General features: G+C 58.2%; 60 protein-coding genes. 18 read left to right on the top strand and 42 right to left on the bottom strand.

All coding sequences use genetic code 11. The features are described from left to right. Positions 1-7: 7 nt before the first annotated feature. A complete protein-coding gene (locus JUF21_RS07420; protein WP_203624151.1) occupies positions 8-1,552 on the bottom strand; it encodes an ABC-F family ATP-binding cassette domain-containing protein in 1,545 nt (514 codons plus the stop codon). Positions 1,553-1,745: 193 nt separating this feature from the next. Between JUF21_RS07420 and lepB the strand changes: the two genes are divergently transcribed. Then, on the top strand, positions 1,746-2,345 hold the full coding sequence (lepB, locus tag JUF21_RS07415) for a signal peptidase I (protein ID WP_255533291.1): 600 nt from the start codon (positions 1,746-1,748) through the stop codon (positions 2,343-2,345). A 75-nt stretch (positions 2,346-2,420) separates the two neighbouring features. Here lepB and JUF21_RS07410 read toward each other — a convergent pair whose 3' ends face one another. The 3 genes from JUF21_RS07410 to JUF21_RS07400 form a co-directional block, all read right to left on the bottom strand. Continuing rightward, the gene (locus JUF21_RS07410) at positions 2,421-3,170 is read right to left on the bottom strand and encodes a DUF975 family protein (RefSeq protein ID WP_203624149.1); all 750 of its coding nucleotides are present in this window, start codon (positions 3,168-3,170) and stop codon (positions 2,421-2,423) included. Positions 3,171-3,180: 10 nt separating this feature from the next. After that, positions 3,181-3,963, bottom strand: coding sequence for a glycosyltransferase family 2 protein (locus tag JUF21_RS07405; protein ID WP_203624148.1), 783 nt, complete (start codon positions 3,961-3,963; stop codon positions 3,181-3,183). Positions 3,964-4,039: 76 nt separating this feature from the next. Continuing rightward, on the bottom strand, positions 4,040-4,801 hold the full coding sequence (locus JUF21_RS07400) for a DeoR/GlpR family DNA-binding transcription regulator (protein WP_203624147.1): 762 nt from the start codon (positions 4,799-4,801) through the stop codon (positions 4,040-4,042). Between the two features lie 311 nt (positions 4,802-5,112). On the opposite strand from JUF21_RS07400, the gene JUF21_RS07395 reads away from it, so the two are divergent. Continuing rightward, entirely contained in the window at positions 5,113-5,805 is a 693-nt protein-coding gene (locus tag JUF21_RS07395; protein ID WP_239061370.1) for a hydrolase, read from the top strand. Positions 5,806-5,897: 92 nt separating this feature from the next. Here JUF21_RS07395 and JUF21_RS07390 read toward each other — a convergent pair whose 3' ends face one another. The 6 genes from JUF21_RS07390 to JUF21_RS07365 all read right to left on the bottom strand — a co-directional run bounded on the left by JUF21_RS07390 (position 5,898) and on the right by JUF21_RS07365 (position 11,300). Continuing rightward, on the bottom strand, positions 5,898-6,956 hold the full coding sequence (locus JUF21_RS07390; RefSeq protein ID WP_203624146.1) for an LCP family protein: 1,059 nt from the start codon (positions 6,954-6,956) through the stop codon (positions 5,898-5,900). A gap of 134 nt (positions 6,957-7,090) precedes the next feature. After that, complete coding sequence (locus JUF21_RS07385) at positions 7,091-7,885, bottom strand: metal ABC transporter permease (RefSeq protein WP_203624145.1); 795 nt, start codon at positions 7,883-7,885, stop codon at positions 7,091-7,093. Further along, positions 7,885-8,586: a metal ABC transporter ATP-binding protein gene (locus JUF21_RS07380; protein ID WP_203663733.1), complete on the bottom strand. Its 702-nt coding sequence runs from the start codon at positions 8,584-8,586 to the stop codon at positions 7,885-7,887. Before JUF21_RS07380 ends, JUF21_RS07385 begins: the two co-directional genes overlap by 1 nt. A 127-nt stretch (positions 8,587-8,713) precedes the next feature. Next, positions 8,714-9,052, bottom strand: a complete 339-nt coding sequence (locus JUF21_RS07375) for a hypothetical protein (protein WP_203624143.1) — start codon at positions 9,050-9,052, stop codon at positions 8,714-8,716. A gap of 24 nt (positions 9,053-9,076) precedes the next feature. Then, the gene (locus tag JUF21_RS07370; protein ID WP_203624142.1) at positions 9,077-10,579 is read right to left on the bottom strand and encodes a gluconokinase; all 1,503 of its coding nucleotides are present in this window, start codon (positions 10,577-10,579) and stop codon (positions 9,077-9,079) included. Position 10,580: 1 nt separating this feature from the next. Next, positions 10,581-11,300: an aldo/keto reductase gene (locus JUF21_RS07365; RefSeq protein WP_203624141.1), complete on the bottom strand. Its 720-nt coding sequence runs from the start codon at positions 11,298-11,300 to the stop codon at positions 10,581-10,583. Between the two features lie 427 nt (positions 11,301-11,727). Between JUF21_RS07365 and JUF21_RS07360 the strand changes: the two genes are divergently transcribed. Both JUF21_RS07360 and JUF21_RS07355 read left to right on the top strand, forming a co-directional pair. Further along, the gene (locus JUF21_RS07360) at positions 11,728-12,843 is read left to right on the top strand and encodes a PLP-dependent aspartate aminotransferase family protein (RefSeq protein ID WP_203624140.1); all 1,116 of its coding nucleotides are present in this window, start codon (positions 11,728-11,730) and stop codon (positions 12,841-12,843) included. Position 12,844: 1 nt separating this feature from the next. After that, positions 12,845-13,987: a PLP-dependent aspartate aminotransferase family protein gene (locus JUF21_RS07355; RefSeq protein WP_203663726.1), complete on the top strand. Its 1,143-nt coding sequence runs from the start codon at positions 12,845-12,847 to the stop codon at positions 13,985-13,987. 80 nt (positions 13,988-14,067) lie between these two features. On the opposite strand, the gene JUF21_RS07350 is transcribed toward JUF21_RS07355, so the two are convergent. From JUF21_RS07350 to rsmG, 13 genes are all read right to left on the bottom strand, one after another. Beyond that, on the bottom strand, positions 14,068-15,621 hold the full coding sequence (locus tag JUF21_RS07350; RefSeq protein WP_203624138.1) for a UDP-N-acetylmuramoyl-L-alanyl-D-glutamate--2,6-diaminopimelate ligase: 1,554 nt from the start codon (positions 15,619-15,621) through the stop codon (positions 14,068-14,070). A 45-nt stretch (positions 15,622-15,666) separates the two neighbouring features. Further along, complete coding sequence (gene greA / locus JUF21_RS07345; protein WP_203663724.1) at positions 15,667-16,128, bottom strand: transcription elongation factor GreA; 462 nt, start codon at positions 16,126-16,128, stop codon at positions 15,667-15,669. Between the two features lie 38 nt (positions 16,129-16,166). Continuing rightward, a complete protein-coding gene (locus tag JUF21_RS07340; RefSeq protein WP_203624136.1) occupies positions 16,167-17,462 on the bottom strand; it encodes a D-alanyl-D-alanine carboxypeptidase family protein in 1,296 nt (431 codons plus the stop codon). 14 nt (positions 17,463-17,476) lie between these two features. Beyond that, entirely contained in the window at positions 17,477-18,649 is a 1,173-nt protein-coding gene (locus tag JUF21_RS07335) for a cell wall metabolism sensor histidine kinase WalK (protein ID WP_203663722.1), read from the bottom strand. Positions 18,650-18,651: 2 nt separating this feature from the next. After that, entirely contained in the window at positions 18,652-19,338 is a 687-nt protein-coding gene (locus tag JUF21_RS07330; RefSeq protein ID WP_125754975.1) for a response regulator transcription factor, read from the bottom strand. Positions 19,339-19,740: 402 nt separating this feature from the next. Then, on the bottom strand, positions 19,741-21,228 hold the full coding sequence (guaB, locus tag JUF21_RS07325) for an IMP dehydrogenase (protein WP_203624134.1): 1,488 nt from the start codon (positions 21,226-21,228) through the stop codon (positions 19,741-19,743). Between the two features lie 232 nt (positions 21,229-21,460). Beyond that, the gene (locus tag JUF21_RS07320) at positions 21,461-22,150 is read right to left on the bottom strand and encodes a DUF1129 domain-containing protein (protein ID WP_164506140.1); all 690 of its coding nucleotides are present in this window, start codon (positions 22,148-22,150) and stop codon (positions 21,461-21,463) included. Positions 22,151-22,161: 11 nt separating this feature from the next. Next, positions 22,162-23,262 carry a redox-regulated ATPase YchF gene (gene ychF, locus JUF21_RS07315; RefSeq protein WP_203624133.1) on the bottom strand — a complete coding sequence of 367 codons (1,101 nt, stop codon included), beginning with the start codon at positions 23,260-23,262 and terminating at the stop codon, positions 22,162-22,164. Positions 23,263-23,266: 4 nt separating this feature from the next. Continuing rightward, entirely contained in the window at positions 23,267-23,467 is a 201-nt protein-coding gene (locus tag JUF21_RS07310; protein ID WP_125585323.1) for a DUF951 domain-containing protein, read from the bottom strand. A 19-nt stretch (positions 23,468-23,486) separates the two neighbouring features. Further along, positions 23,487-24,353 (bottom strand): ParB/RepB/Spo0J family partition protein, encoded by an 867-nt coding sequence (locus JUF21_RS07305; RefSeq protein WP_125754971.1) that lies wholly within the window; start codon positions 24,351-24,353, stop codon positions 23,487-23,489. Further along, positions 24,343-25,113 (bottom strand): ParA family protein, encoded by a 771-nt coding sequence (locus JUF21_RS07300; protein ID WP_203624132.1) that lies wholly within the window; start codon positions 25,111-25,113, stop codon positions 24,343-24,345. The genes JUF21_RS07305 and JUF21_RS07300 overlap by 11 nt, the downstream gene beginning before the upstream one ends. Before the next feature lie 9 nt (positions 25,114-25,122). Next, positions 25,123-25,998 (bottom strand): nucleoid occlusion protein, encoded by an 876-nt coding sequence (noc, locus tag JUF21_RS07295; protein ID WP_203624131.1) that lies wholly within the window; start codon positions 25,996-25,998, stop codon positions 25,123-25,125. 3 nt (positions 25,999-26,001) lie between these two features. Further along, a complete protein-coding gene (rsmG, locus tag JUF21_RS07290) occupies positions 26,002-26,730 on the bottom strand; it encodes a 16S rRNA (guanine(527)-N(7))-methyltransferase RsmG (protein WP_203624130.1) in 729 nt (242 codons plus the stop codon). A 232-nt stretch (positions 26,731-26,962) separates the two neighbouring features. Between rsmG and JUF21_RS07285 the strand changes: the two genes are divergently transcribed. Then, positions 26,963-27,637: a type 1 glutamine amidotransferase gene (locus JUF21_RS07285; RefSeq protein WP_203624129.1), complete on the top strand. Its 675-nt coding sequence runs from the start codon at positions 26,963-26,965 to the stop codon at positions 27,635-27,637. 58 nt (positions 27,638-27,695) lie between these two features. Here the strand turns inward: JUF21_RS07285 and JUF21_RS07280 are convergent, their stop codons facing one another. The 8 genes from JUF21_RS07280 to JUF21_RS07245 form a co-directional block, all read right to left on the bottom strand. After that, the gene (locus JUF21_RS07280) at positions 27,696-28,100 is read right to left on the bottom strand and encodes a pyridoxamine 5'-phosphate oxidase family protein (protein ID WP_125754966.1); all 405 of its coding nucleotides are present in this window, start codon (positions 28,098-28,100) and stop codon (positions 27,696-27,698) included. A gap of 57 nt (positions 28,101-28,157) precedes the next feature. Next, positions 28,158-28,337, bottom strand: a complete 180-nt coding sequence (locus JUF21_RS07275; RefSeq protein ID WP_203624128.1) for a hypothetical protein — start codon at positions 28,335-28,337, stop codon at positions 28,158-28,160. Beyond that, positions 28,337-28,570, bottom strand: coding sequence for a hypothetical protein (locus JUF21_RS07270; RefSeq protein WP_125754964.1), 234 nt, complete (start codon positions 28,568-28,570; stop codon positions 28,337-28,339). Before JUF21_RS07270 ends, JUF21_RS07275 begins: the two co-directional genes overlap by 1 nt. A gap of 5 nt (positions 28,571-28,575) precedes the next feature. Continuing rightward, positions 28,576-29,046, bottom strand: a complete 471-nt coding sequence (locus JUF21_RS07265; RefSeq protein ID WP_203624127.1) for a flavodoxin domain-containing protein — start codon at positions 29,044-29,046, stop codon at positions 28,576-28,578. 230 nt (positions 29,047-29,276) lie between these two features. Continuing rightward, on the bottom strand, positions 29,277-30,392 hold the full coding sequence (locus JUF21_RS07260; RefSeq protein ID WP_203663720.1) for a lactate oxidase: 1,116 nt from the start codon (positions 30,390-30,392) through the stop codon (positions 29,277-29,279). A 153-nt stretch (positions 30,393-30,545) separates the two neighbouring features. After that, entirely contained in the window at positions 30,546-30,809 is a 264-nt protein-coding gene (locus tag JUF21_RS07255) for a helix-turn-helix transcriptional regulator (RefSeq protein ID WP_203624125.1), read from the bottom strand. After that, positions 30,809-31,177, bottom strand: coding sequence for a type II toxin-antitoxin system RelE/ParE family toxin (locus JUF21_RS07250; protein ID WP_203624124.1), 369 nt, complete (start codon positions 31,175-31,177; stop codon positions 30,809-30,811). The genes JUF21_RS07255 and JUF21_RS07250 overlap by 1 nt, the downstream gene beginning before the upstream one ends. Positions 31,178-31,422: 245 nt before the next feature. Then, complete coding sequence (locus JUF21_RS07245) at positions 31,423-31,728, bottom strand: hypothetical protein (RefSeq protein ID WP_203624123.1); 306 nt, start codon at positions 31,726-31,728, stop codon at positions 31,423-31,425. 155 nt (positions 31,729-31,883) lie between these two features. Here JUF21_RS07245 and JUF21_RS07240 point away from each other — a divergent pair, with 155 nt between their 5' ends. Continuing rightward, positions 31,884-32,090: an LBP_cg2779 family protein gene (locus JUF21_RS07240; RefSeq protein ID WP_054665217.1), complete on the top strand. Its 207-nt coding sequence runs from the start codon at positions 31,884-31,886 to the stop codon at positions 32,088-32,090. Between the two features lie 57 nt (positions 32,091-32,147). Here JUF21_RS07240 and JUF21_RS07235 read toward each other — a convergent pair whose 3' ends face one another. Both JUF21_RS07235 and JUF21_RS07230 read right to left on the bottom strand, forming a co-directional pair. Next, positions 32,148-32,771, bottom strand: a complete 624-nt coding sequence (locus tag JUF21_RS07235) for an LVIS_2131 family protein (RefSeq protein WP_125754958.1) — start codon at positions 32,769-32,771, stop codon at positions 32,148-32,150. A 17-nt stretch (positions 32,772-32,788) separates the two neighbouring features. Continuing rightward, positions 32,789-34,141, bottom strand: coding sequence for an FAD-dependent oxidoreductase (locus JUF21_RS07230; RefSeq protein ID WP_203663718.1), 1,353 nt, complete (start codon positions 34,139-34,141; stop codon positions 32,789-32,791). Positions 34,142-34,288: 147 nt separating this feature from the next. Between JUF21_RS07230 and JUF21_RS07225 the strand changes: the two genes are divergently transcribed. The 8 genes from JUF21_RS07225 (at position 34,289) to JUF21_RS07190 (ending at position 43,296) form a co-directional block, all read left to right on the top strand. Continuing rightward, positions 34,289-36,103 (top strand): FAD/NAD(P)-binding domain-containing protein, encoded by a 1,815-nt coding sequence (locus JUF21_RS07225; RefSeq protein ID WP_203663716.1) that lies wholly within the window; start codon positions 34,289-34,291, stop codon positions 36,101-36,103. Between the two features lie 57 nt (positions 36,104-36,160). Further along, positions 36,161-36,898: a MurR/RpiR family transcriptional regulator gene (locus JUF21_RS07220; protein ID WP_125754955.1), complete on the top strand. Its 738-nt coding sequence runs from the start codon at positions 36,161-36,163 to the stop codon at positions 36,896-36,898. Positions 36,899-37,233: 335 nt separating this feature from the next. Then, a complete protein-coding gene (locus JUF21_RS07215) occupies positions 37,234-38,610 on the top strand; it encodes a PTS sugar transporter subunit IIC (RefSeq protein WP_203624120.1) in 1,377 nt (458 codons plus the stop codon). A 122-nt stretch (positions 38,611-38,732) separates the two neighbouring features. Then, positions 38,733-38,954, top strand: a complete 222-nt coding sequence (locus JUF21_RS07210) for a hypothetical protein (RefSeq protein WP_054665208.1) — start codon at positions 38,733-38,735, stop codon at positions 38,952-38,954. A 304-nt stretch (positions 38,955-39,258) separates the two neighbouring features. Beyond that, positions 39,259-40,329: a DUF4767 domain-containing protein gene (locus tag JUF21_RS07205; RefSeq protein ID WP_203663714.1), complete on the top strand. Its 1,071-nt coding sequence runs from the start codon at positions 39,259-39,261 to the stop codon at positions 40,327-40,329. A 97-nt stretch (positions 40,330-40,426) separates the two neighbouring features. Further along, positions 40,427-41,494 carry a DUF4767 domain-containing protein gene (locus JUF21_RS07200; protein WP_203663712.1) on the top strand — a complete coding sequence of 356 codons (1,068 nt, stop codon included), beginning with the start codon at positions 40,427-40,429 and terminating at the stop codon, positions 41,492-41,494. A gap of 259 nt (positions 41,495-41,753) precedes the next feature. Next, the gene (locus JUF21_RS07195; protein ID WP_203663710.1) at positions 41,754-42,515 is read left to right on the top strand and encodes a gamma-glutamyl-gamma-aminobutyrate hydrolase family protein; all 762 of its coding nucleotides are present in this window, start codon (positions 41,754-41,756) and stop codon (positions 42,513-42,515) included. Between the two features lie 4 nt (positions 42,516-42,519). Then, positions 42,520-43,296 (top strand): gamma-glutamyl-gamma-aminobutyrate hydrolase family protein, encoded by a 777-nt coding sequence (locus JUF21_RS07190; protein WP_203624116.1) that lies wholly within the window; start codon positions 42,520-42,522, stop codon positions 43,294-43,296. Between the two features lie 42 nt (positions 43,297-43,338). Here the strand turns inward: JUF21_RS07190 and JUF21_RS07185 are convergent, their stop codons facing one another. The 3 genes from JUF21_RS07185 to JUF21_RS07175 form a co-directional block, all read right to left on the bottom strand. Further along, on the bottom strand, positions 43,339-44,094 hold the full coding sequence (locus JUF21_RS07185) for a flavodoxin family protein (RefSeq protein WP_203663708.1): 756 nt from the start codon (positions 44,092-44,094) through the stop codon (positions 43,339-43,341). A gap of 117 nt (positions 44,095-44,211) precedes the next feature. Further along, positions 44,212-45,348 carry a hypothetical protein gene (locus tag JUF21_RS07180; RefSeq protein ID WP_203624114.1) on the bottom strand — a complete coding sequence of 379 codons (1,137 nt, stop codon included), beginning with the start codon at positions 45,346-45,348 and terminating at the stop codon, positions 44,212-44,214. Between the two features lie 86 nt (positions 45,349-45,434). Further along, positions 45,435-47,795, bottom strand: a complete 2,361-nt coding sequence (locus tag JUF21_RS07175) for a phosphoketolase (protein ID WP_203663706.1) — start codon at positions 47,793-47,795, stop codon at positions 45,435-45,437. A 175-nt stretch (positions 47,796-47,970) separates the two neighbouring features. Between JUF21_RS07175 and JUF21_RS07170 the strand changes: the two genes are divergently transcribed. Beyond that, positions 47,971-48,135 (top strand): hypothetical protein, encoded by a 165-nt coding sequence (locus JUF21_RS07170; protein ID WP_203624112.1) that lies wholly within the window; start codon positions 47,971-47,973, stop codon positions 48,133-48,135. Positions 48,136-48,215: 80 nt separating this feature from the next. After that, positions 48,216-48,734, top strand: coding sequence for a YcxB family protein (locus tag JUF21_RS07165; RefSeq protein ID WP_203624111.1), 519 nt, complete (start codon positions 48,216-48,218; stop codon positions 48,732-48,734). 149 nt (positions 48,735-48,883) lie between these two features. On the opposite strand, the gene JUF21_RS07160 is transcribed toward JUF21_RS07165, so the two are convergent. From JUF21_RS07160 to JUF21_RS07145, 4 genes are all read right to left on the bottom strand, one after another. Then, positions 48,884-49,285 (bottom strand): type II toxin-antitoxin system death-on-curing family toxin, encoded by a 402-nt coding sequence (locus JUF21_RS07160; RefSeq protein WP_203624110.1) that lies wholly within the window; start codon positions 49,283-49,285, stop codon positions 48,884-48,886. Continuing rightward, the gene (locus tag JUF21_RS07155) at positions 49,285-49,545 is read right to left on the bottom strand and encodes an AbrB/MazE/SpoVT family DNA-binding domain-containing protein (RefSeq protein ID WP_203624109.1); all 261 of its coding nucleotides are present in this window, start codon (positions 49,543-49,545) and stop codon (positions 49,285-49,287) included. The genes JUF21_RS07160 and JUF21_RS07155 overlap by 1 nt, the downstream gene beginning before the upstream one ends. 110 nt (positions 49,546-49,655) lie before the next feature. Then, positions 49,656-50,849, bottom strand: a complete 1,194-nt coding sequence (locus JUF21_RS07150; protein ID WP_203624108.1) for an acetate/propionate family kinase — start codon at positions 50,847-50,849, stop codon at positions 49,656-49,658. A 40-nt stretch (positions 50,850-50,889) separates the two neighbouring features. Then, a complete protein-coding gene (locus tag JUF21_RS07145; protein ID WP_203624107.1) occupies positions 50,890-52,230 on the bottom strand; it encodes a replication-associated recombination protein A in 1,341 nt (446 codons plus the stop codon). Positions 52,231-52,455: 225 nt separating this feature from the next. Between JUF21_RS07145 and JUF21_RS07140 the strand changes: the two genes are divergently transcribed. Continuing rightward, entirely contained in the window at positions 52,456-52,779 is a 324-nt protein-coding gene (locus JUF21_RS07140) for a hypothetical protein (protein WP_203624106.1), read from the top strand. Positions 52,780-52,788: 9 nt separating this feature from the next. Continuing rightward, complete coding sequence (locus JUF21_RS07135; protein WP_203624105.1) at positions 52,789-53,358, top strand: GNAT family N-acetyltransferase; 570 nt, start codon at positions 52,789-52,791, stop codon at positions 53,356-53,358. A 192-nt stretch (positions 53,359-53,550) separates the two neighbouring features. Here the strand turns inward: JUF21_RS07135 and JUF21_RS12035 are convergent, their stop codons facing one another. Together JUF21_RS12035 and JUF21_RS07130 are read right to left on the bottom strand one after the other, a co-directional pair. Further along, the gene (locus JUF21_RS12035; RefSeq protein WP_255533288.1) at positions 53,551-53,685 is read right to left on the bottom strand and encodes a hypothetical protein; all 135 of its coding nucleotides are present in this window, start codon (positions 53,683-53,685) and stop codon (positions 53,551-53,553) included. Positions 53,686-53,938: 253 nt separating this feature from the next. After that, positions 53,939-55,201, bottom strand: a complete 1,263-nt coding sequence (locus JUF21_RS07130) for a methionine gamma-lyase family protein (protein ID WP_203624104.1) — start codon at positions 55,199-55,201, stop codon at positions 53,939-53,941. Between the last annotated feature and the right edge of the window lie 394 nt (positions 55,202-55,595).

The raw sequence follows: 55,595 nt of genomic DNA, 5'->3' as shown, positions 1-55,595 counted from the left end.
AGTCAAATTACTTTGCCCGTAAGTTCTCGATGTTGATGGTCGTGTCGACCCAGCTGTCATCGTAAAAGCCAGTTTCATGCGAAACCATCAGGATCGCGCCGGGGTATGCCTGCAAGGCTGCCGCCAGCGCGTTTTTCGTATCCTCATCCAAGTGATTGGTCGGTTCGTCCATCACTAAGACATTGCTGGGCTGCAGCATCAGGTCGGCAAGCTTGACCTTGCTCTGCTCGCCCCCGGACAGCATCTGCAGCGGCTTATCCATTTCCTCGCGGGTCAGCGCCGTGCGCGCCATCACCTGACGAAGCGGCCGCTGGCTCAAAGCCGGATACTTGTTCAGCAGAAACTGCAGCGGGGTCTGCTTGGGAATCGCCCAGTTCAGCTCCTGTTCAAAGTAGGCAAACTTCACGTTATCGGCGTATTCAACGTTGCCGCTGATGGCCTTCAACTCACCCAAAATTGTCCGCAGCAAAGTCGTTTTGCCGATCCCGTTGAAGCCTTCCAGCGCGATGACCTCGTCTTTGGCCACCGTGAAGTTAATCGGGGCCAACAACGGCTGGTCGTAACCGACAACCAGGTCGTTGACATCGACCAGGATCTGGCTTTGTACGTCCTGATAAGGAAAAACCAGGTGCGCCTGCGCGCGGTTGCCCGGAGGGGTCAGCTTGGTCATGCGGGCCAGCTGCTTCTCGCGGCTTTTGGCCATCGTCGACCGGGTGCCAGCCTTGAACTTACGAATAAAGGCTTCCTGCTTCTTGATCTCTGCCTGTTGCTTTTCGTAAGCCTTCATGTAAGTCTCGTGGTCGGCCTCTTTTTGGCGCATGGCCTGGTGCAGCGACCCCGTGTACTTGGTGATCGTGCCAAACTCAATGTCGAGAATGGCGTTCGTCACCTGTTCCAAGAAGTCAAAGTCATGCGAGATGACAATGAAGGCCCCTTCGAACTCCTGCAGCCAGCCGGTCAGCCATTCGACGTGGCTGACGTCCAGGTAGTTCGTCGGTTCATCGAGCAGCAGCATGTCGGGCTTTTCCAGCAGCAGCTTGGCCAAAATGATTTTGGACCGCTGACCACCGGACAGTGCGTCGACCGGGTGATCGAGCCCGATGGCATCCAGACCCAGCCCGGTCGCGACCGTTTCGATCTTCGTGTCGAGGTCGTAAAACTCGTTGGCTTCCAGCTCCTGCTGAAACGTGCCGGCTTTTTCAAGCAACTCATCGTCAGGGGCGGCCGCGTAATCGGCGTAGATCTCGTTCATCTTAGCTTCCTTGGCGTAAAGCGCCGCAAACGCCGTGCGCAGGAATTCCATGATGGTCTGACCGGGCTTCAAGTTGACGTACTGATCGAGGTAACCGACGTTGAGGTGCTTTTTCCACACAATGGTGCCCGCGTCGGGCTCAAGACTGCCGGTGAGGATCTTGATCAGCGTGCTTTTGCCAACCCCGTTTTGGCCGACGACCCCCAGGTGATCTGCTTCATTCACCTGAAAACTGGCATCTTGATATAACTGTTTGTCTAAGAACCGCTGGCTTAAGCCTGTTACTGTTAAGACGCTCACCGTGAGCCCTCCTTTTAATTTTTTCTGAAAACGACTCGATTAATGCTAGCACAATCAGGGGCCCTTTTCAAAACAAGTGCACTCGCGGTCGCGAAACTTTCTACTATTGATAGCTGGTTCACCTGCCCTCAGCCTTTCATTTTGTTTTTCTCGTGTGGTATGCTAGATGAAATTGCTGCGGGAAGGTGTCATTTTGAAAGAAAAAAATAGCGGGTGGGGCCGAACCCTCATCGAGTTTGTGGTCATGCTCGTCGTTGTGGTCGTGGCGGTGCAACTGCTGGTCAAATTTGTGGTCAGCAAGGATATCGTCTCGGGTCCTTCGATGCAGACCACGCTGGAAAACGGCGACCGGCTGTACTCCCTGCGCCACAAGCAGGTCAAGCGCGACGACATCGTCGTGATCGATGCCCCCGACGACCCTGGCGCCTTGTACATCAAGCGCGTCATCGGCATGCCTGGCGACACCATCAGCTTCAAAAATAACGTCTTGTATCTTAATGGGAAGAAGACCAACGAACCCTACCTGGACCGCGCCTTTGCCAAAAAAGAAATCGCGGCTTACGCCAGCAAGCAGGGGTTGGATCCAAACAGCATCAACTTCACCATTAATTTCAACATCGCCACTTGGCCTTCCACCAAAAGCGAGACGGTGCCCAAGGATTCCTACTTCGTCATGGGTGACAACCGCCTGATCTCCAAAGACAGCCGCTCGTTCGGCTTTGTCAAGAAGAACAAGGTGCAATCCGTGGTGGTCTGGCGCTACTGGCCGCTCAACCAAATGAAAATCTTTTAAGTCAGACCGGTCCCTGCAGGGGGGCCGGTTTTTTTACGCAAAAGCGCCGGGAGCTGAGCCCCCGGCGCTTTTGCGTTACGGCATCATCTGCCGCTGCACTTCGTATTCCAGCCGAGCATTGGCGTAAAAGCCCGCGTCGACCAGCTGCAGGTACGGATTGATCAGAAAATCAAACACGTGCAGCGTCACCAGCTTGAGCAGCTGCCAGCCCAGCAAACTGAGCTGCAGGCCAAAGTAGTTGAGCTTGCGCCCGCGCATCAGGCGCCAGGAATCCAGCACCGCAGTCGTGCTGCTGTAGGGCCGACCGTCTCCTTCTTCCTGCCGGCCGTCGTAGTAGCGGTAGTAGCTCATCGACAGGCCGTACATGGCGAGGATGCCAGGAATTATCAGCAGGAAAAAGCCCAGGCTCTTGGCAACCCAGGTCAGCGCCATGACCGACAGCAGCCCGAAGAAGTACCGGCTGTTGAACGTCTTAAGCAGCGCTCCCAGCGGCGACACGTGCGAGACCTTGCCGCGCATCACGTCCAGTGCCGTAAAGGCGATGCCCTGGGTGAACCACAGCATCACCACCGACTGAAGCAGCGTCTGATCCGACAAGGTATTGGTGCCGGATAAGTAATCGCTGAAGTTATCGGGATTAGCCGCAATGTTGGCCAAGCCGTAGTTTTGCATGATCTGCCACACCGTCAAAAAGGCCCAGGCGGTGAACGCCAGCACGATCAGCCACGGCAGCAGGTTGGCGAGCATCAGCGAGCGGTACATCCCCGGCTGCTTGAGTCGCGCCTTGGCCTGATGTTTGATTTCGCGATGAGTCATTGACTGCATAGTGTTCCTCCTAACGCTCCGAGCGCACCGGCTCTTCCGGCACGGCCCCGGTTTGATAACTGGTTCGGATCAGCGCGCCAATCTGCCACAGCGCGGTCAACTGCTTGGGCAAAGCCGCCAGCACACTCAGCGACTGGGTAGTCGAATCGGCCCGCACCACGTGGTGATAGCCGGGCTCGCCAAGGTAGTAAAACCGGCTGGCGGCAAGCGCATACTGCGCGTTGAACAGCTCGTCTTCCATCAGCGCCACCTGCTCGTCAAACTGCAGGTGCGCTGACTCGATCACGCTGCGCCGGTAAAACTTATTCCATAAGTAGCCCCGCAAATAGCCGACCGGGGCCAGCATGCCGCTGAGAAACTGGCGGCGCGACAGCACTTTCGAGCGCAACAGGCGCTTTGGCACTGGCTTGGACGCCGGGTCATCCACGTAAAAGGGACTGACCAAAATGTCGTACGGGCCTTCCTCAAGCGCCGCCGCAAACCGGTCAATCAGCCCCGGTGCTAGCCAGTCGTCACCGTCCATAAAGGCCACGTATAGGCCGCGGGCCTGCGCCAGCCCCGCGTTGCGGGCGGCGGACACACCACGGTTTTCAGGCAGATAAATCGGTTCGATCCGCGAATCCGTCTGGGCCGCCTGCGCGATCAGCGCCGCCGAGTCATCCGTAGAATGATCGTCGACCAAGAGCACCTGCAGATTGCGGTAGGTCTGGTTGATTAAGCTGTTCACACCGCGCATCAAGTACGGGGCGAGATTGTAGATCGGCACGACCACCGACACTAACGGACTGGGCAAAACGCCACCACCATTTCTTTTCTAAAAGCTGCATGCAGTATCGCACAAACAACCGGCCAAATGCCAGCCTGGCTGCTCACTGGCCGGCCACCATGAACTGGGTCTGGCCGGCGAACCAGCCGCGCTCCTGTTTAGTCAAGGCCCGCTCAGTGATCAGCACATCGACAGCGGCTAGCGGGAAACCGCGGTACGGGGCCTGAATCTGAAACTTCTGGGTCTCCGACACCACGATCACCTGCCGCGCGGCCTGGGCCAGTGTCGCCTTGACGTCCGCGTCGTCCGCGTACGGGAAGTACACCCCGGCCGCACTCATCGCGGTCGCGCCGATAAAGGCGGCATCAAAGGCAATGCGGCCAAGCGTCGTCAGGTTTTCAGGCTGGAAGAAGAACCGGCCGTGGTGATTCAGCTTGCCGCCAAGCACCCGCAGCGTCACGTCGCTTTTGACGGCCAGCGCGATCGCGTTGTCGAGCGAGTGCGTGTAAATGGTGACCGGCACATCAATGCTTTGCGACAGCTTGAGCAGCGTCGTTGAATCATCGATGAAGTACACGCCGCCGGGCTTGATCAGGCTCAGTGCCTGCCTGGCCATCGCGGTTTTTTCCTTTGAAAAGAGCTTGAGGCGCTCCGAGTAGCTGGGCACCGTGTGGCCGAATGTCAAAGACACGATTCCCCCGCGGGTGCGGCGGCCTGCGCCACTGGCCGCGAGCGCGACCACGTCTCGCCGCGCCGTATCCCGCGAGACCCCGACGGCCTGCATGATGTCTTCAATGCTGAGTTCCTTGCGTTCCGTCAGCAGCCGCTTGATCTCTTCAAAGCGTTTCTCGCGGTACATCGTCACAAGACCGCCCCCTTTCCATGATTATTTCCATTATACGCTACAGTCCGGCGGTATGGCCGCTACCCATATTTTGCAATCTATATTCGCCAAGGTGGTGAGTGACCGCCAAAAACAGGGAATTTTTCTCATTGACTGCCCATTATTCGTCAAGAATGCGGTTACACCAAAATTTCACGGCTAGTTTATTACGGGCACATGACAGTGTGACAGAAACAGTTGCTTTTGTAAACTGACTGGCACTTGACTGACACGCGTGCTCGATATACTGCTCAGTGTATTCGGGGGAATCGTCAATTTTCAATCAAATAGGAGTGAGTTTTATCAAAATCAAACATTCATCAATTTTCGGGATTGGCGCCTTAACCGCACTTGCCGCCGTCTTCGCGATTTACACCAGCACGCAGCCGGTCGAAGCGATTTCGACTGACGATGCCGCAAACCGCCAGGCGCAGGCGTCCGGGGTCACCCCAGCGGCCACTCAAACTGCCGCTAAAGTCGTGAATATTAACAAGCTGATTGCCGCACCGAGCGCGATCAGCCCGATCAAGCCAGGCGACAACGCCGAGTTTGACGCCATGATGAAACAGCGCGCGGAAGACGCCGCCAAGGCTAAGGCCGCAGCGGACGCCAAAGCCAAGGCCGACGCTGCCGCTAAGGCAAAAGCCGATGCGGCTGCCAAAGCTGCTCAGGCCGCAACGCGCACTACCACCACCAGCGCCGCTAGTACCGCGACCGGCGCAAGCAAGGGCACGTTCAAAGTGACCTTCTACGATCCGGCGGTCTTGGGCTCAAGCATGGGCTACGGCGGCATTGCCGCAAACCTGTCCGTGCTGCCGCGCGGCTCACGCGTCAAGATCCAGCTGTCAAACGGCCAGACCCTGATCCGCGTCGTTAACGATACCGGTGGTTTTGCCGCTGGCAACCCTCACCAAATCGACGTCGCGATGCCAAACAGCCAGATTCCTTCAGCTGGGGTCCTGTCCGCCATCGTTACTATCATCTAAGTCACACCTAAGCCCACCGCTTGCCGCGGTGGGCTTTTTGCATACACGCTGGCCGCCAAAAAAGGCGCCGATTGCCCGGCGCCCAAACAAGGTTACTTAATGTATTGATAAACGTGGTAGTACGGGTTGTTGCCATTGTTCCAGTCAAAGCCGGCGTTGGTGTTTGCCTCGTTTTGCTTGGTGTTGTAGTTGTCGAGCGTCGTCTTGGCCAAGCCCAGCTCCGCGCGGCCCAGGTCAGACACCCGCTGCAGCTCCTTGGTGCTTGGCACCTGGTACGCCGCATCGCCAATGTAGACGCCATCGCCTTGCAACGACTCCTTTTTCACGTTGGTGAACGCGCCGCGGTAATTGGTCGCCAGGGTGACCAGCTCGTCAAAGCTCAGGTTGGTCCGCAAGTCGGAAGAGAGGGTCTTCATCAGACTCGAGTAACTGGACAGTGTCTTGGTCGACAGGACCTTTTTGACTACCTGCACGATCACTTCCTGCTGGCGCTTCTGCCGGCCGTAGTCGCCTTCGGGGTCCTCGTGGCGCATCCGGGCGTAAGCCAGCGCCTCTTTGCCGTCCAGGTGCATCGGCCCCTTGGTGAACTGATAGCTGCCGACGTGCGGATCAGTCCAGGAAAATGCGACGTTCACGTCCACCCCGCCAACCGCATCGACGATCTTCTCCAGCCCGTCAAGGTTAACCAGTGCGTAGTAGTTGATCGGCACGTTGATCAGGTCCTTGACCGCTGACACGGCCATCGCCGTCCCGCCGTACGTATAGGCGGAGTTGATTTTGGTGACGCCGGTGTAATCGCTGGACGCCACGTGGGTCATCGTGTCGCGCGGCACCGAGATCATCGTCGTGCGCTTCTGCTGCGGATTGACGGTGACCAAGATCATGGTGTCGGTGCGGCCCTTGTCAGAGCGCCCAAGGCCGCCGGTGTCAGTGCCGAGCAGCAGCACAGAAAACGGCTTTTGCTTGCTGAGATCGACCTGTGCCTTTTTGACGGTTTGGTTATCGTACGTGGTATCCAGCGCGGTCTTCGTTTGCGCATACAGGCGCAAGGCGTAACCGCCAGCCAGAAACGCGACCGTCAGGATCAGCAAGACGACAATCTTGCCGAGCGGGTGACGGCGCTGATGGCTGCGAGCATCTCGTCTGTCCATGGCTGCCTCCAATTAGCAATACTTGCTATCAGTTTACTCGATTTTTGGCAGAAAAGGAAAAATCCGGTTAAAAAAACGCCCTCGCAGGCGTGATTAAACAAAAAATTAAGCAACTGAGCAAACCGTTTTCATTCTCACCGCTCGCGGCGATTGCGAATCGTCAGGGCCACCAGGTAAAACGCGCACTCAATGACCGCAATGAAGAAGGTGACCGGCCAATTGGTGACATACCCGAGAAACAGCCCGAGCCACACCCCGACCAGCGCCGTGCCCACCGAAATGGCAATCATTTGCGGCAGCGTGTTGCCGAGGTACTGCGCCACCGCAGACGGCAGCGTCAGCAGGATGAACACCAGCATGGAGCCGACAATTTGGGCGCCGATCGACACTGAAATTGCCAAGATCAAAAGAAAATAGATGCTGAGCAGGTTGCGCCGCAGCCCCTGAGCCTGCGCGCCGACCGGATCAAACGAGTCAAAAGCCAGCCCGCGGTAGCCAATGGTCATCGTCAGCAGCACCCCCACCGCCAAAGCGACCAGCTGCCAAACGTCGGCACGGGAAATGCCGATGATCGAGCCGAACAAGATGGTGGTTGCGTAGCTGGAGCTTTTGCTCGACAGGGCCAAAAACAGGATGCCCAGGCCGATGAACAGGCTGGAAATCGCGCTGATCGACGCCTCGCGCCGGCCGGGCCGCACCGCCAGGCGGCCAACCGAAAGCGAAGACAGGATCGTGGTCAAAAGCATCCCGTCCAGCGGCGGGATCCCGACCAGAACCGCAAACGCCGCGCCGGCAAAGCCAATTTCAGACAGCGTGTGCGCCAGAAACGACATGCCGCGTGCCGTGACGAACACGCCAACGATGCCGGTGGTCAAAGCGATAAAGGTGCTGGCCAGAAAGGCGTTTTGCATAAATTCGTATTCGAACATCAGCGTACCTCCTGGGTCGGTCGCAGTTCCTTGGGCATTGCGGCCTCATTCATCTCGGCAGTCGGCCGCATTTCGTAGCCCGTCTGGGTCAGCAGCAGGTACTGCTGGGTGAAACTTTTGGCCAGGTCCAGGTCGTGCGTGACAAACAGCACCGTCAAACCGTGCTTTTGATTCAGCTGATTGACCAGCGTCATCAGCTCGGTTTTGGTGTTGACGTCCAGGCTGGCGGTCGCCTCATCCAAGATCAGGAAATTCGGCCGCGTGAGCAGCGCCTGCGCCAGGTAGGCCTTCTGCTTTTCGCCGCCGGAGGCCATCCCCAGGGATTGGTGCTGGCGCTCGAGCAGCCCGGTTTCTTTCAGCACCGCGGTCACTGCCGCTTTTTCCTGCTTGCTGTGCCACGGCAGGCGCCCGCCCATCTGATTCAGCGCAACAAAACTGCGCAGCGACAGCGGGTACTCGGGGTCGATGTTGCGAAACTGCGGCACATAGCCCAGCCGCAGCTGCGGCGCCTTAATGATCCGCCCGGCGGTGGGCGTCAGCTGACCCATGATCAGCTTGGTCAGCATCGTTTTGCCCACCCCGTTAGCGCCGATCAGGCTGGTCACCGACCCGGCGGCAAGGGAGAAGCTGAGATCATGATAAAGCTGGCGGCCGCGAAAACCGAACTTGAGGTGCTCGACGGTCAAAATGGGTTCAGGCATGGAATTCCTCCGGTGAGTAACAGTAATGATTACGATTAACGGGTTCTATTTTACCCCAATGCGGCGCCGCTGGCCAGAAAAAGGGGCCATTTTCAGAAAAGTCGACGAAAAAAGCGGGTCGCCCCGCTTACTGGACCTCGTCTAAGTTGTTGGCCTTGCTGAAGTCAATGTAGATGGCCTTGGGATTGTCCTTAGCGATCAGGATGTAGCCGTGGCCCAGAAAATCCTTGTTGCCGCTGTAATCCAGCGGGAACTCTTGGGCCGGCGCCAGGTTGCCCTGGATCAGCATCGCGTAGATTTCCGAGTCGGTTGCGTCATCGGAAAATGCGAACGCGACCGGCGCCGTCACCAGCTGGTCGGCCTTGTGCATCAGCGCGATCACATCAAAGAGCTGATCGGTGACTTCCTGCGGGAACACCTCGGCAACGGCCGGGCTGACATGCCTGCGTTTATTTGATTCGTACATGTTGCACCTCCAATACTTTGGGTATCATACCATATCGGCGCCGGCCGCAAAACCGGCCAGGTCGTTGTACGTCCCAGCAAGGGCCGCTGCGACCGCTTGCCACACCGGCCAGAGCCGGCGATACGTCGCCGCCGCGGCGCCGGGCTGATAGCGGCCCGCCGCCTGCACCATGCCGGCAACTTCATCGAGGTCGCTCAGCCAGGTCAGCCTGGTCATGCCGAGCACTGCCGCGCCCAGCGCCGAGCTTTGCACGCTTTGGGGCACGACGACCGGGCAATCGAACACATCGGCCAGCATCTGCCGCCAGGCCAGGCTTTTGGCAAACCCGCCGGCGGCATGCAGCACTGGCGCGGTCCCGACCAGCGGTGCCATCAGGGCAAAGGCCGCCTTGAGGTTGAACAGGATTCCTTCCATCACCGCCCGCAGCATGTCGGCCTCGGTGTGCTGACGCGTCAGCCCGACAAAACTGCCGCGGGCGTTGGCGTCCCACAGCGGCGCGCGCTCGCCGCCCAGATACGGCAGAAAAATCAGCCCATGGGCCCCGGCCGGCGCCGTGAGCGCCAAGGTAATGGCCGCTTCAACCGTCGCGTCTGGCCCCAGCAGCGTGTGCGCCGCCCATTGCAGCACAATGCCGCCGTTGTTGACCGGGCCGCCAACGACCCAGCGACCAGGCGCCAGGTAGTACGTGAACAGTTTGCCGGAAGGCGCGACAGTCGGTGAATCGATCACCGTGCGCACCGCCCCAGAGGTCCCGATGGTCACCGCCGTGGCGCCTGGGGCCAGTGCGTTCACCCCGATGTTGGCCAGGGTGCCATCAGAGGCGCCGATAATACCCGGCGTCGCCTGCGGCAGCCCAAGCGCCTGGGCACTGGCAGCGGTCAGTTCAGGCAGCAGCGTGTCCGTGTCGCACAGCCTTGGCAGCTGAGCAGCCGTGATGCCGGCCAAGCTCAGGGCCTGCTCGTCCCAGGTCAGCTTTTTCATGTTGAACAGGCCGGTGGCGTTGGCCAGCGAGTAATCGGCCACCCACTGCCCGTACAGCTGGTGCAGCACCCAGCTTTTGATGCCGCCAAAATAACGCGCCTGCGCCATCAACCCTGGCTGGTTTTGGCGCAGCTGCATCAGCTTGGCCAGCGGCGTCATCGGGTGCAGCGGGACCCCGGTGCGGGCAACCAGGGCATCCGCGTCTGGCCGCGCCTTGAGCTGAGCGGCCGCCTGCGCCGCGCGGAGGTCCGCCCAGGTGATCACCTGACTCAGCGGCTGAAACTGGGCGTCGAGCGCCAGCAGGCTGTGCATCGCCGCGGAAAAACTGAGCCCGGCCACACTGCCGGCCGGCAAGCCCGCGGCCACATCCTTGAGGCCGCCTTGCACCGCCGCCAAAATGGCCTGTGGCTTCAGCTCCGCCGCGCCTGGTTCCGGTTGCAGCAGCGGATACGTCCGGCTCGCCTGCGCCACGCTGCGGCCAGCCGCATCAAAGGCAACCACCTTGGTGGCGGTGGTGCCGATATCAACGCCGATGACCACTTCCATGTCAGTGCCTCCTGTGCTTACGCGGCGCCATCGGCCGGCCATCAAGGGCGGCGAGCACCTGCGTGTCGTGAAAACTGAGCTCAAAGTCAAACACAGCGCCCCACTCAGTGAGTGCCTCAGTGGTGGTGGCGGGCAGCCACGGCCAAACGCCTGACTGCAGCAGCCAGCGAATCACGACCTGCTGCGGCGTTTTACCATAGCGCTCGGCCATGCGGCGCAGCGGCCGCAGCAGTGACAAGTCGCCTTTCCCAAATGGCAAGTCACTGGCCACCTTTAGTCCCGCCGCCTTGGCCGCTTTAACTGCTTCACGCTGCTGCTGGGTCACGCCAAGCGGCAGGACCACCAGTGCGGCGTCCGAGGCTAACTCGCCGCTGAGCGCCTGTGCTTGGGCTTGGCCCGTCGCGACTGCCTGTGTCGCCGCCTGCCGGCTCGCGTCATCGCCGCCGGCCACGATCAGGGCAACCGGTGCCGCCAGGGCCAGCTGCTCACCCGCTGCCAGGCGCACGGTCACAAAACTCGCGTCAGCCGGCAAGCCGGATTGTGCGATTGCAGCCTGGACCGCCGGCAAGTTCGCCTGGTTGCAAATCAGGTGCCGAAAACCGGCTTTTAGGGCCGCTTCGGCCAGATTCTCAGGCGCTTGGTCGACCACCACCCCCACCTCGGGCATGGCGACGGCGTCAGTCAGCGCCACTGTATCGCTTAATTTTGTCAAATGACTCACGGTTCGTCTCTCCTTATTCTCGTCTGCTTTCAGCGTACCACACGCCGCACGTTTTTCAGGCAAAAAACGGCAGCCAATAAACATGGCGCAATGATGAGAAAACCATTGACCTTTTCTCATTATCGGGGTAATCTTTGGTCAATCAGTCGAGATGAGTAACTTGATGCGCGCGTCCAGAGAGCCGGCGCTGGTGGAAGCCGGTCGCGCAGGGCAAGTGAAGCATGGTCTCGAACACGTTGCCGCGGTGAGCTTAGGCAAGCTGCGACCGGGTCCGCCCGTTAGCGCGCAGCCGTCTCGCTTTGCGGTACGGCGTAAGCGCCTTTTGGTGACAAAAGGCGAAATTCGGGTGGTACCACGCCAAGGCGTCCCGCAGAACTTTCTGCGAGGCGCCTTTTTGCGTGGACTGCCCACACTTTGGAGGCATTCTATGACAAAATTAGCGACGCAATTAATTCAAGGCACCAACGGCACTGACGACCAGCACACCGGTGCGATTGTCCCGCCGCTTTACTTCTCCACCGCGTACCGGCACCCCGGCCTCGGCCAGTCGACCGGCTACGACTACGCGCGCTTGGCCACACCGACGCGGGCCCTGGTTGAGCAGCAGCTGGCAGCGATTGAGCGCGGCCATTCGGCGCTGGCCGTCTCCTCCGGCATGGCCGCCATTGACCTGGTCTTTTCGACCTTCACGCAAACCGGCGACCACTTCCTGGCCTCCGACGACCTGTACGGCGGCTCGTTTCGCTATTTTGACGTGCGCAAGGCCAAGTACCAAATCGACTACGACACCTGGAACGGCCAGACCGTGCCCGACCTGCTTGCCAAAATCAAGCCGAACACCCGCCTGATCTGGCTGGAAACGCCGTCGAATCCCACCATGAAAATTATTGACATCAAGGCCGTTGCCTCTGCCGTGCACGAGAAGCGCCCCGACATCCTCGTCGTCGTGGACAATACCTTCCTCACGCCAGTGTACCAGCAGCCGCTGACTGAAGGCGCGGATCTAGTGGTGCACTCGGCCACCAAGTATCTCTCCGGGCACAACGATTTGCTGGCCGGCGCCGTGATCACCTCGACGGCCGCACAGGAAACCGCCTTGCGCGACCAGCTCACCACCACCGGCCAGACCCTTGACCCGTTCGACGCGTGGCTGCTCATCCGCTCGCTGAAAACCCTGAACGTGCGGATGAAGGCCCACACCGCCAATGCTCAGGCACTGGCGAAGGTGCTGAAAAATGACGCCGCAGTTTCGCGCGTGCTGTACGCCGGCGTCGGCGGCATGATCAGCTTTTACCTGGCAAAAGGCTACGACGTCAACGCGTTTTTGCAGCACCTGAAGGTCTGTTCGTTTGCCGAAAGCCTCGGCGCCGTGGAAACGCTGGTCACCATCCCCGATGTGCAGACCCACCACGACATGCCGGTGGCCCAGCGCCGCGCCCTGGGCATCACGCCGAACCTGATCCGCGTGTCGGTGGGGCTGGAAGACGTCGACGATTTAAGCGCGGACCTGCGCCAGGCGCTGGCCAGCGCCAAGGAGGCTTAGCATGAAAGACGCCACCAAGATCATTAAAGTCACCACCGTCGCCGATCCGGCAAGCGGCGCCGTTAACGTTCCGATCCAGCTCAGCTCGACCTTCAATCAGCCGGATTTTGACCAGTTTGGCGAATTCGACTACTCGCGCTCCGGCAACCCCACCCGCAAGGCCGGCGAGGCCGCCGTCGCCGCGCTGGAAGGCGGCGCGCACGGCTTTCTGTTCGCCTCCGGCATGGCCGCGATCGGCAGTGTGCTGCAGATTTTTTCCCAAGGCGACCACCTGCTGGTCTCCAAGTTTGTGTACGGCGGGACGTTTCGGCTCCTGGAGGACGTGCTGAGCCGCTTCGGCATCACCCACACGTTCGTCGACCCCACCGACCTTTCCGCCATTGAAGCCGCGATTCAGCCCAACACCAAGGCCATTTACATCGAGACCCCGTCCAACCCGGTGCTGAAGGTCACCGATATCGCCGCCGTCGCTCAGCTGGCCAAGGCGCATGGTCTGCTTACCATCGCCGACAACACCTTCATGTCCCCTTTGCTGCAAAAGCCGCTGGCCCTGGGCGCTGACATTGTGGTCCACTCGGCGACCAAATTCTTGGCTGGCCACTCCGACATCATCGCTGGCGCCGCCGTCACCAACGACCAGGCCCTGGCCGATCGCATTTACTTCATGCAAAACGCGTTTGGCGCCACGCTGGGTGTCACCGATAACTGGCTTTTGCTGCGCGGGATCAAGACCCTGGACGTGCGCATGCAGCGCTCAAGTGCCAGCGCCAAGGCGCTAGCCACCTGGCTGGCCAAGCAGCCGGCAGTAACGCGGGTGTGCTACCCCGGCCTGCCTACCGATCCGGGTTACCCCATCCAGCAAAAGCAGGCCCTTAGCGGCGGCGCGGTGCTGAGCTTTGACGTCGGCAGCGAGGCCAACGCCCGTATCGTCGCGGAAACCTGCCAGCTGCCTGAGTTCTCCGTGTCGCTTGGCGGCGCGGAAAGTATTTTGTCTTACCCGCCGAAGATGAGTCACGCCGAAATGAGTCCCGAAGAGCGGGCCAAAACCGGCATCACACCGGGCCTGTTGCGTTACTCGGTGGGGCTGGAAGATCCAAGCGACCTGATCGCCGACTTGGCGCAGGCCCTCGCCAAGTGCAAGTAAGCTTTTTCCGCCACGCAAAAACGCGACCCTTTCGCCTGTAGCGAAAAGGGTCGCGTTTTGATTTTGCCGAGAAGCTTAAGTTACTTCGCCGCCAGCTTTGCGGCCACGTCCTTGACCACGACCATGTCAGTTGGCCACGGGGTGTTGACGCCGCGGACTTTCTGGTACGGGTCCGCGCCCTTGGCCGCAACGATCACGACATCGTCTGGGCCGCTTTCTTTGATGGCCGCTTCAATTGCTTCGTGGCGATCCAGCACGGTGTGCACGGTGACCTTCTCGTGGTCGATACCGGCATCGATTTCGGCACAAATCTTGGCCGGATCTTCAAAGCCCGGATCGTCGGTGGTCAGGTACGCGGTGGTCGCATACTCGCTGAGCACCTTGGCAAACCCTGGCCGGCGCGAAACGCCCTTGTCGCCCGGGGCGCCGAGGACCACGTGCATGCGCGGATCATGGTACTCGGCCTTCAGAAAGTGCAGCAGCGCCTTCATGCCGCCGTAGTTGTGCGCGTAATCCACGTACACCACGCCGTGCCCGGGCACTTCGATGTGCTCCATGCGGCCGGGGATCGTGACATTTTCGATGCCAGGGATCGCCTTGGCGCCATCAACCCCGGCCAGGCCGGCGCCGATGATGGCGGCCGTGGCGTTGCTTTCATTGAAGTCACCAATCAGCTTCAGCGTGTACTTGCCCGACACATTGAGCGCCGCGGCCTTGTCGGTCACCGGCACCAGCTGAAACTGGCTCCGCGTCGTGCTCAGCGCCTTGCTGTCGAAGCGAAAATCGATGCGAATGTCATCGCGCTTGGGCTTGAAGTCGGCACTGGCAAACAGGTAAATCGAATCAGGATACGTGGTCGTGGTGGCCGCCGCGTACACCTCATCAAAATGCTCGGTTTCGGCATTGATCACGACCTGGCGCGAGTTCACCAGCAGCTGCAGCTTGTTGTGCAGGTAGTTGGCAAAGTTCGGGTGTTCGTTGGGGCCGATGTGATCCGGCGTGATGTTGAGGAAAAAGCCCACGTCGTAGCTCAGCCCAAACACGCGGTTGCGCAGGTAGGCCTGGCTGGACACCTCCATCACCAGGTGAGTCATGCCGTTGTCGACGGCCGCGCGCATGTTGCGGAACAGGTCGACGGATTCCGGGGTGGTCAGATCGGACTTGAAGCGTTGATCGGGATTGGGGCCCACGATGGTGTCAATAGTCGAAAACAGGGCCACGTGCTTGGGGTGTGCCTGCTCCAAAATACCGCGGGCAAAGTACGCCGAGGTGGTCTTGCCCTTGGTGCCGGTGAAGGCGACCACAAACAGGTCGTCCTGCGGAAAATCGTAAAACGCCGCGGCCAGGATCGCCATCGCCTTGGTGATGTTGACCACGATCAGCGCGTTCATCCCGTTGCCTTCAACGTAAGGTTTTTCCGCGACATAGGTCGTCGCGCCGTTGTCCTTGGCCATCGACAGGTAAACCGGCCGGAAATGCGTGCCCTTGCAGAAGAACAGCGTCGGGCCGGAGACCTTGCGAGAATCGTACGCGATGCCGGACATGTCCGTGTCCAGGTCGCTTTGAACCGCGCTGCTTTTCAGCAGGTGGTGCTCCTTTAAGAGCAAGATGCATGCGTGCAATGAAAGTGCCATGTTTAGACTCCTCTGTGTTTGTTCACGAGCAATTATAGCATAGGCTCAGGCCAGCTTGACGACGGTGACCTGGTAGGCGCCGCTCGGGGCGTTCACCGTCACGGTGTCGCCCACCTTGCGGCCGTTTAACGCGCGGCCCAGCGGCGAGTTGATGGCCAAGTTGCCCGGCTTCATCGCCGCCTCATGCGGCCCGACCAGGCGGAACGTGGTCACGTCCTCGTCATCGTCGAAGCGCAGCGTCACGCTTTTCCCCAAATCGGCGATCGGCTTGGGATCCGCGGACACGACCTGGCCGTAGCGGATGACCTTGTCTAAGTACCGCAGCCGCCCTTCCAGGTGGTGCAGCTCATACTTTGCCGCACTGTACTCGGCGTTTTCCGACAAGTCGCCCAAAGCGCGGGCCTCGGCCAGCGCCTTGATTTTGTGCGGCCGCTCGGCCTGAAGCAACACCTTTTCCGCCTTGAGCGTTTTCATTCCGTCTTCTGTAATCTTGTGATACTGAACCATGAATATGCCTCCCAACTAGGCGTTGATTGGCGTCGTCGTTAAAACAAATGACTGAAAAATTCTCCGATACCCCGAAACAGCAGCGTGAAGAAGTTGGCCTTTTCGACCTTAGTGGCCGTGACCAGCTTGGTTTGATTACCGGCTGCGTTTCCTAGGTAACTCAGCTTCTCGTCTTTGGCGTCAACAGTCAGCTGCCCGACCGTGGTGTCTTTTTTGACCGGGGCTTCCGCCTGCTTGGCAAAGCCCTTGGCCGGTGTGTAGTGGTAAGTCAGGTCCTTGGCAGAGGCGCTGGTCGGCACCAGCACCGAGACGTTTTCGGCGGCTTCAAGCGCCACCTTGGTCTGCTTCCCCTTGTTGACCGCCAGGTGCTTATGGCCGGTGACGGTCTGCCCCTTGACGGTCGCAGTCAGCGGCTGCCAATCGGCAAACACGGCGCGCATCAGCTTGGCCGTTTGGTCAAAGCGCCGCGTCTGGGCGGTGCCGCCGGCGTTCAGGACCACGGTGATGACCCGAAACCCGTTCTTTTTGGCCGTCCCGGTGAAGCAGTTCCCCGCCAGGTCAGTGGTCCCAGTTTTCAGCCCGTCAACCGGCAGGTCCTTTTGCGCGGAAACCAGGCCCTTCAGCATCCAGTCGTAGTTATCCATCTTGGTGGCGTCGCTGGTGCCGGGACGGAAAGTCATGCTCGTAATTTTCGTGGTGTCCAGGATCTCCGGGTAGTCGTTCAGCAGGTGTTTGGCCACGATCGCCATGTCCTTGGCCGACATTTCATTTTCCGCATCAGCCGGCGTGCCCGGCACCCGGTCCGTTTTCAGCTCCGAATTGTTCAGCCCGGTCACGTTGACGATCTTGGCGTCGTTAATGCCCCAGCCGTTGAGCAGGCTGGTCATCTTCGTCACAAACGCTTCCTGCGAGCCCGCCACCGCGTTGGCCAGCAGCATCATCGCGTCGTTGGCCGAGTAAATCACGCTGGCCTGGTAAAGCTCCTTGATCGTGTACTTGTTTTCAGGCTCCAGCGGCACCCCGGACAGGCTCGTGTCCTTGGCCAGAGTGTAAATCGCGTTGTCCGGTGAGATGGTGTCGGTCCACTTCAGCTTGCCGTCGTGAATCGCCTGCAGCACCAGGTACAGCGAGATCATCTTGGTCATCGACGCGATTGGCAGCACCTGGTCGGCGTTTTTCTGGTACAGGATCTGGCCGGATTCGGCGTCCACGGCGAGGGCCGCTTTTGCGTCAACGTCAACGTTAGTCGCTGCCGCCACACTGGTTGGGGCCGCCGCGGCCCACACAGAAAGACTTGCGACCAAAACGACTAGGCCGCGCCAAAGTTTTTTCATTGTTAAACTCCTCATTATTCGTTTTTGATTTTCTGGTCAGGCTTGAGCGTCTGCCCCAAGGTGCGCGGCAGGTGAATCACAAAACTGGTCAGCTCAGGCGTCGAGTCGGCGTAAATGTAGCCACCATGCAAGGTGACGATGCTTTGCGCGATCGCCAGGCCCAGCCCGGTGCCGCCAGTTTCCTGGTTGCGCGAGCCCTCGACCCGGTAGAAGCGGTCGAACAGCTTGCTGAGTGAATCGTTGGGAATTTGCTCCCCGTCGTTTTGCACCTTGATCACCACTTCAGAGCCCACGGCCTCGGCCGTCAGGAAAATGTGGTGGGCGCCTTTGCCGTACTTCAAGGCGTTGGCGATCAGGTTGTTGAAGACTCGGCCGAGCTTTTCGGTGTCAGCTTCCATCATCAGCGGATTCGGACGGCCGGACACCACAAAGCGCAGGTGGTGCTTTTGCCCTTCCAGCTCGAAACTGGCGGCCAGCTGTTCCAGCATCGCCAGCATGTCGAACTTCACTGGGTTCAGCGGCGTGGTGGTCTGGCGGACCTTCGTGTACTCAAACAGGTCCTCGACCAGCACCTTCATCTGCTTGGCCTTTAGGTACGCGGTGTGCGTGTACTTGACCAGCTCCTCATCGCTCTTGTACTGCTTGTCCTCGATCAGCCCAAGGTAGCCGATGATCGAGGTCAGCGGCGTGCGAATGTCGTGGGACACGTTGGTGATCAGCTCGTCCTTGCTGCTTTCGATCCGCCGTTCTTCTTCCATCGAGTTAACGGTAGAGTCGACCAGCGCGTTGATCGAGTTGATCACCTTTTGCAGGTCGGTGCTGACACTGAACTGAATGCGGTGATCCAGGTGACCATCGGCGATGTAATGCAGTTCGCGGATGACGTGGCGCATCTGGATCTGGCGATAACGGCGAATCAGGCGCCAGTACACGACAATCACATCGAGCACCGCCATGGCAACCATGAAGACGCTGCGCCAGGACCACAGGTGCTGCTTGTCCTGGCCGAACGTCAGCACGTTTTTGACGCTCCAAATCGAATCCTGCAGCTGCTGGCTGAGATCCACCAGCTCCTTGAGCAGGACGAACAGGGCAAAGTTGAGCATCAAAAGCAGCACGACGGTGACGACCCCTTCAGACCAGAGCTCGGATTTTTCCTTGCCGGTCAGGCGGACTTTTTCTCCCATGCTTAGGCCTCGACTTTGTAGCCGACACCCCAGACGGTTTCGATCACCTTTTCGCCGCCGGTGGCCTCTTCGATCTTGTCACGCAGGTGCGACACATGGACCATGACGGTTTTGGCCGACACGATCGACTCCTGCTGCCAGACCCGCTCGAAAATCTCATCGGCGGAAAAGACCCGGTTGGGGTGACTGGCCAGCAGGTACAAAATACCGAACTCAAGCGCCGTCAACTGGATCTGCTTACCGGTCAGTGTGGTAACTTCGTGGCTGTCCTTCATGATGGTGAGCGGCCCGACCTCGAGCTTATCCGGCTCGGTGTTGGTAACGTTGTTGGTGGAGCGGCGCAGCAGGCTCTTGACGCGCGCCATCACTTCCAGCGGATTGAACGGCTTGGTGACGTAATCGTCGGCGCCGGTAATCAGTCCCTGGATCTTATCCATATCGCCGGTCTTGGCTGACACGATGATGATGGGGATCTGCGAATCCTTGCGCACCTGCTTGACCACATCGATGCCGGACATGTTCGGCATCATGATGTCGAGGATCATCAGCGCGATGTCGGGATTCGTGGCCAGCTTCGTGATGGCCTCTTTGCCGCTGTATGCTTCAATTGGTTCGTAATGTTCATTTTTGACGTAAATGCTGAGGAGTTCAACAATTTCCTTGTCGTCATCCACAATGAGAATTTTCATGTTTAGGGCTCCTTTTAAATAAGGCTGCGAAGGCGGGCGGTTTTAGCCCGACAGCTAGCCTAGACACAGGCATTGCCGCTGCTTTTGGCGGCGAGGCCTGTGGCGTAGCTAGATGCTCGGGCGTTGCCCGCCGGAGCGCGACTAGGATAAGCTTGTGAAGCGGGGCGGTTTTAGTCCGAGCGCGACTAAGGCTGCAAAGGCGCATCTTCACCGCCGCTAAATGGACACGACTGACCGACTCCCATTTGCAGAAAAGTCTTCAGTCCGCCTTCATTGTACCAAAAGGACTGCAAGCCTGCTTACGCCTTTGGCCAGGAGCTGGAAATTCTTAAGGAAGTGGCCGCAAAAAGCCCCGGTGCAAGCGGGCTGCTTGCATCGGGGCCGAAAAGCGGTCGAATCAGTTTATTCAACCGAGTAATTAGGCGCTTCCTTGGTGATCTGAACATCATGCGGGTGACTTTCGCGCAGACCCGCGCCGGAGATTTGGATGAACTGGGCGTTATCCTGCAGGTCGGTCACTGTCTTGGCGCCGACGTAGCCCATGCCTGAGCGCAGGCCGCCGTCCATCTGATAAATCACATCGGCTAGACTGCCCTTGTAGGCAACACGGCCTTCGATGCCTTCCGGAACCAGCTTCTTGGCTTCGTTGACACCGCTTTGGAAGTAGCGGTCCTTGCTGCCGTGCGCCTGCTCCATTGCCCCGAGCGAGCCCATGCCGCGGTAGGTCTTGAACCGGCGACCCTGATAAATTTCCATGTCGCCAGGCGCTTCGTCGGTCCCGGCCAGCATGGACCCCAGCATGACGGCGGTGCCGCCAGCGGCCAGGGCCTTGACGATGTCACCAGAATACTTGATCCCGCCATCGGCGATGATGGCCTTGCCGCGCTTGCGCGCCTCGGTAGCCGAGTCATAAACGGCGGTCAGCTGCGGCACGCCGACACCGGCGACGATACGGGTGGTGCAGATGGAGCCAGGGCCGATGCCGACCTTGACCACGTCAACACCAGCGTCGTAAAGGGCTGCGGTGCCTTCTGCGGTGGCCACATTGCCGGCGATCAGCGTCGCGTTCGGGAAGTGGGCGCGGATCTCCTTGACCTTGCGCAGTACGCCGGCGGAATGACCGTGGGCCGTGTCGATGACGATGGCATCAGCGCCGGCATCCAGCAGCGCCTGGGCGCGCTCAAAGGTATCAGAGGTGACGCCGACCGCAGCGGCCACGAGCAGGCGGCCATGATCATCCTTGGCGGCAGCCGGGAACTCGACGACCTTTTCGATGTCCTTGATGGTAATCAAACCGGACAGGCGGCCGTCTTCGTCAACCAACGGCAGCTTTTCGATCTTGTGAGCCTGGAGAATCTGCTCAGCCTCCTGCAGCGAAGTGCCGGTTGGGGCCGTGATCAGGCCTTCCTTGGTCATCACGGAACCGATCGCGACGCTGTGATCGGTGACATAGCGCAGGTCGCGGTTGGTGATGATGCCGGTCAGCTTGCGGGAATCCTTGGAATCGACAATCGGTACGCCAGAGATACGGTACTTTTTCATCAGTGCATTAGCCGCTGAAACCGGGTCATTGGCCGTCAGGAAAAACGGGTTGATGATGACGCCGTTTTCGGAGCGCTTCACCGTCAGGACCTCGTCGGCCTGCTGGGCGATGCTCATGTTCTTGTGAATGACCCCGAGGCCACCCTGGCGCGCCATGGCGATGGCCATCGCGGAAGTGGTGACCGTATCCATGCCGGCGGACAGAATCGGAATGTTTAACTTCAGGTTCGGTGCGAGCTGCACTTTCAAATCAACATCTTGCGGCAAAACGTGACTTTCTGCAGGGATCAACAGCACATCGTCAAACGTAAATCCTTTACGCGCGAACTTCGTGTCCCAATTACTCAAGTGAGAGCCCTCTTTCGTTTTTTGTTGTTGACCAGCATAGCACTGGGAACCGTACAGCGTCAATGGAGACGCAAAAAACCGCGCTGAGCCTTGCCCCAGCGCGGTTTGTAAATGAAAAATATCTCATTTTTCAAGAGCCAGCTCCGAATGATTCGGCTCAATTACCCCAAGTTAAAATAGATCGTTCGTTATATTCAAGATTTATGTGACCCAAGGTAGCCAAAAGTTCGGCTTATTGGGCCATCAACCCACGCAGGTGGTAGCGTCGCTTGAGCAGGTAGTGAATACCGTACGTGACCACGGCCACGACCAGGTAAACCGGCCACTGCATTGGCGAGGTGATCGGCGACTTGATCATGCCGACCGCCCCAGCGGCCCAAGAGCCCACCAGGATGACCATGACCATCATCACCATGACCTGCCAGGTCTTGCGCCGGTCCGCCTTTTTCTTGGTGCTCCACTCATTGTAGTAGGCAAAGGCAAAGCCGGCGACGGCGGCCATCAGCAGCAGCGACAGCAGCCCGTTGCCGCTGGCGACTTGCGGCTTGTTGCGGTTGAAGTAGCCCATGACCCCGTACACTAAACCGAACATGCTGGAAAACAGGAACATCAAGTCCAGCCCGTTCAGCCAAAATGGCACCTTCTTGCGTTTCTTCGGTCGGTGGATCAGGCTGTTCGCCTTTTCCGTGACCGGGCCGTAAAGCTGAGTGGCCGGCTTACCTTGGTGCTGGGCCGTGATAATTTCCGGCAACATTTCCTGCAGCACGGTTTTTTGGCGCTCTTCCGACCACTGGTGATCGGTCAGGATCCGGCGCAGTTTGAACACGTACTCGTCATTTTTCTTCGAGAGCTTGCCCAGCAAGGCGTCGACGTCAACGACTTCCTCCACTGCTTCGGCTTCTTTGACTGGTTTTTCCGTCACAATTGTTCCCCCTAAACGTTGAACCGGAACTCGATGATGTCCCCGTCCTGCACTTCGTATTCCTTGCCTTCAGAGCGGTAACGGCCGGCTTCCTTGACCGCCTGCACCGAGCCGTACTTATCGAGGTCGGCAAAACTCATCGTCTCGGCCCGAATGAAGCCGCGCTCGAAGTCGGAGTGAATGATCCCGGCCACTTGCGGCGCCTTCATGCCCTTCTTGAAGGTCCAAGCGCGCGTTTCCGGCCCGCCGGCGGTGAAGAAGGTCGCCAGCCCCAGCAAGTGGTAACTGGCCTTGATCAGCTTGTCCAGCCCGGATTCTGACACCCCTTCGGCCTCCAGAAAATCGGCCTTGTCTGAGTCGTCCAGCTCGGCAATTTCCTCTTCGGTGCGGGCAGAGACCGCGATCACTTCCGCGTTCTCCTTGGCGGCCTCAGCCTTGATCTGCTGAACGTACGGCGACGCATCGGGATCGGCCATATCGGCCTCCGCGATGTTCGCGACATACAGGACGGGCTTGTCGGTCAGCAGGAACAGCCCGTGGACGATTTTTTGCTCGTCCTCGGTGAACGTCAAAGAGCGAACCGGCTTGCCGGCTTCCAGCACCGGCTTGATCTTTTCCAGCACGGCGAACTCCGCCTTGCCTTCCTTGTCGCCGCTTTTGGCGACTTTCTGGACCTTGGTGTAGCGCTTGTCAACGGAATCGAGATCGGCGATGGCCAGCTCTAAGTTGATCGTCTCCATGTCGTCCAGCGGGTCGACCTTACCGGTGACGCTGGTGATTTCGTCGTCGTCGAACGCGCGGACCACGTGCACGATGGCGTCGACCTGGCGAATGTTCTCCAGGAACTTGTTGCCCAGGCCTTCACCCTTGGACGCGCCCTTAACGATGCCGGCGATGTCCGTGAACTCAAAGGTCGTGTGGATGATTTTCTTGGCCGGGATCAGCTCGTCGATGCGGGCCAGGCGGCTGTCCGGCACTTCGACCATGCCGACGTTGGGGTCGATGGTCGCAAAGGGGTAGTTCGCCATTTCGGCGCCCGCCTTTGTGATCGCGTTAAACAATGTGGACTTACCGACGTTGGGCAAGCCGACGATACCTGCTGTTAATGCCATTGCGTTACTCACTTTCCTTTTCGCTGTTTGCTTTTACCAGGATCTTCTTCATTTTATGATCGAAATCATGACGGCTCATCATGACGATGTGCCCGCACCCGGTGCATTTGATCTTGATGTCCATACCGACACGAATGATCTCCCAGTCGTTGGTGCCGCAGGCGTGCGGCTTTTTCATCAGCACGCGATCGTGCAGCTCATACATCCGGATTCCCCCTTGCTGATTAATTCAGGTCAACGTTGAACAGATCCAGCAGGCGGGTGAGGTCGTCTTGGGTTTCAAAGTCGATCTCAATTTTACCCTTGCCCTGCTTGCTTTGGGCGATGTTGACCTTGGTACCGAAGCGATCCTGCAGCTGGTGCTCGCTTTCGCGTAAAAATGGCGACTTGGGCGCAGGCTTCTTGGCGGGCTTTGCGCCCTCGTTCATCTGGTTGATCAGGCGCTCCAGCTGGCGGACGGTCAGGTTGTCCTGCACCGTCTTTTTGGCCAGCGGCACCAGGCGCTTCTTGTCCTTGAGCGACAGGAGCGTGCGGGCCTGGCCCATTGACAGCTTTTTCTCGTTCAGCAGCTTCTTGACCGCGTCCGGCAGGGTCAACAGGCGCAGGTAGTTGGCGATGTATGGCCGACTCTTACCGAGGCGCTTGGAGACTTCCGCCTGGGTCAGGCTGAGCTTCTTGATCAGTGTATCATAAGCCTGCGCCTCATCGAGCGGGGTGAGGTCCTCGCGCTGCAGATTCTCCAGCACCGCGATTTCCATCATTTCTGGATCGTCAAAGGTCCGAATGATCGCCGGAATGGTCTTCTTGCCGGCAAGCTTGGACGCACGGAACCGCCGCTCGCCGGTGATGATCTCGTAACCGGAGACGCTTTTGCGCACGATAATGGGCTGAAACACCCCGGTTTGCTTGATCGACGCGGCCAGCTCGCTTAAGGCCGCCTGGTCGAACGACTTGCGCGGCTGGTACGGGTTCGGGCGAATGTCCTTGAGGGGCAGTTCGTCCACATTGTTCACCGTCAGATCTGGGCTTTCGAAGTCCTTGAAAATGGCATCGATGCCTCGCCCTAAGCCTTTGTTGTTTTTATTCACCATGGGCCGCTAGCACCTCCTTAGTCAACGCTTCGTATACTTCTGCGCCTTTGCTCTTCGGATCGTAATCAATGATTGGCAGGCCGTAGCTCGGCGCCTCTGCCAGACGGGTGATGCGCGGAATGACCACATCGTACACCTTGTCGCCGAAGTACTTGCGCACCTCTTCGATCACCTGCGCGCCCAAGTTAGTGCGGGCGTCGTACATCGTGAGCAGCACGCCTTCGATACTCAGCGTCGGGTTAAAGTGCTTTTGCACCAAACGCACCGTGTTGAGCAGCTGGCTCAACCCCTCCAGCGCGTAGTACTCACTTTGGACCGGAATCAGAATCGAGTTGGCCGCGGTGAATGCGTTGATCGACAGCTGGCCCAAAGACGGTGGGCAATCGATCAGCACGTAGTCGTACTGGTCGAGCACCGGCTGCAGGCCCAGCTTGAGCCGCATTTCGCGCGCCATCTGGTTGGTCAGCTCGATTTCCGCGCCGGCCAGTTGAATGGTGGCGGGCACGATCGAGAGGTTCTGGTGTTTGGTTTTCATGATGGCCGACTGAATCGGCTCTTCCGAAACCAGCACATCGTAGATATCCTTTTCGACTTCGGCCTTTGGCACGCCAACGCCGGACGTGGCATTGCCCTGGGCGTCAGCGTCAACAATGAGGACGCGTTTACCGGCACTGGCCAGACAGGCCCCCAAATTGATGGTCGTCGTGGTTTTCCCGACGCCGCCTTTTTGGTTCGCGATTGCGATTACATGTGCTGCCATCTTGCCCTCCTACTTCTTTCCCTTGGGAATCTCGATGATGAAGCGGTAGGCCGCAGCGGTCTCCTCTTCCTTCACCTGCGGGGTCAGCCCGGCGTCTTCGATCAGCTTGACCGACTGTTTCAAGGTGTTGACCGCCATGCGCGCGTCCTTGGTGATCGGCTTGCGGCGCCGGCGCGGCTTCTTGGCCTTGCCTTGGTCCTTCGCCGCGGTCGTCGACTTGACCTGCTCGACGGCGGCATCGGCGGGTTTCACGCCCAGCGTTTCATCGACCAGCTGGGCGGTTTCCTTCACGGTCAGGTGATTGGCCAAAATCTCGTGCAGCAGCAGCTGCTGGTGGTAATCATCCACTTTCAGCAGCTCGCGGCCGTGGCGCTCGGACAGCTGGCCGTTCATGATCGCATCTTGGACCGAATCGGACAGCTTCAGCAGGCGCAGCTTATTGGCGACAAACGACTGGCTCTTGCCCAGCTGCTTGGCCAGGTCCTGTTGCGTCATCGCGTTCAGCTTCATGAGGTCGGTGTACGCCTCGGCCTCTTCGATTGGGGACAGGCCCTCGCGCTGCAGATTTTCAATCAGCGCCATCGCTGCCGATTCCTCATCGCTCATTTTCTGAACAATGGCCGGTGCCTTCTCAAAATGCAGCGACTGCATCGCGCGAAAGCGGCGCTCGCCGGCGATGATCTCGTAGTGGTCAGACTCGTACTCGCGCACCACAATCGGCTGAAGCAGCCCGTGTTCGGAAATCGTGTCCGCCAGTTCTTTGATGGCGTCCGGACTGAACACCTTGCGGGGCTGGAAGCGGTTGGGCACGATGGCAGATAACGGCAGCTCTTGCACGACCGTGTTATTGCTTTGCGGTTTTTTCTTACCAAAAAAGAGTGCCAATGGCTAACCTCCTAACGGTTGCTTACTGGGGGTTCCCGGTTTGCGCGGGAACCGGCCCGGGGTGGTGCTGACTTTGTCGACAACAATCAGGGTGCGCGGATCGCCGGTTTTCGGCAGGCTGAGGGTTTTCACTTGATTGAGCTTGCCGCCCAGCTCCCCGAACGCGGTTTTGGCATGGGTGATTTCTTCCTCGCCCTTGCTGCCCTTCAGCGCGACAAACTGGCCGCCCGGCCGCACCAGCGGCAGGCACAGCTCAGCTAGCACGTTCAGCGGCGCCACGGCGCGGGCAACCACCACATCATAGGCCTCACGGTGCGCACTGCGCTTGCCGCCGAACGTCTCGGCCCGGTCGTGGTAAAGGTGGACGCTGCTGAGGCCCAGCGTCTGAACCAGCGCTTCGAGAAATGCGATCCGCTTGTTGAGCGAATCAACGATCGTCACGTCCAGCTGCGGCGCCATGATCTTGACCGGCAGGGACGGAAAACCTGCCCCGGCCCCGACGTCACACACCGTCAGGGGTTCGGTCAACAACTGCGGCGCAGCGGCCAAAAGCGTCAGGGAATCATAAAAGTGCTTGAGGTAGACTGCCGGCTGCTCGGTGATCGCCGTCAGGTTCACGTGTTCGTTGGCTGCCACCAATTCCTGGTAGTAGCGCGCGAATTGTGCCAGCTGTGCGGCGGTAGGCGCAGTCCCCAGTGCCGCCACCGCGGCCTTAAACTCGGCTTCATCCATTAGTCTGCCTCCCTTCTCTGCCCGGGTTTAGCCCCGCACAGTGTGAAACTTTTTACTGGTTTCACGACACCCTCTAGTTTAACTTAATCGGCCGCCAGTCACAACCTGACATCCGGGCCGAAAAACACTGCCCACCGCGATTGGCCGCGTTTTCGCCGCCGCCTTGGTGCTTTTGCTTTACGGCTTCGTGTGCTAAAATTGTGCGCAAGTAGAACGAGAAAGGAAGCGCGCTATGGCAGAGCCAATTCGCATCGCTTACTTATATGAAGACCTGATGAACACGTACGGGGACAGCGGCGACGTCAAGATCCTGCGCTACTGGCTGGGCCAGGAAGGCTACTCGGTCGTTGTGGACAACGTCAGCTTGGGCACCCCGTTTAACGCGGCGGACTATGATTTTGTCTTCTTCGGCGGCGGCCAGGACTACGAGCAAACCGTTGTGGCCAAGGACCTGCCCCGCTTCAAGGACACGCTGACCACTTACATTGAGGCGGGCAAACCGATGCTGGCCATCTGCGGCGGCTACCAGCTGCTCGGCGCCTACTACAAGACCTCAGACGGTACCACCATCAAGGGCCTCGGCATCCTGCCGCTGCACACCGTGTTCAAGGCGGACGCGCGCATGATCGGCGACACCGAGTTTGAAACCGAATACGGCACAGTCAAGGCGTTCGAGAATCACAGCGGCCGCACGTACTTTGACGACAAGGACAAGCTGCACCCACTGGGCAAAATGATTCAAGGCTACGGCAACAACCCAGATGACGGCGTGGAAGGCATGCGCTACAAAAACACGTTTGGCAGCTACGCCCACGGCCCGATCCTGCGCAACGCAAACATCGCCAAGGCCATCGCCAAGCTCATTGTCAAAAGCCACCTGGACCGCGTGGGTCAGCCCACCGCCTAAGTACGCAAAAGCACCCCACCAAGTCATCAGGCTTGGTGGGGTGCTTTTCGGTTAAAGCTTAATCTTCTTCGATCACGGTGCCGGCGTTGGGGCCAGCATCGAGCTTGATGATGCGGTCAACGGAAATCACCACTGCGGCAATTGCGGCCGGCAGGTGCTTGCTTTGCGCAAAGGCCTGCGCGTCGTCAAAAATCTTGCCATCCTTGTGAATTTCAACGGTGCCCTCAAAGCGGAAGCCCTTGAGCTTGCTGCGGTCGACTGAAGCCACCGCGGCCTTGCCGTTGTTTTGCAGGTTGTGCCAAGCGTGACGCCCGGTTTCCTCGTTGTAGATCAGGTGATGGTCATCAAAGACCCGCATGGTGCCTTTCGGGCCGACTTGCGGATTCCCATTTTCATCCGCCGTGGCTAAAAAGTTGAGTTGTGAGCCGATCATGTCTTTCATTTCTTGTGTCAATGTCGCCATGAGATCAGATCCTTTCGCTTACTTTTTGTTACCAGAACAGTATACCACACCAGCGGGCTAACGGCGCCGCGGCCACCAAAAACTAATCAGCAGCGCCAATAGGCCACCCATCACCAAACCCACCAGGCCAACGAGAAACGGGTTGGGTGCCAGCGGCCGCAGCAGCCACCATTCGACAACTGCCAGGGTCGTCAAACCGGCGACCAGCCCAAGTGAGGCCCATAGTCTGCGCCGCATCACAGCCGTGCCAAGATTGTATAGCGGGTCGGCTTCTCCTTGCCGGCATTCGGATCCGTGTCGGCGCCTTCGTAAAACACATCAAAGCGGCCCTGACCGTCCTTGGCCACGATCAGCCCCTTAGTCGAGGCGTGGTCCACCTTAAAAATCTCCGCCGACCGCCGTGCGGCCTGGAAATCGTAGTCGCTGGCGATGGCGTCACCGGGATTGAAGAAAATGGTTTCTTCTGCCATATTGCTCACTCCTTTGCGTGTGCCTGCACGTCCTTGACCTTCGCGATAATGGCCTTCACGAACGCCGCGAACGCCGGCATGTCAGACTTTTCGGCGCCTTGCTCGATCTTGACCGGGGCCGCCCCGACCACGGCGCCAGCTTGCTCAAACGCGGCGTCAAACAGGTCAGGCGCGGTGTTGTAATCCTTGCCGTACCACGGGTCGCCGGTGCCAGCCACGCCGACGACGACTGGCTTGCTGAGATCCACCTGCGGAATGTCTTCATAGAAGTCATTGACTGGCGGCGGCACAATGCCGCCCAGCCAGGTGTAGGTGGAAATGATCACGGCGTCGTAATTGGCCATCACCGCGGCGTCGGTTTGCTGCATCTGACCCACCGTGACCGTTGCCCCTTCGCATTCAAAGAACAGCTGCAAAATCCGGGCCATCCCTTTGGCGTTACCCGTCACGGATTCGTACAAGATCAAAATCGTCATCGCGCTCACCTCTGCCTCCAGTATACCCTGTCAGGCGGGAGAGGGAAAAGGGTTTCAGGCTACAGGCTGCGAAGGCGAGCGGGTTTAGCGGGATGGGTAGCCTAGCTCAGTGCATTGAAGCCGTACTTTGGCTTCGAGGCACTGAGCGTAGCTAACCACTCCCGCGTTGCTCGCCTGAGCGCACCTACGCAAAAAGCCGCCGAGTCTCCTCAGCGGCTTTTCCACTAAACTTAGTCCGCGTAGTTAAAGTGAGTCAAAGGCGCGTGCTTCACGTCCTCGATGGTCTTGGTGCCAGCAAGCTGCATGGTGATCTCAAGCTCGTGGTTGAGCTCTTCGAAGACGGACTGGACGCCTTGCGCGCCGCCCAAAGCCAGACCGTAAATGACCGGCCGGCCCATGGCAACCAGGTCCGCACCTGCAGCCAGCGCCTTGAAGACGTGGCTGCCGCGACGAACGCCGGAGTCAAAGATGATCGGAACCTGGTGGTTAACGGCCTTGGCGATGGCTGGCAGGACATCGATCGATGCCGGGCCACCGTTCAGCTGACGGCCGCCGTGGTTGGAGACATAGATGCCGGCGGCGCCAGCACCAATTGCGCGCAGCGCGTCTTCTGGAGACTGAATGCCCTTGACGATGACAGGCAGGTGCGTGTAGTCCGCGATGCGGCGCACGTCGTCCTCAGAGATCTTCTGAGCGGCACTGGCGTAAATCTCGCCGATGCCCTTGCCCTTGCCGTCGCCTTCGGAGAACTTGGTCAAGTTCGCCATCGGGATCGGGAACTGGAAGTTATTGACGATATCGGCTTCACGGTAGCCATCAACGGTGGCGTCGACGGTCAATAGAATCGCCTTAACGCCGGCCTTAACGGCTTCGTCCAGGAGGCTTTCGTTAAAGGTCCAGTCCTTGCTCGTGTACAGCTGGAAGAACTGAGGCGCACCGTTGCCAGCTGCCGCAGTGTCAGCAATCGAGGTGGAAGAGTAAGTACTCTGCGCCATCAGACCGCCAACGGCCGCAACGCCGCGCGCGGTGTCCTTTTCGCCTTGACTGTGGGCTAGGCCCTGAGCCGCAGTGGGTGCCATCATGATCGGGGTCTTCAGGTCAAGGCCGAAGACGTGAGTCGCCGTGCTTGGCTGCTCGATGTTCGACAAGGCCTTAGGAACGATCTGCAGATGACCAAACGCGGCCGTGTTCTGGCGCAAGGTCCAGTCATCCTCGGAGCCGCCCGCGATGTAGCCGAAGCCGCCAGTTGGGATGATCTTCTTGGCCTCTGCCTCAAGGCTTGGCAGGTTGACGATGTCCAACTTCTGTTCGCGATCACTTTGTTCGTAGCCATTTGTTAAAGTCATATTGATTGCCTCCAATGGGTTAATTGATTACGAGTACAATCATATCACTTACATTTTATAAGTAAACAGGAAATGGCTAACTTTTTGCAAGTAAACTAAAAACCAGGCTCAGCGCCCGGTTTAATTGACTTGATTGACGAATTTTCAGTGGCGTCATTCGTGCGTCACCAATAATTTCAACTTTAACCCCAGTCCTGTCGCATAGCGATCCAGCGTCCTGAGTGATGGCAAGGAGTCCATGCGCTCGATTTTTGCCAGCTGCGGTTGCTTCATCCCGATTTTTTGCGCGAGGTCGTGCTGCGACAGCCCCTGCCGGATGCGTTCACTGTGAAGTGCGGCAAGGGTATCGATCACCTCAAGCTCCTCTGAAGAAAACGCCTCGTCCATCTTACTTTCAAAGTTTTTCCAAGTTGCCATTAGCGTTTCCCCTTTCGCTTTAACCAATCCTCAAGCCGCGAGAGTGCGCGGAGGATTTCCCGCGGATCTGTGCGGTTTTGACGTTTTGTATAGTGGGACAGGATGACGTACCGGTCCTTACCCGAAAAGGAGAAGAACACCCGCTCAGGGAGTGGGCGCAGTTCAAACAGCCTCGAAGTATAGCCCTTCAGCTCCTTTACCTGGGGCATCCTTAATGCAGGGCCTAAATTTTCCAGCAGTTTCATCTGGTATCTCATCTTCTTGAGGACCATTCTATCCGTCTGATCATGGCTAATCAGCAATTTCTCCAGATATGTTTGGAAGTCGCTATATCCGTCCTTGTCTTCATAGAAATCGATGATATACATGGAGGCACTCACTTTCCTAAGGCGCCTTCGCCAATAATGTTAACACGTTTGCTATTGTCTGAAAATAGCAAACGTGTTAACTTTTCCGGTCAACAGTTGATACACACAACTATTACGCAGAGGGCGCTGAATATCCTCAATGCCCGTCCTGCGTTTCACCGGTTAATACACTTTTACCAAGAACGGTGGAAGCTAAAAAAGAAGCCAGTCACAACGGCTGACTCCAAACTCATCTTATAGATTAACTAGTCCACCGCTGCCTCTGGTGCCTTGCTGCCGGTCAGTATAAAGTGAATCGCATCCTGAAGCTCGCTTTCACGAAAGAAGCGGATGTCAGGATCTTTGCCGAACCGGTCCACTTCGATCACCGGTTCAAAGCCAGAAAAGCGCAGCAGCATTTTTTGCAACCAGGCGTTCCAGACCTCAGTGGTCAGGCCTTGGTGATTGGCCAAGTTGCGGCGAATGATCACGTTCTTGTTCTCGAAGCGCCGCACGCGCATCGGCGTGTCCTGGGCGTTTGCCAGCGTATTCAGATAAGCAAAGCGATCCATGAATACCAACTCCTTCCACTAGCCTCTTCAACAATTCTCCTTACTTTTATTATACAAACATCTGTTCGTTTTTGCAACCAAAACAACTTCGCTGCGCATTTGGCTTGAAATTCGGTATACTAGACGTAGAACATGAATCAAGGAGGTTCACACTAGTGAATGAAAAAGACCAACTGAGCGCTTTTGCACGCGAGATCATTGAGTTCCAGCGCAAGAATGACCTCACGGATACGGAAATGGCACTAAACAGCCACGTGTCGGTGGAACACATCCACAACATCAAGGCGATGCGTGAGCAGCCGGAAGCAAGCGTTGTGGCCAGCCTCCGCGACTACATGGAACACAAGCCAACCGGCAAGTAAATCGCTTAACCCAAAACGAGCCGCCCATCCCCTATCGGATGAGCGGCTCGTTTGTCTTTAATCAGTTTGTTTGGGCACGATCTTCATCAGCGTGTCGTTAGGAATGCGGATCAGGTCAAAGCGCTCGGCGACGTGGCCAACGTGCATGCCCAAGCCGTTGAGGACTGTCGGCTTGAAATGCGCGGTCATGGTCGCCACATAGGCTTTTTCTGTTGTGCCATCCAGCGCAATCAACTTCTTGTGGTCCCACGGGTACATGCTGGCCTTCATGGTCAACGGGTCGCTGCCCAGTGAAATATCGGCGTCACGGCTGTTGGTCTGGTTCTTAGCGCCGGCCGTCCAGTAGGTGTAGTAGCGCACCGGCTGCTTGCCATTGCCGGACGCCACCGTCACGTAGTAAGACCGCGTAGCGCCGGTTTGCAAAATCAGCGGGTGGTAGGCGTAGCGCACGCTGACGACACGGCTGTCGGCGTAATCGATCGGCCGCAGCCAAGAGACCCAGACCATGAAGTAGGCGGCCGCGACCAGGATGACCACTTCAACGAGGTCGACCAGCCAGGTCGGGCCCGGCTTTTTACCGGTCACCACCATTTTGAGGTGGCGGGAGCGGATGTTCCAGATGATGAAGCCAAGGTACGCTGCAAGCAGCACCCAGGCGATGACACCGAGCCAATTCCACATAGTCTTTCCTCCAAGCGTTAGTGCTGTGCGTCTGCCTGTGCGACCGCCTGTTGACCGAGCAGGTTCAGGTAATTCCACGGCCGGTCATACCAGGGATTGAACAGCATATCCACGTAGGCCAAGTCATCGATCGTGTTGCGGTTTTGAATCATCACTGACAGCAGGTTAGCCGACTGCGCAACGTCGTACTGTGAAAACAGCTGGCCGCCCAGGATACGGCGATTACTGCGGTCGTACACCAGGCGCAGGGACACCCGCGCGGTCGTCGGCATGAACTCAGGCCGATAATTATCCACTAGGTCCGCGGCCGCCGCGTCAAAGCCGGCCTTTTTTGCGCGGCTCAGGGTCATCCCGGTGCAGGCCAGCGTTTTGTCGTAAAGCCGCAGCGCCGAGGTCGCCTGCGTGCCCATGTAGCGCGTGTGGTTGCCGAACACATTGATGCCAGCGAGTTTGCCCTGGCGCACCGCGTTAGTGGCCAGCGGCGCATAGGCATCCTTATGAGTCGGATTAAAATGAACCGCCACGGTGTCCCCCGCCGCGTAAATGTCAGGCGATGAGGTCTGCATATAGTCGTTGACGTGGATCGACCCGTCGGCGTTCAGATTGACCTGCCCATCCACCAGCTCCGTCATCGGCTGGAACCCGACGCAGACAACCGCTAAGTCCGCCTGCCACTCACCCTTGTCGGTGGTGATAAAGACGTGCTGGTCATCGCTGTCAAACTTTAAGGCAATCTCTTGCAGGTGAGAATCGACACCGTGCGCCAAAAGCTCAGCTTCAACCTCTTCGGCCAGCGGCGTGTCGACATAATGACTCAGCAGATGGTGCACCCCATTGATGAACAAAATGTCGTGGCCCGTGCGGCTGTATGCTTCGGCCAGTTCAACGCCGATGTAACCGCCGCCGATGATGGCAATTTTGTCGGCCCCTTCAGCGGTTTGCTTAATGGCCAGCGCGTCATCGTAGTTCTTGCACATCAAGACCCGCGGCACACTGACGCCTTGAATCGGCAGAATCACCGGGTAACTGCCGGTGGACACGATCAGCTTATCATAGGTCGCGGAGAACTTTTCGCGCGTGGCCATGTTTTGAATTGCGAGGCTGTGGTGCTTGCTGTCGACACGCAGGACATCGTGCTGCAAGTGAACATGAATGTTCGGGCCTAACGCCTCCAGGCTCTCCTTGCTGGCGTAAAACAAGGTCTTCGGGTCCGTCACAGTGCCTTCCAGGTACAGCGCGATCCCGCAGGAAAGAAATGAAATGTCGTCGCGGCGTTCATAAACATCGACCGTAGCCTCCGGGTGGGCCGCCGCAATCTGCGTGACCGCGGCCGTCCCAGCATGCGTGCAACCGACAATGGCAATCTTCATGGCGGACTTTCCTCCTCGCTCAAATTCATTACTACCATTATTACACGATTGTATGGAAAGCAAAAGGCGGCACACTATCAGTTTTTGTAAGATTCACGCTACAATTAAACCAAACCACCTGTTACGCCACAATCGGAGGTGAAACATATGAAAATCGCACTGATTGGCGCCGGCCCGCGCGGCCTGCTGGTCCTTGAGCGCCTGGTGGCCTGGCAGCAAGCTGTCGAAACGCCCTTGACCGTCACCTTGTACGACCCGTTCCCCGTCGGTGGCCGCGTCTGGCGGCAGGACCAAGACCCGCATCTGATCATGAACACCGCCGCCCAGCACATCACCCTGTTTTACGATCGCACCGTTGAAGACCCGGGGCCCGTCATGCCCGGTCCCGACCTGGCGCAGTGGGCCAAGCAAGACGCCGCGGCGTACATTGGCCAAGCCGGCGGGCCGAACGCTTCGGCCATGACGCAGGCCGCGGCGACATTGGGGCCCAACGACTACCCGCCGCGCGCGCTATACGGCTACTATCAGAGCTGGTTCTACGCGCAGATGCTCAGGCGCAAGTCCCAGAATATGACCATCGCGTTTCGTCAGGCCACCGTGATGGCCGTTAAGCCCGGGCCGCCGTACGCCGTGATGACCGAGGCGGCCAGCGAAAATTTTGACGGCGTCGTCATGGCGCTTGGCACCATCGAAAACACGCTGACTCGCGAGCAGGCCGCCTTGCAGCGCTTCGCCCAGGCGCAAAATCGCTTCTACCTGCCGCCGGGCTTTCCGGCCGAGGGGGACCTGAGCACCCTGACCCACCAAGACGTCGTGATCCTGCGCGGACTGGGGCTGAGCTTCTTCGACTTTGTCAGCCGACTCACCGAGGGCCGCGGCGGCACTTTCACGGTAGAGGCTTCAGGCGATTTAACCTACCATGCCAGCGGCAAAGAACCCCACCTTCTGGCCGGTTCGCGCCGCGGCCTGCCCTATCACGCCAAGGCAGCCAACGAAAAAGCCCCGGGTGAACTATGGCCCGCGCGCTTCTTGACGGGGCCGCAGCTAGCGGCATGGGAAAAGGCAGGCCCGCTGGCCGGCGACACCTTCTGGCAGGGTCTGCAGCGCGAGGTCGGTTTCGTGTACTACTCGCTGCTGCTGGCCCAGCGCCACCCCCATCTCGACCTGGCCGCGTTTCAATCCGCCTACCTGCAGCAGCCCGAAGCCGCCGTGCGCGCGCTGCACCTGCCGGCCAGCGAGCGGCTCGACTGGGACAAACTGACCACCGTCCCCGCAGGCGAGCTGCAAGCGGCCATTCAAAATTACCTCGCGGCAGATGCCAAGGGCGCCGAACGCGGCAGCAAAACCGACCCCACTGCCGCCGGGCTGGAGGTGCTCCGCGACCTGCGCGACGCCGTGCGCCAGGTGGTGGCGCGCGGCCTGTTCAGCGACGACGAGTACCTGGACTTTTTCCTGCGGTGGTTCAATGGGACCAACGATTTCCTGTCGATCGGCCCGCCGGCGCTGCGGATCAAGCAGCTGCTGGCGCTGAGCCGCGCCGGGGTCATCACTTTTTTGCCGCGCCAGATGACCATCACCACCCAGGGGCGCTACTTCATCGCCGGGACGAAAACCGACCCTACTTTCAAGGCCCCGGGCACGGCACTGATCGAGGCGCGCGTCCCCGCCGCCAACGCGCCGACTGCCAAAGACCCCCTGCTCACCCAGCTGCGCCACGATGACATGGCGACGCTGCGCGAACTCCAGCTGGCCGGCGACCGCCGCTTCCAATCTGGGGCCGTCTTGGTCGACCGCGACACCGCGCAGCTGCTGGACAGCCGCCACCGGCCTCAAGGCAAGCTGTTTTTCTGGGGCGTGCCGACGGAAGGCGTCAACTGGCTGACCACTGCCAGCCCGCGCCCTTACGTAAATGACGTCAACTTGCGCCAGGCCAACCGGATCGCACGCCAACTGCTGAAGTAAGCCGCGGGGCCCGTTTTGATATGGTAGAATTGAGCCATCATCAAAGGAGGGTCAGCCTTGTTTCCGTATGCCAAGTTGCGCACGTTGAACGGTTTGGAGTCGTCGGTTTACACTTATATTAACCAGCACCAGGCCGAAGTGGAGCACATGACGATCCGCGAGCTGGCGGAAAACGCGCATGTCAGCACCACGACGGTCCTGCGCTTTGCCAACAAAATGGGCTACGAGGGCTACTCCGAGCTGCGTTACGCCTTAAAGCGCAGCCGCGCGGCGGTGGCCGAGTCTGCCCCCTTATCGGACCAAGACATGTCCGCGCCCTTGGCCGAGTTCTTTGAGACCGTGACGACGCCGGAATTCAGCAAGCTGGTCGATCAGGCCGTCGCCCACCTTGAAGAAGCGCCGCTGGTCCTGCTTTGCGGCATCGGCACCGGCGCAGCCTTGGCCGAGTACGGCGCGCGCTTTTGGTCAAACAGCGGGACCTTTTCGCTGGCCCTGACCGATCCTGACTACCCCTTCCCAGCGCAAACCGCGGTGCTGCAAAACACCGTGATGGTCGCGCTGTCGGTTTCCGGCGAATCGCAGCCAGTGATCGACATGGCCACCCGCGCCCAGCAAACCGGCGTTTATGTGATCGCGATGACCGATCACGCCGACTCCACGCTGGCCCACCTCGCCGACCTGGTCATCACGTATTACCTGCCGGAACTGACGCGCGGCGCCTTGAACCTGACCACGCAGGTGCCGATCATCTACCTGCTGGAGCTCATCGCCCACCGGCTGGAGCAGCCCCGCTAACAAATTGACCCACCAAAAAGCAAGCTGAAGCCCTCAGCTTGTTTTATTTTGGTTATTTGTTTTTTAGTGGGGTCAAATTCTTTCTTTCTGTGGTGCAAACGGTTACACTAAAAATGTGGTTAACCACTCGGCGGATTTTTCCGCCGCTGCTTTCCGCATTGCGGGCTCATCAGCCTGGCAGACGTGTCAGACCAAATAAAATGAGAACGCTATCCGGAACCGTTTTCGCGCAAGGGCACTGCCGGCGCTGGCCAAGTCAGCATCAATTGTTCACATTCCGTATGCCAGTGCCAAGCCCCTGCACGGGGGTAAACATTTTTTGGGAGGAATTTTCTATGCAAGCCATTATGAACCTGCTGGAAAAGTACGTCGTCCCAGTGGCTGCTAAGATCGGGTCGATTCCTTGGCTGGTCGCGCTGCGTGATTCATTTATCGCCACGCTGCCGATCACCATGGCCGGCTCTCTTGCAACCCTGCTGAACGCGCTGCTTTCCACCTACCCTGCACAGTGGGGTTGGACAAGTTTTGTCAATGCCGTGCAGCCGATCATCATGATCGACAACACCGTGTCCGTTGGTTCTTTGACCATCTTCGCCGTCTTCTTCTCCGCCATGTGGGGCTATCACCTCGCTGAAGCGTACCAGGTCGACGGGGTCGCCGGAACCTTGATTTCACTTTCCGCCTTCTTCATGGGCATCAACAGCAGCGCCAGCCTGGCCCTCACCGGCAAGCTGAGCAAGTCTGCGGTTAAAGTCATCACCACTGCCGGCGGCTCCTACGCCAATGGCAGCCTGTCCGTACCGAACGCCTTTGGCACCGCGAACCTGGGCTCTTCAAGCCTGTTCACGGCCATGATCTTCGGCGCGATTGCCACCGTCGTTTACATCTGGTTGATGAAGAAAGACATCTCCATCAAAATGCCTGACACCGTGCCGCCGGCTGTTTCCAAAGCCTTCACGACTCTGATTCCTGGGATCGCGGCACTGTATGTCATCGCCATCATCACTTACCTGTTCCAGACTTTGACTGGCCAGGCCTTCGGTGACTGGCTGTCTGCCACCATCCAGGCGCCACTGCTTCACGCCGGCCAAGGTGCTGGCATGGTTATCCTGGTTGCCCTGCTGGTTCAGGTCTTCTGGTTCTTCGGGATTCATGGCCCGAACGTCATGGCACCAATTCTGGAATCCATCTGGGGCACTTCCCAGATTGCGAACATCCAGGCCTTCGCCAACCATGATCCGCTTCCTTACAAGTGGGTTCGTGGTTCCTTCGATGCCTACGTTTGGTTCGGCGGTTCAGGTGGTACCATCGTCCTGCTGATCGCCATCCTGCTGTTCTCGAAGCGTGCTGATGAAAAAGCCGTCGCAAAACTTGCTTTTGCCCCTGGCCTCTTCAACATTAACGAACCAGTCATGTTCGGGCTGCCAATCGTTTTGAACGCGATCTACTTCATCCCGTTCATCGTGGCACCAGTTCTGAACACTGCCATTGCTTACTTCGTCACTGCTGCTGGCTGGGTTGGCCCAGTCAAGATCGCGGTTCCTTGGATTACCCCACCGATCCTGAACGCCTTGATGGCGACCGGGTTCGACTGGCGAGCCGCGGTACTGGCCCTCGTCAACATGGTCATTGCGTTCTTCATCTGGGTACCATTTGTTATGGCATCCAGCCGTGTTCAAACGGACGCGCCTGACGACGGCACTGCCGCTTAACCGTATGAGCCACTGGTTGTCTTTACCCAACCAGTGGCTTATTATTAACACTAGTGACTGCCGCAACCGGTTTCTTCTGCGGCAGTTTCCCTATTAAATCGAACATAAAGGAGTCAGATAACATGGTTGTTGTTAGTTCTGCACTGTATCTGGATAAGATGATCGCCGTTTTGGAAGCTTACGATGAAGATGGCGTCACCTTCAAGCTGAATAGCAAGCAGGGCATGCGTGCCACATTCAGCACCACTGCCACCGACTTGGATGCGGCGGCCAAAACCGCCAAAGCAGAGATCAAGAAGCAAAGCTGGGCTTCCGCGATCCTGTTCACCGTCGGCGTCGCCTAACTAGCGATGAAGGGACATTACAGTTCCGGTATGTTATCACTGGCCATCGGGTTTTACGTCATCATGATCAGCCCACAAGGCCCCGGGACCCAGAACCTGGACCCCGGACTCCTGACGCTCGGTATCGCTCTGGTGGTGCTTGGGTTCGTGCTGATAACACACCGTCGCCGGCGCACCAAGTCATCCAGCGATAGTAAGTAACTTGTTGTGCCAATTGCGGCCTCGCACATGATGTGCGGGGCCGCTTTTTTGATTGATTTATTTATTTTCCCGTGGGAAGCTTGATTTAGGAGGCGAAGAGAAAATGAAATCATGGGGAATCGTGGTCGCTGTGAGCGTGGGGTTCACTCTGGCCAGTTGTCGCAGTCAGCAGCCCAAGCCAACAAAGAGTACCACCGCGAGCAGTAGTGCGGTGGCGCATAAGCCTAGCGCGGTTAGCAAGCTGAAGTGGAATGCGGATAAGGCGAAGTCGCTAGAGACGTATATGAAGGGTTTTGGCCCACTGATGCAACAGAATTATTCTAAGGTCGACGCGAAGACCGCGACGAAATGGCGGGGTCTGGATCTCAGCAAGGTGATGCAAAAAAAGACGCCCATCACAATTGACGGCCACCAAACCACGGTTAACTGGCTGCCTAAAGCGTCTCGCGGAAGCCGGACCAAACTCAACGTGGTCGCAGTTTACGCAGATGATCATGCGGGGATCTTGTATCTCTTCACGCTGAAAGAAAATAGCGTGCCGCGGGTACTGGTCAGTCAGGCCGCGCCCCAGAAACAGGTTCTAAGCACTACCGAGACGGCTAACGACGAGTTGAAAAAGGCCTTCGCCGCAATCGTTGCCGGCAAGCCTGCAACCCTGCCAGCCAAAGCAAACGACACCAGCAGTTCTCAGATTGCGGCGTCAAGCAGCAATGCCGCCAGTCAGCCTACTCATGCCGTGGTCTTTGACCAGTCCTTTCAGGGCACTTGGTACAGCCAGAACGGGCAGATGACGATTACAGGCAACTCAATTCAGAACCCAGAATACGGTAATCAACCTGTTTATGATATTCAGGAGCGCACTGCGAATGACACGGCGGCCTTAAACGGCGACTCAACAAAGATGGATCCGGCCAAAGAAGAATGGGGTGCAGCGTATCGGTTTAGCCAAGACGGTAAGTCATGGGTCAACGTCAGAGGTTGGTACCAAAGTGCCGGCGCCGGGGGCTTCTACGCGGTCACCAACCGCAATCTAGGTGGCAAAACCGTGCCAGTACTTGAAACCGCTTCTGGTGGCGGCATGTGGGTGGATCGTAATTACTATCCGACACAGGCGCTCGCAAATCAGTATGGTGCCACCATTTACCCAGATGAGCATACGGCCAACTCGCAGTAAACAAGTATTGGCCGAGTAGCGCACTGTGGTGAATCAAAGCCATCACTCAGTTTTTTTTACTTACTGAATGAAGATGTCTTTTGGAGGTAGGGGAAAAATGAAGTGTTGGCGGACGACGATTTTACTCAGTTTGGGGCTGACGCTTGCCGCGTGTGGCAATCAGCAGGCCCAAAAAGCGACCAGCTCCAGTTCGCATGTTAAGGTGGCCGCATCCAGCAGCAAGCGGAAAACCGGCGCGACACTTTCTTGGAACCAAACCAAAGCCGACAAGCTGGCGGCGTTCATGAAGGACTTCGGTCCCACCAAGAGTCAGCAGTTTACCCAGGCTGACCTCAATGATCAAGTGAAGTGGCAAGGACTCGATTTGACTAAGGTCTACAAGACCAAGCAGCCCATCACGATCGATGGCAAGAAGACTCCGGTCACGTGGCTGCCGAAGAAAGGTCACGCCAGCAAGACGCAGGAAAACGTCGTCGCCGTTTACGTTGATGACCAAGACACCGTCCTGTTTTTGTTCACGCTGACGGCCCAACGCAAAACGCGAGTGCTGATCAGCCAGTATGCCCCAGACGGCCAGACCATCAAAACAACGAACACGACTAACCAAGCAGTCACCCAGGGCTTCCAGAATATTGTCGCAGGCAAGAAAGCAATTCTTCCGAACCAGACCGACGCGACCTCTTCTTCCAAGACCGCGACCACTGATCAGACCAAAGACTCGCAGGCGGCCACACCAAAGCAGCAAGCCATCGTTCCTGCAGAATTTCAGTACACTTGGTACACGCAGGATAGCGGCAACGGCCTTCTTACTTTGGCGTTCACAGCCGACACGATAAATGAAACGGGAATTGAGTTCAAAATTTTCCCATATAACGCTGACACTGCGGCAGACATTGAGAGGTCAAACCCACCAGATCCCAATGACCACACGAAAGATAACTGGGATGTTGGTACCTACTCCGCTTCAGACAAGACACTCGCCATCAAAAATTGGTATACAAAAGTACCTGGGTTATACACAATCACACCCCGAGTCCTCGATGGTCAAACTATTCCAGTGCTCGAAGAGGCCGACCCCTACACCCACTTTGATAATTACTACCTCACACCGGCACTTGCTGCAAATTACCAGGGTAGGGTCTTTCCCGACCAACACGTTCAATAACTGCTGGCTAAATCGATGAATATCAGTCGTAAAACGAGCCGAGACTATGCTAGCATTCGCGTAGTTTCGGTTTTTGTCATATACGAGCTTTCTTATCTATCCTGTGCATAGATTTTCCCACATAGCGGCAGATGCTCATTTGGATTTTCAGCATTTCATTAGAAGCAAAGCTCCCACCAATCTTCACACGATTCCGAAAAGTGTTCCCACTGGCAAAACCCCGCCGCGATTCGCTACGCTTAAATCAGGAGGCGAGCGCATGCAACCGTATATTGGCATTCCCACTGACCAGCTGGCCGGTGTCAGTCCCTACATCAACACCCAAAGCGCCAGCATCGTGCCCCAGGCGATCAAAGAGGCCGTCATCGATGCTGGCGGGGTCCCGTTGATCTTGCCGTTTCCCGCCAAAGCGGACCAGATCGACGCGCTGGTCAAAGCCGATGTAGCGGCGATTAGCGGGCTCTTTTTACCGGGTTGGCCCGACCTTGATCCCACGCTGTACGGGCAGGAGCCGGAGCTGAAACTCGGCAGCGTGATTCTGCCTGAGGACCGCTTCGAGCTGGCCCTGACCCAGGCGGCGATTCAGAAAGGGCTGCCGGTGTTTGCGATTTGCCGCGGCATGCAGCTGCTGAACGTGGCGTGCGGCGGCGACTTGTACCAGGACCTCGGCACCGACGACCCGCAGGCCCACCTCAGGCACGCCCAAGCCGCACCGGGTCAATATCCGACCCACCACGTGCGGATGGCGGAAGGGTCCCGGCTGGCAGACCTGCTCGGTCCGACTGGGTATGTTAACTCGCGGCACCACCAGGCCGTCCACCACGTCGGCGCGAGCCTGAAAGTGTCCGCCCAGGCCCCGGACGGCGTGATCGAAGGCATCGAATCGCAAACCGGCGACCAGCTGCTCGGCGTCCAGTGGCACCCGGAAAACCTGTCCGCCAGTCAGCCGGCTCAAGGCCACTTATTCACCGACCTGGTGGCCCGCGCCAGCGCCTTTTCAAAAACTCATCAAAGGAAGTGAGCTCATGCGCCCAGTGATTGCTTTAGTGGCCGATGTGATCGCCGATGACAGCGTCCACACCAGCCCGAACACCGTTGATATTTCGCCCACCATGTTCAAGGACACAATCTTAGAAGCCGGCGGGCTGCCGATCACCATCCCTTACCCGACCAATGCGCGCCTGATCCCCGAGGTCATCCAGGCCTACCTGCCCCTGTTTGACGGCCTGATCCTGCCCGGTGGCCCCGACGTTGACCCGACCCGCTACGGCGAGCAGCCGCGGCCCCAGCTGCAGGCAGCCAATCCTTTGCTGGATGCGTTTGAACTCGCGCTTATCAAGGCGACCTACGCGGCCGGCAAGCCGATGTTTGGCCTGTGCCGCGGCAGCCACATTTTAAATGTCGCGTTCGGCGGCACCCTGTATCAGGACCTGGAGACCGAGAAAACCGACGCCCTGCGCCACCTGCAGGCCACCTCCGGCGAATATCCGACCCATCACGTGGCAATCGTGCCGCAGACCCGGCTGGCCAAGCTGCTCGGCGACACGGCCTATGTCAACTCGCGCCATCACCAGGCCAGCCGCACCTTGGGCGCCGGCCTGCGCCTGGCCGCCAAAGCCTACGATGGCACCATTGAGGCGTTTGAAAGCGAAGAGAACGACCTGATTCTCGGCATTCAGTGGCACCCGGAAAACCTCTGGCAGGACGCACCGGCTCAGCTCGCCATTTACTCGGACTTCATTGACCGCGCCGAGGCCCACCGCCAAAGCGCGATGACCTTAGCGGCGGGAACCGCCCTCTAGACTGAAAAACGCCGCAATCGCGGCGTTTTTACGTGCTTGGGATTACCGGCGATGGTGCCGCACGAAGGTCATGTAATGCAGGATGCAGGCCAGCAGCACGAAGAAAATAATCACGAAGCTGGCGTACCGCAGCCAAAAACCGCTGGTGGTCCAGGGCAGCAGTTGCTGAATACCCATGGTGGCCAGCGCCATCACGGCGATCATGCCGAAAAGCAAAATGTAGCGTTTCAAGGTTTCATCATCCTTTCGCTTCTTGGCGGTCAGCTTGGCCCCAACAGCCTGGGCCTGCGCCAGCTTCTTGGCCGGCACTGCGGTCATCCCCCAGATCCCCGGCAGCACCAGCTCCGCGACCTTGTGAATGCCCGCAGCGCTCATCGCCTTGTCAATCATCGTGAACGTCGCGTCGATTTGGTGCGTGAAGGTATTGTCCAAACCACTGGCAAAACAGCTCGAGACGCTGACGTAATGCTTGTCCTTGTACTTGCCTGGCAGCGTGTCGGCGTCATGCGTCATGCGCACCATCCGGTGACGGAAGCAGTCAAAAAATTGCTTGAACTGACCCGCCACGGTGCCAAAGTACGTCGGGCTGCCCAGCACCCAGACATCGGCAGCGGCAAGTTTGCTTTCCAGCTCATCCAAGACGGGATTTTCTTGGCCCGGCAAATCTGGCCGGATGACGTACTGATTCAGGTCCACGAACTCGGTTTGCGCCCCGCTGGCCCCAGCCAGCACCGCCTTCAGGTACTGGGCGGTCAGCCCATCAGGATCCTGCCCGCCGTATAACCCCACGATTTTCATTTCATTTCACCTCAGTTCCACTGTACGAGAATGATTCCAATCTTGCAATTAGATTTTGGGGCAAGCAAAAACGCCCAAGGCTCGCGGCAAGCCGCAGGTCCTGGGCGTTGTTATCATTTAGGCTTCGCGGTATCGTCGCACCGCCGCCACGCGCAGGCGAAGCAAGTTGTCCGGCACGACTTGCACCTTGCCGCCTTGAGCCAGGGTCATCGCCGCCAAATCGTTCAGCAAGTTGTTGTGTTCGGCCGCGGGGCCGTCTGTTTCCAGACGGCCATCTTCCAGCACGCCGCGAATCCGCGCGCCTTGCCGCAGTACCAGGGTGTCGACCGAGCGCTGCTGAAGCGCTTCGATGATGCCACCGAGGTCCTCGACGTACTTGCCGCTGCCGCGGGCCGTTTCCAGCAGCGCCAGCGTCTCGTCTGCGTGGCGGTCGGCGTAGTCCTGGCGCAGGTCGTCCAGCGCCAAGTCGATGTCACCCAGGCTCATGTTGCCGGGATTCAGCTCGACTTGCATCGACCCGCTGAGGTGCGGGTTGCGGCTGATCTCGCGGAACGCGGCAATGTTTTCCGGCAGGCCGAACAGGATCAGGCGGCGCTGGTTAGGGTTGGAGTAATGGTCGAGGAGGTAGGTATCCACTGCCTGGTAGTAGCGGCGGCGGTCGATTTCCTCTTCGCTGGCGCGGTCGGCATGCCCGTGGTAGCTCGCCTGCCCCGGGCCCTGCGCAACGGTGTTCACAGACCCGCCGCGTTTTTCCGTGCCCAGCGTGCCAAGCAGCGTGACCGGTGCGTCGTCAGGCAGGTCGACCATGGTCAGCACATCACCGCGGTTCAGGGCCAACGCGATTTTATCGCGCTGCAAGAGCAGCAGGTCGAAGTCGAACTGCCGCTGTGCATCCAGCACCAGCGGCAAAAGCTGCGGCCGGTCCGTGGTCATCGCCGTGGGGCTTACCGCGTACTCGAGCCCCAACGCAATCGCCTCTTGGCCGTTGCTGAGCAGTGCCGCGCCTTGGCCCACAATTGAAATCAGCGGCTGATCGCCGGCGGCCGCCTTGAGGGTCGCCTCGTACGGGGCAAAATCGGTTCCAGGGTGCGTTTGCGCCATCACATCCTTGGCGTGCGCGGCCAAGTGCCGCAGCGTCAGGCGAGTCGCCTCCACCGTGCGGTCAGCCTCAAGCGGCAGGTACAAGGAAACGAACGGGTCCTCAGTGCTGCTGCTTAAAAAGTCTTGCAAGGAGAGTTGCGTGTCTGTTGCCATATTAGTCCTCCTTTTCGTGGCCCTGTTTGGGCTTCAGTTTAACCTTACCAAGGTGCGCGCCGGTTTTTCAATCAGCACCACTTGCCTTATTTGATTGGCTGCCAGACCCAATTGCGGACCTCGGGCAGGTCCTCGCCAGTTTCGCGAATGTAATCGTAATGGTGCTGCAGCGTGTCATCCATCAGTTGAATGAAGTCGTCGCTGGTCTCACGCAACTGCGGCAGGTGCAAGACCACGTCCTTGGCCAGGTGGAACCGGTCGAGCTGGTTGATCACCCGCATGTCAAATGGCGTCGTGATCGCGCCTTCTTCGCGAAAGCCATGCGCGATCAGGTGGTGATTGTGACGGTCAAAGAAAATCGCGCGGATCAGGTCCTCATAGCCGTGGAAGGCAAACAGCACCGGCTTGTCTGGCGTGAAGTAAGCGTCAAACGTCTCGTCATTCAGCGCCCGCGGATCATCTTTCTTCAGTCGGAGCAGATCGAGCACGTTGATGAACCGCATCTTGAGGCTAGGAAAATGCTGGTGCAGCAGGTCGATTGCGGCCAGGCTCTCCAAGTTCGGCTCGGTACCGGCCGCCGCGATCACGATGTCCGGCGCGACGCCATCGTCGTTGGACGCCCAGTCGATGCGCTTCAGTCCCTCGCGCGCAAGCACCGTGGCCTCTTCGATCGAGTAAAACTGCGGCCGCGGCTGCTTGGAGGTGATCAGCAGGTTGATCGTGTTTTGGCTGCTGAAAACCGCCGGGGAAATCGCCAGGAGCGAGTTGGCGTCCGCCGGCAGGTACTCGCGAATGTACTGGCCCTTTTTCTCAGCCAAGTGGGTCAAGACGCCGGGATCCATGTGGGTGTAACCGTTGTGATCCTGCTGGAACGAGGTCGACGTCGACACGACGTTCAGGGACGGGTACGGCCGGTGCCACGACTGCTCGGCCGCCTCGCGCAGCCACTTGAAGTACTGCGTCAGCATCGAGTCCACCACGCGCAGAAAAGCCTCATAGGACGTGAAAATGCCGTGCCGACCGGTCAGCGTGTAACCTTCCAGAAAGCCTTCCGCCTGGTGCTCGGACAGCTGCGAGTCGATGATGCGCCCGGCCGCCGCCATGTCCTCATCGTATCCGCTGTGGGTGATTTGCTCCTCCCACTGGCGACCGCTCGCGTCAAAAATGCCAAACAGCCGATTGGACATCGTTTCGTCCGGCCCGAACACCCGGAAGTTGTGCGGGTTCAGGCGAATCAAGTCCCGCAGGTAATCGGACCAAATCACCATGTCCTGGCGCACGTCCTGACCGCGCTTGCCAATGGGCAGCGCGTACTGGCGATAGTCCGGCAGCACCAGCGGCTGTTTGCCGCCAACATTGGTGATCGGGTTGGCCGCCATGCGCATGTCGCCCTTGGGGGTCAGCGCCTGAAGTTCGGGCTTCAGCGTACCCTTTTCATCAAACAGGTCCTCAGGGTGGTACGACTTCAGCCACTTGACCAAAGCATCGGCATGTTCCATGTGGTCGCGGGACACGGGGATCGGAATCTGGTGCGCGCGGAACGACCCTTCAATCTTGTTGCCGTCCCACTCCTTCGGGCCGGTCCAGCCCTTCGGCGTGCGCAGGATCAACACCGGCCAGTGCGGCATCCCGGCATCGCCAGTAGCGCGGGCCTGGCGCTGAATCTGCTGGATTTTTTCAATCATCGTGTCCAGCGTTTGCGCCATGATCGGGTTGAGGGTCTTGGCATCGTCGCCTTCGACAAAGTACGGCTCCCAGCCCATCCCCGCGTAATACTGGCGCAGGTCGTCATCCGACTTGCGCGCCAGGATTGTCGGGTTGGAAATCTTGTAGCCATTCATGTCGACGATGGGCAGCACCGCACCGTCCGTGATCGGGTTGATGAAGGTGTTGGAGAACCATGACGCCGCCAGCGGCCCGGTCTCGCTTTCGCCGTCGCCGATCACCGTGGCTGCGATCACGTCGGGATTGTCGAGAATCGCCCCGGTCGCGTGGCTGAGCGAATAGCCGAGCTCGCCGCCTTCGTGAATGGAGCCTGGGATCTGCGCGTTGGCGTGACTGGCCGCGCCGTCCGGGAAGGAAAACTGTTTGAACAGCACCTGCATCCCCGCCTCGTCCTGGGTGATGTTAGGATACGTTTCGGTGTATGTGCCGTCGAGGTAAGCGTTCGACAGCATCACCTGCCCGCCGTGCCCCGGGCCTTCAATGTAAAACATGTTGAGGTCGTATTTTTGAATCAGGCGGTTGAGGTGCGTGTAGATAAAATTCTGCCCGGCAATCGTGCCCCAGTGGCCGAGCGGGTTGAACTTCACGTCGCCGGCTTGCAGCGGGCGCTTGAGCAGCGGGTTAGCGCGCAGGTACAGCTGCCCGACTGACAGGTAGTTGGCCGCCTGCCAGTAGCGCGTCATGAGGTCAAAATAAGCTGGTGAATCGTAAGTCGTGGTCATCAAACTCCCCTGCTTTCCTAATGTATCGTGATCAATCACCCAGATTGTACGCCTGATTGCAGGTTGCGCCGAATGATTCGACTCACCGGCTCACCGCGCTTAAAAACCCGCTCTCAGTCCCTAAAAAGGTGATAAACTGAGCATGAGAAAAGGTTTTTCATTAGGGGGCTTACAAATGAAAACACCATGGTTTGATGGGGTCATCATTGCGATTGCAGTCCTGGCGCTGATCGCGTTGGTCACGATTGGGGCCATTCTGCCGGCCATCGCCGTCTTGGTCCTGATGGGCGTCGCCGTGGCCGTCGACCGCCAGCAGCCGCACGGCCGGTTAAGATTTTAAATATTCTCAGCAATCGTTTTACGTCACGCTTGTCCCCAAAGCCAGCAAAGTTTATACTCTTGCCAACGGAGGCGGTTGCCATGGAGCTCAAGGATCTCACCATCAGTCAGCAGGACTATTTGGCCTATCAGCAGTGGTTTCAGCGCCAAGGCAGTATCAAATGGCTGCCGCGGATCCTGCTGGTGTGCGGACTGCTGTCAATTGGCATTGGCAGCTGGCTGGGTATCACGGGCAGATGGGTCTGGGGCTCCGCCAGTGCGGTAATTTTTCTCGGGGTATTCTTCATCGCGTATTTGCCGCTGCTGACGCGCGTACGCGTCGTGCGCGCCGTCCGCTCACCGAAGAACGCCGCCGTGTTCAGCAAGCGCACATTTTTAATCGATGATACCGGGCTTACCATGAGCACATCAACTAGCACCAGCCATTCAAATTGGTCGGCTTTCTTGGAGGCAACCGAGACGCCCCGGCTATTCATCCTGATGGTGGCAAGCCGGCAAGGCGTACTGATTTCCAAGGCCGCGATGACTGACAGTCAAATTCAGGAACTGCGCGCCATCATCAAAACCAACATGCCAAAAGCGCCGGTCAAAGTTGGATGACCCATGAGCAATTCACTTCATAGAAACGCGTTCTCAACGACCATTTACTGGTCGTTTTTTGTATGTGCTTTTGTTAGATGATCAACTCGGTCTGATCGACAGAAACAAAAACCAGGATAATCGCAATCTAGCGTCATCCTGGTTCGGGGTTACTTTATGAGCATCTCTTGCACGATCGTCTTAACTTCATCCCAAAGACTCTGTGGCTCGCCGTCAACCTGTGCCACGTGAATTGCCAGCTCTGCCAGCTTACGCCGCTGAGCCGAGTCCGGTTTAAAAGTAATGTGGTTTAAAGCTAGACAATCAAGAAAACTTAGATAGGCGGTTCGTTTATTGCCGTCATTAAATACATGCTTTTTAATCAGCTTGACGAAATAGAATATCGCCAAGTCGGTTGCAGTGGCGTACAGTTGCTGGCCAAAAACGTCTTGATGAGCGGATTGAACAATGTAATCCAAGGCCTTCGCATCACGAATGGAAGCTCTTTGATTGGCTTTCTGCTGAAGGCAGACGTTAATCGTAATTACCTCAGACTGACTCAAATACTTCATCAGCGGTCTGCCAAATAATCAAGCGCATCCTTATTCTCAGCAATTAGCTCTTGGATTCTCGCAACCGTTGCCAAGGCAGCATCTCGTTGCTTGGTCGGAACAAGCACAACTTGACCGTCACTCTCGCCGATGGTGACGCTGTCTCCCTTATTGATTCCAAGGTCTTCAGCGACCTCGCGCGGAATAGTGACGTATAAGCTGCTGTTACTTTGGCCAACTTTCCGATCTTGTCGATGTTTCAGCTTTGCAGGATCAATCATGTCATCACCTCGTATATGTAGTATATACGGTCGATACGCCCGGAGCAAGTCAATGTGCTGTCAGACAAACCTCTGTGCCTCATATAGGGAAATTCATTGCCACTCAGACACTAGTGACGTGGCAGCCGGTCCTGCACGTCGCGCACGATCATCAGCTCCTCATTGGTTGGGATGACCAGCGTCTGCACGGTGGCGTCTGGAGCAGAAACGTTGGCTTCCTTGCCCCGCACCTGATTTTTCTCTGGGTCGATGGTCGCGCCGAGGAACTGCAGGTGAGCCATGATGCGAGCGCGCATGTCGCCGGCATTTTCGCCGACGCCGGCGGTGAAGACCAGCACGTCGACGCCGTTCATCAGCGCCGCGTAACTCCCGACGTACTTAGCGACGCGGTTGGCGTAGATATCCAGCGCCAGCTTGGCCAAGGGGTCCTCATCCTCGATGGCCTCGAGGTCGCGCTGGTCCGCGGACAGCTCAGAAATGCCAAGCAGGCCGGAGCGCTGATTCAGCATCGTGATGATGTCGTCAAAATTAGTGATCTTCAGCTTGCGCATCAGGTACTGCAGCAGCGACGGATCGATGTCGCCGCTGCGTGTGCCCATGGTGACGCCGGCCACCGGGGTGAAGCCCATCGAGGTGTCGACGGACTGACCATTTTGCACGGCGGTGACGCTGGAGCCTGAACCCAGGTGCATCACCACCATTTTCAACTGATCCAGCGGCCGGCCCAGGAACTCGGCGGCGCGCTGCGAGACGTAGCGCACGCTGGTGCCGTGGGCCCCGTACTTGCGGGCACCGTACTTTTCGTAGTACTGGTGCGGAATGCTGTAGAGAAAATTCTCCGCCGGCATCGTCTGGTGAAACGCGGTATCAAACACCGCCACCTGTGTCGCCCAAGGCATCATTTTGCAAAAAACGTCGATGTATTCGGCCTCGACCGGGTTGTGCAGCGGTGCGTAGTCCTTCAGGTCGCGAATGTCCTGCAGCACCTGCGGGTCGATCACGACGGATTCGCTGAACTCCTCGCCGCCAGCCACCACGCGGTGCCCGACGCCGACAATCTCGTGCAGATGCTGCACGAGGCCGAGGTCCTTGAGCTCGGTCATGACGTCGGCCACAGCCTCGTGGTAGTTGCGAATCGCGTGCCCGGAGCGGTAAACCTGGTCGCCATACTTGATTTTGACGCTGGACTCCGCCTGGCCAAGGCGATCGATCAGCCCATCGGCCAGCATTTTCTCTGTCGGCATCTCAAACAATTTCCACTTCAACGTTGAACTACCTGCGTTGACTGCGAGTATTTTGACCATGTTCTCAGCTCCTATCTATTGTGTGCGTTTACATTGTAGCCTATTTTCCCGCTTTCTGCTCGGGGTCGTGCTGGCGGTGCCATTCCTTGATCTGGGCCAGCCGCGCCTTCACCCTGGCCTCGCTGCCTTGCTCAGTCGGGTGGTAATACTGTTTACCCTTTAAATTATCCGGCATTGTCTGCATCGTGGTCAACTTATCCGGGTTGTCGTGCGCGTACTGGTAGTTCTTGCCGTAGCCGAGATCCTGCATCAGGTCGGTGACGCCGTTTCGGATTTGCAGCGGCACCGGCTCCGCCAGCGTTTCCGTCGCGTCCTTTTTCGCCGCTTCGTACGCGGTATACAAGGCGTTGCTCTTCGGCGCCAGGCTCAGGTAAACGACGGCGTGGGTCAGGTGGACCGAGCACTCCGGCATCCCGATGAACTGGCACGCCTGAAAGACGCTGGTGCAGATCTCCAGGGCCCGCGAGTCCGCCATGCCGATGTCCTCAGAGGCAAACCGCACCAGCCGCCGCGCAATGTACAGCGGATCCTCGCCGGCTTCCAGCATGCGTGCCAGCCAGTAAACGGCCGCGTCGACATCGGAGTTGCGCATCGACTTGTGCAGCGCCGAAATCAGGTTGTAGTGCTCCTCGCCGTTTTTGTCGTAGAGCAGAGCCTTTTTCGTCAGCAACTGGGACACGGCGGCCTTGGTCACCGTGATGCCCTTGCCCGAGTCGGTTTCGGCGTTGGTGACGGCCATTTCCAGCGTGTTCAGCGCGATGCGCGCATCCCCGTTAGCAAAATCGGCGATCATTCCCAGCAGCTCCGGCGCGATTTTCACCTTCTGCAGGCCATAGCCGCGCGGATCCTTCAGCGCCCGGTTCAGCAGCTCGATGATGTCATCTTGGGTCAGCTGCTTGAGCACGAACACCCGGGTGCGCGACAGCAGCGCGGCGTTGACCTCAAACGACGGGTTCTCGGTGGTTGCGCCGATCAGCGTGATTGACCCGCGCTCAACGTACGGCAAAAAGGCGTCCTGCTGCGCCTTGTTGAAACGGTGAATTTCGTCGACAAACACGATGGTTTTCTGGCCGAGCGAGCGGTTCTGCTCGGCTTCTTCCATCACCTGCTTGATTTCCTTGATGCCAGCAGTGACCGCAGAAAATGTCACGAACTGGGCCTTGGTTTGGCGGGCAATGATCTGCGCCAGGGTCGTTTTGCCGACACCAGGCGGACCCCAGAAAATCATCGAGGGAATTTCGTCATTTTCGATCAGCTTGGCGAGCACCTTATCTTTGCCGATGAGATGCTTTTGGCCGGCGAACTCAGCAAGGGTCGTCGGCCGCATGCGGCTGGCCAGCGGCTGCGTCTGCGCCGGATTTTGATCAAATAGAGACGGCATCGCGCCACCTTCTTTCAGCTTCATCATACCATTGCAATCTGGTATGCTACACTTGAAAGCAAGATGCGAAAGGTGAATGTCTGCCTAGTCGCGCTTCGGGCTCGCAACGCCTGAATGCCTAGCTACGCCCTGCACGGCGCTCGCCAGCGAGCCCCGCACAGAGCTAGGCTAGTCATCAGGCTAACCCCGCGAGCCCTTCGCAGCCTTTACAAAGGAGTGACCAAAATGGCCGATGCCAATGACCAAACTTTTCCCAGCGGTGAGTTCACCGCTTTTTCAACGGCCAAGATGACCTACTTCATACTAGTGCGGCCAGATCTAACGCGCGCTGACATTGAGGCCTTCTTCGGCGATGACGCCCGTTATGTGGCGCTGACCAAGGTGCCCAGTGTCGAGCTGCACCTGCCGCAAACCGAGGCCCAGATCGCGGTGCCCGGCAACCTGATTGCCCGCTTCGCCAACGGCAAGTATAAGGTGATCACGAAGGAGTACTACGAGCAGAATTTCAATGAACCAATCGCCGATACGAACGGGCAAGGCATTCACTAAGGAGATAGCATGGCCAAGTTTGAAAAGTATCACCCACTGCTGTCAGTCCACTACCAGCTGGACTGGCTGACATTGTTTAAGTTAAAAGACGTCGCCCGGCTGCGGGCCGATAAGACCCAGGCGGCGCTGTCCGGCCGTGAGCGCGACCAGTCAGTTGAGGACACCGCCCGCTATGTTAATCACACGATGCGCTTGGTCATGAGCGATCAAGCCCTGCTTTACGGCATCGGCGACCGCGAAACCAACGAGTTCCTCGGCAGCATTTGCCTGTGGCGTTTCGACCAAGGCATGACTGAAGCGCAGATGCGCTTTGAGCAGCTGCCTGAAGCCGCGCCGGAAGTCATGCAGGAAATCATCCCCCGCGTGGCCGGGTTTGCCTTTTTTGAGCTGGGCCTGAAGAAGCTCTACGCGGTGTTACCCGAAACCGCCGGCTCAGCGGTCGACCTGCTGGCCGGTTTCGGGTTCGCCAGTGCGCCCGCTCACCACACGCGGACCATGCCGAACGGCGAAAAGGTTCCACTGCTGCAGCTGACGCTGACTCGCGAGCAGGTCGCCGATGACCCGGCGTTTCATTTTTAAGGATTGTACCCGCCCGTATTAGCTCAATTCGTTCGTTACTGCTTCCGGTTCAGAAGCAGCCATGATATAATGAAAACAGCAAAAAGGGACGCCCGGCAAGACGTCCCCCGCAGAATTGTCTTTGAACGATGGCTATCAGAAAGCAAACATTACGCCGCCTCCACTGTCAAGGTTCAGCGGCGTATTTGTTTGCTATTTTTTCCGGCCGCGGCCGAACTCTTTCATCAGCAATCGCCATGCGATAACTAACATCGTGATCACTTGGATCAATGATATCAGCTTACCGATGAAAGGAATGATCGACGTCATGACGTCGATCAAAAGCAAACTCGTACCCCCTTCCTACTGGAATTTAAGGTTATGAACCTTAAGTTCATAAGCCTCACCTTCTTTCGAATGCGAGATACCACCGCTCTAAACGCTTCTGCTTTTGTTATTATATCGGTTAAAAGCTTAACTGCCTAGCCGTACGTGTACGGCCTCATCAAATTGATGGGATCCCATCACCATGCTCTCACTCAGAACGCAAAAGTCACCGACCTTCAAGTAAATAGGTGAAGGATGGTGACTTTTGTCGTTATTAGTTTTTGTTATAAAACACGTCCTGCACGGCGCCGATGATGCCCAATTTGGCGTGCGCGTATGTCAAGCCGCCCTGAATGTACAGCGTGTATGGCGGCCGCAGCGGCCCGTCGGCAGAAAACTCGATGGTGGAGCCTTCCACGAAGGAACCGTCTGCCATGATCACCTTATCCTCATACCCGGCAGTGGCCTCCGGAATGGGCGTGATGAACGAATCAATCGGCATGTTCTGCTGCAAAGCCTTGGTAAAGCGAATCATGTCATCAGGATTCCCGAAGTTGACCGTTTGAATCAGGTCGGTGCGCGGTGCGTCCCAGCTCGGTCGCACCGGCAGACCCATTTTCGCTAGGAGGGCCGCCTCAAAGACCGACCCCTTAATGGCGTTGCCGGTGACTGATGGCGCCTGGAAAAAGCCTTGGAACATGGCGTCCAGCACGCCGAACGTCGCGCCTTCCGCACCGCCCAAACCAGGAACGGTATAGCGGTACGACACCCGCTCGACGAGGTCCTTGCGCCCGACGATGTAGCCGCCGGTTTTGAGCATGCCGCCACCACCGTTTTTGAACAGCGAGCCGGCCATAATGTCAGCCCCGACTTCAAGGGGCTCCTTGGTTTCGGAAAATTCCCCGTAAGCATTGTCCACGAAAATCCAGGTGTCAGGCATGGCGCTGCGAACCGCCTTGATCATCTCGGCGATTTTCGCGATCGTGAACGAATCGCGTGTCGCGTAGCCGCACGAACGCTGAATCGCAACGACCCGAGGCTGATCTTTGGCCACGCGCGCCTTCACTGCCGCCAGGTCGACGTCGCCGCTTTCCGGCAGCGGCACGTAATCGGCCTTAATGCCATACTCCTTAGGGCTGCCGATCGCGTTGCCAGCCATCCCGAGGACTTCCTGCAGGGTGTCGTAAGGCTCGCCGGTGATGTAAAGAATCTCATCCCCTGGCCGGACCAGGCCGAGCAGCCCGACCCCGATCGCGTGCGTGCCCGAAACAAACTGCGGCCGCACCAGGGCGTCCTCGCCGCCCAGCACCTGCGCGTAAATGGCCTCCAGCTTATCGCGGCCTTCGTCATCTTGGCCGTAACCCGTAGACCCTGACAAGTCCGTCGTGGCGACATTGTGATCACGGAAGGCCTTGAGAACCTTGGCTTGGTTTTCCATGATCTGGTCATCAATGACCGCCAGCTTCGGCGCGATTTCCTCATCGACTTCCTGAACGCGCTTGATCAGCTCTGGATCAAAATCATCTTTCCAACTCATGCTTTTCTCCTTGTGTTTTGTGCAAAAATTTACCGGCCAGTACCTGCGCTTGGCGGGGCGCCACCATTTTCAAACTCTTCCATGCTATCACCTTCTCCAGTATACGAGAGGAAGCGGTGAGGTGCACGGAAAGTCTGGGAGGCGGGGCCAATAATCGGGCTAAGTGTGCAACCCCTGCACATCTTGTACTAATTGGGCTCCGGGGTCGCAACGCCCGAGTGATTAGCTGCGCCCGAGGCCTCGCCGCCAAAGAACGGCGGCAAAGCCTCAGGCTGGGCTAATCATCGGGCTAAGTGCGCGACCCCTGCGCACCTTATATAAAAACCACCCGTCGAACGGGTGGTTTTCTCTGGGGCTATAAGCCCCTGTTGCTGGCTGCGTCTCAAGGCGCTGG

Source organism: Lacticaseibacillus sp. 53-4, from assembly GCF_016861805.1.
Lineage (GTDB): Bacteria > Bacillota > Bacilli > Lactobacillales > Lactobacillaceae > Lacticaseibacillus.
The sequence above is the reverse complement of the archived record's forward strand: the minus strand, read 5'-3'. Positions and strand labels throughout refer to the sequence as shown.

Bases quoted from the DNA above. Each gene is read 5' to 3' on its own strand.
- JUF21_RS07200 (WP_203663712.1), top strand. From the start codon at position 40,427: ATGAAGTGTTGGCGGACGACGATTTTACTCAGTTTGGGGCTGACGCTT.
- JUF21_RS07230 (WP_203663718.1), bottom strand. From the start codon at position 34,141: ATGAAGATTGCCATTGTCGGTTGCACGCATGCTGGGACGGCCGCGGTC.
- JUF21_RS07210 (WP_054665208.1), top strand. From the start codon at position 38,733: ATGGTTGTTGTTAGTTCTGCACTGTATCTGGATAAGATGATCGCCGTT.
- JUF21_RS07270 (WP_125754964.1), bottom strand. From the start codon at position 28,570: ATGGCAGAAGAAACCATTTTCTTCAATCCCGGTGACGCCATCGCCAGC.
- JUF21_RS07305 (WP_125754971.1), bottom strand. From the start codon at position 24,353: ATGGTGAATAAAAACAACAAAGGCTTAGGGCGAGGCATCGATGCCATT.
- JUF21_RS07380 (WP_203663733.1), bottom strand. From the start codon at position 8,586: ATGCCTGAACCCATTTTGACCGTCGAGCACCTCAAGTTCGGTTTTCGC.
- JUF21_RS07285 (WP_203624129.1), top strand. From the start codon at position 26,963: ATGGCAGAGCCAATTCGCATCGCTTACTTATATGAAGACCTGATGAAC.
- JUF21_RS07165 (WP_203624111.1), top strand. From the start codon at position 48,216: ATGGAGCTCAAGGATCTCACCATCAGTCAGCAGGACTATTTGGCCTAT.
- JUF21_RS07310 (WP_125585323.1), bottom strand. From the start codon at position 23,467: ATGTATGAGCTGCACGATCGCGTGCTGATGAAAAAGCCGCACGCCTGC.
- JUF21_RS07340 (WP_203624136.1), bottom strand. From the start codon at position 17,462: ATGAAAAAACTTTGGCGCGGCCTAGTCGTTTTGGTCGCAAGTCTTTCT.
- JUF21_RS07370 (WP_203624142.1), bottom strand. From the start codon at position 10,579: ATGGAAGTGGTCATCGGCGTTGATATCGGCACCACCGCCACCAAGGTG.
- JUF21_RS07390 (WP_203624146.1), bottom strand. From the start codon at position 6,956: ATGGACAGACGAGATGCTCGCAGCCATCAGCGCCGTCACCCGCTCGGC.
- JUF21_RS07410 (WP_203624149.1), bottom strand. From the start codon at position 3,170: ATGCAGTCAATGACTCATCGCGAAATCAAACATCAGGCCAAGGCGCGA.
- JUF21_RS07190 (WP_203624116.1), top strand. From the start codon at position 42,520: ATGCGCCCAGTGATTGCTTTAGTGGCCGATGTGATCGCCGATGACAGC.
- rsmG (WP_203624130.1), bottom strand. From the start codon at position 26,730: ATGGATGAAGCCGAGTTTAAGGCCGCGGTGGCGGCACTGGGGACTGCG.
- JUF21_RS07355 (WP_203663726.1), top strand. From the start codon at position 12,845: ATGAAAGACGCCACCAAGATCATTAAAGTCACCACCGTCGCCGATCCG.
- JUF21_RS07170 (WP_203624112.1), top strand. From the start codon at position 47,971: ATGAAAACACCATGGTTTGATGGGGTCATCATTGCGATTGCAGTCCTG.
- JUF21_RS07140 (WP_203624106.1), top strand. From the start codon at position 52,456: ATGGCCGATGCCAATGACCAAACTTTTCCCAGCGGTGAGTTCACCGCT.
- JUF21_RS07155 (WP_203624109.1), bottom strand. From the start codon at position 49,545: ATGATTGATCCTGCAAAGCTGAAACATCGACAAGATCGGAAAGTTGGC.
- JUF21_RS07185 (WP_203663708.1), bottom strand. From the start codon at position 44,094: ATGAAAATCGTGGGGTTATACGGCGGGCAGGATCCTGATGGGCTGACC.
- JUF21_RS07330 (WP_125754975.1), bottom strand. From the start codon at position 19,338: ATGAAAATTCTCATTGTGGATGACGACAAGGAAATTGTTGAACTCCTC.
- ychF (WP_203624133.1), bottom strand. From the start codon at position 23,262: ATGGCATTAACAGCAGGTATCGTCGGCTTGCCCAACGTCGGTAAGTCC.
- JUF21_RS07255 (WP_203624125.1), bottom strand. From the start codon at position 30,809: ATGGCAACTTGGAAAAACTTTGAAAGTAAGATGGACGAGGCGTTTTCT.
- JUF21_RS07215 (WP_203624120.1), top strand. From the start codon at position 37,234: ATGCAAGCCATTATGAACCTGCTGGAAAAGTACGTCGTCCCAGTGGCT.
- JUF21_RS07260 (WP_203663720.1), bottom strand. From the start codon at position 30,392: ATGACTTTAACAAATGGCTACGAACAAAGTGATCGCGAACAGAAGTTG.
- JUF21_RS07335 (WP_203663722.1), bottom strand. From the start codon at position 18,649: ATGGGAGAAAAAGTCCGCCTGACCGGCAAGGAAAAATCCGAGCTCTGG.
- JUF21_RS07235 (WP_125754958.1), bottom strand. From the start codon at position 32,771: ATGTGGAATTGGCTCGGTGTCATCGCCTGGGTGCTGCTTGCAGCGTAC.
- JUF21_RS07145 (WP_203624107.1), bottom strand. From the start codon at position 52,230: ATGCCGTCTCTATTTGATCAAAATCCGGCGCAGACGCAGCCGCTGGCC.
- JUF21_RS07250 (WP_203624124.1), bottom strand. From the start codon at position 31,177: ATGTATATCATCGATTTCTATGAAGACAAGGACGGATATAGCGACTTC.
- JUF21_RS07205 (WP_203663714.1), top strand. From the start codon at position 39,259: ATGAAATCATGGGGAATCGTGGTCGCTGTGAGCGTGGGGTTCACTCTG.
- JUF21_RS07385 (WP_203624145.1), bottom strand. From the start codon at position 7,885: ATGTTCGAATACGAATTTATGCAAAACGCCTTTCTGGCCAGCACCTTT.
- JUF21_RS07275 (WP_203624128.1), bottom strand. From the start codon at position 28,337: ATGCGGCGCAGACTATGGGCCTCACTTGGGCTGGTCGCCGGTTTGACG.
- JUF21_RS07280 (WP_125754966.1), bottom strand. From the start codon at position 28,100: ATGGCGACATTGACACAAGAAATGAAAGACATGATCGGCTCACAACTC.
- JUF21_RS07135 (WP_203624105.1), top strand. From the start codon at position 52,789: ATGGCCAAGTTTGAAAAGTATCACCCACTGCTGTCAGTCCACTACCAG.
- JUF21_RS07130 (WP_203624104.1), bottom strand. From the start codon at position 55,201: ATGAGTTGGAAAGATGATTTTGATCCAGAGCTGATCAAGCGCGTTCAG.
- JUF21_RS07300 (WP_203624132.1), bottom strand. From the start codon at position 25,113: ATGGCAGCACATGTAATCGCAATCGCGAACCAAAAAGGCGGCGTCGGG.
- JUF21_RS07175 (WP_203663706.1), bottom strand. From the start codon at position 47,795: ATGACCACGACTTACGATTCACCAGCTTATTTTGACCTCATGACGCGC.
- JUF21_RS07360 (WP_203624140.1), top strand. From the start codon at position 11,728: ATGACAAAATTAGCGACGCAATTAATTCAAGGCACCAACGGCACTGAC.
- JUF21_RS07180 (WP_203624114.1), bottom strand. From the start codon at position 45,348: ATGGCAACAGACACGCAACTCTCCTTGCAAGACTTTTTAAGCAGCAGC.
- JUF21_RS07225 (WP_203663716.1), top strand. From the start codon at position 34,289: ATGAAAATCGCACTGATTGGCGCCGGCCCGCGCGGCCTGCTGGTCCTT.
- JUF21_RS07150 (WP_203624108.1), bottom strand. From the start codon at position 50,849: ATGGTCAAAATACTCGCAGTCAACGCAGGTAGTTCAACGTTGAAGTGG.
- JUF21_RS07245 (WP_203624123.1), bottom strand. From the start codon at position 31,728: ATGGATCGCTTTGCTTATCTGAATACGCTGGCAAACGCCCAGGACACG.
- JUF21_RS07195 (WP_203663710.1), top strand. From the start codon at position 41,754: ATGCAACCGTATATTGGCATTCCCACTGACCAGCTGGCCGGTGTCAGT.
- JUF21_RS07265 (WP_203624127.1), bottom strand. From the start codon at position 29,046: ATGACGATTTTGATCTTGTACGAATCCGTGACGGGTAACGCCAAAGGG.
- greA (WP_203663724.1), bottom strand. From the start codon at position 16,128: ATGGTTCAGTATCACAAGATTACAGAAGACGGAATGAAAACGCTCAAG.
- JUF21_RS07350 (WP_203624138.1), bottom strand. From the start codon at position 15,621: ATGGCACTTTCATTGCACGCATGCATCTTGCTCTTAAAGGAGCACCAC.
- JUF21_RS07375 (WP_203624143.1), bottom strand. From the start codon at position 9,052: ATGTACGAATCAAATAAACGCAGGCATGTCAGCCCGGCCGTTGCCGAG.
- JUF21_RS07160 (WP_203624110.1), bottom strand. From the start codon at position 49,285: ATGAAGTATTTGAGTCAGTCTGAGGTAATTACGATTAACGTCTGCCTT.